Origin of the sequence: Nitrincola nitratireducens (genome assembly GCF_000585235.1) — a bacterium.
GTDB classification, from domain to species: domain Bacteria; phylum Pseudomonadota; class Gammaproteobacteria; order Pseudomonadales; family Balneatricaceae; genus Nitrincola; species Nitrincola alkalisediminis.
This window is the reverse complement of sequence record NZ_AONB01000025.1, coordinates 1-55,027: the sequence shown is the minus strand read 5'-3', so window position 1 is coordinate 55,027 and position 55,027 is coordinate 1. Positions and strand designations below refer to the sequence as shown.

Annotated in this window: 42 protein-coding genes and 5 pseudogenes; 22 read left to right on the top strand and 25 right to left on the bottom strand. The window is 47.2% G+C overall.

The features are described 5' to 3' along the window. Positions 1 to 94 precede the first annotated feature (94 nt). On the top strand, positions 95 to 568 hold the full coding sequence (locus tag D791_RS16810; protein WP_036514108.1) for a DUF2489 domain-containing protein: 474 nt from the start codon (positions 95 to 97) through the stop codon (positions 566 to 568). Next, entirely contained in the window at positions 565 to 942 is a 378-nt protein-coding gene (locus D791_RS16805; protein WP_036514105.1) for a hypothetical protein, read from the top strand. Before D791_RS16810 ends, D791_RS16805 begins: the two co-directional genes overlap by 4 nt. A gap of 7 nt (positions 943 to 949) precedes the next feature. Here the strand turns inward: D791_RS16805 and D791_RS16800 are convergent, their stop codons facing one another. From D791_RS16800 to D791_RS16770, 7 genes are all read right to left on the bottom strand, one after another. Next, positions 950 to 3,562, bottom strand: coding sequence for an ATP-binding protein (locus tag D791_RS16800; RefSeq protein ID WP_036514102.1), 2,613 nt, complete (start codon positions 3,560 to 3,562; stop codon positions 950 to 952). A 2-nt stretch (positions 3,563 to 3,564) separates the two neighbouring features. Next, a complete protein-coding gene (locus D791_RS16795) occupies positions 3,565 to 4,503 on the bottom strand; it encodes an ABC transporter substrate-binding protein (protein ID WP_157682418.1) in 939 nt (312 codons plus the stop codon). A 20-nt stretch (positions 4,504 to 4,523) separates the two neighbouring features. Beyond that, a complete protein-coding gene (locus tag D791_RS16790) occupies positions 4,524 to 6,296 on the bottom strand; it encodes a TonB-dependent receptor plug domain-containing protein (protein WP_081763936.1) in 1,773 nt (590 codons plus the stop codon). Further along, entirely contained in the window at positions 6,257 to 6,421 is a 165-nt protein-coding gene (locus tag D791_RS22105) for a TonB-dependent receptor plug domain-containing protein (protein ID WP_420329358.1), read from the bottom strand. The genes D791_RS16790 and D791_RS22105 overlap by 40 nt, the downstream gene beginning before the upstream one ends. A gap of 182 nt (positions 6,422 to 6,603) precedes the next feature. Then, positions 6,604 to 8,718 carry a TonB-dependent receptor plug domain-containing protein gene (locus D791_RS16780; protein WP_036514091.1) on the bottom strand — a complete coding sequence of 705 codons (2,115 nt, stop codon included), beginning with the start codon at positions 8,716 to 8,718 and terminating at the stop codon, positions 6,604 to 6,606. Positions 8,719 to 8,848: 130 nt separating this feature from the next. Beyond that, positions 8,849 to 9,427 (bottom strand): YceI family protein, encoded by a 579-nt coding sequence (locus tag D791_RS16775; protein WP_036514088.1) that lies wholly within the window; start codon positions 9,425 to 9,427, stop codon positions 8,849 to 8,851. Next, positions 9,424 to 9,993: a cytochrome b gene (locus tag D791_RS16770; RefSeq protein WP_036514085.1), complete on the bottom strand. Its 570-nt coding sequence runs from the start codon at positions 9,991 to 9,993 to the stop codon at positions 9,424 to 9,426. The genes D791_RS16775 and D791_RS16770 overlap by 4 nt, the downstream gene beginning before the upstream one ends. An 80-nt stretch (positions 9,994 to 10,073) precedes the next feature. On the opposite strand from D791_RS16770, the gene D791_RS16765 reads away from it, so the two are divergent. Next, entirely contained in the window at positions 10,074 to 11,003 is a 930-nt protein-coding gene (locus tag D791_RS16765; RefSeq protein ID WP_036514082.1) for a LysR family transcriptional regulator, read from the top strand. 16 nt (positions 11,004 to 11,019) lie between these two features. On the opposite strand, the gene dacB is transcribed toward D791_RS16765, so the two are convergent. Next, positions 11,020 to 12,474 carry a D-alanyl-D-alanine carboxypeptidase/D-alanyl-D-alanine endopeptidase gene (gene dacB / locus D791_RS16760; RefSeq protein ID WP_081763934.1) on the bottom strand — a complete coding sequence of 485 codons (1,455 nt, stop codon included), beginning with the start codon at positions 12,472 to 12,474 and terminating at the stop codon, positions 11,020 to 11,022. A gap of 159 nt (positions 12,475 to 12,633) precedes the next feature. Between dacB and D791_RS16755 the strand changes: the two genes are divergently transcribed. From D791_RS16755 to D791_RS16720, 10 genes are all read left to right on the top strand, one after another. After that, on the top strand, positions 12,634 to 13,983 hold the full coding sequence (locus tag D791_RS16755; protein WP_051514643.1) for a TAXI family TRAP transporter solute-binding subunit: 1,350 nt from the start codon (positions 12,634 to 12,636) through the stop codon (positions 13,981 to 13,983). Further along, on the top strand, positions 13,967 to 15,067 hold the full coding sequence (locus D791_RS16750) for an MlaE family ABC transporter permease (RefSeq protein WP_051514642.1): 1,101 nt from the start codon (positions 13,967 to 13,969) through the stop codon (positions 15,065 to 15,067). Before D791_RS16755 ends, D791_RS16750 begins: the two co-directional genes overlap by 17 nt. A 16-nt stretch (positions 15,068 to 15,083) precedes the next feature. After that, positions 15,084 to 15,293, top strand: coding sequence for an ATP-binding cassette domain-containing protein (locus tag D791_RS21595; RefSeq protein ID WP_202806897.1), 210 nt, complete (start codon positions 15,084 to 15,086; stop codon positions 15,291 to 15,293). Between the two features lie 20 nt (positions 15,294 to 15,313). After that, positions 15,314 to 15,847 carry an ATP-binding cassette domain-containing protein gene (locus D791_RS16745; RefSeq protein WP_202806896.1) on the top strand — a complete coding sequence of 178 codons (534 nt, stop codon included), beginning with the start codon at positions 15,314 to 15,316 and terminating at the stop codon, positions 15,845 to 15,847. A gap of 5 nt (positions 15,848 to 15,852) precedes the next feature. Continuing rightward, a complete protein-coding gene (locus D791_RS19310; RefSeq protein WP_051514641.1) occupies positions 15,853 to 16,752 on the top strand; it encodes an MlaD family protein in 900 nt (299 codons plus the stop codon). Then, positions 16,749 to 17,351: an ABC-type transport auxiliary lipoprotein family protein gene (locus D791_RS16735; RefSeq protein ID WP_036514079.1), complete on the top strand. Its 603-nt coding sequence runs from the start codon at positions 16,749 to 16,751 to the stop codon at positions 17,349 to 17,351. The genes D791_RS19310 and D791_RS16735 overlap by 4 nt, the downstream gene beginning before the upstream one ends. A gap of 154 nt (positions 17,352 to 17,505) precedes the next feature. Further along, positions 17,506 to 17,820: a protein tyrosine phosphatase family protein gene (locus D791_RS16730; protein WP_036514077.1), complete on the top strand. Its 315-nt coding sequence runs from the start codon at positions 17,506 to 17,508 to the stop codon at positions 17,818 to 17,820. 51 nt (positions 17,821 to 17,871) lie between these two features. Further along, positions 17,872 to 18,180, top strand: coding sequence for a SulP family inorganic anion transporter (locus tag D791_RS21590; RefSeq protein ID WP_202806895.1), 309 nt, complete (start codon positions 17,872 to 17,874; stop codon positions 18,178 to 18,180). A gap of 35 nt (positions 18,181 to 18,215) precedes the next feature. Then, positions 18,216 to 19,628 (top strand): SulP family inorganic anion transporter, encoded by a 1,413-nt coding sequence (locus tag D791_RS21585; protein WP_202806894.1) that lies wholly within the window; start codon positions 18,216 to 18,218, stop codon positions 19,626 to 19,628. Next, entirely contained in the window at positions 19,629 to 21,689 is a 2,061-nt protein-coding gene (locus D791_RS16720; RefSeq protein WP_036514074.1) for a hypothetical protein, read from the top strand. It abuts the gene before it with no gap. Positions 21,690 to 21,710: 21 nt separating this feature from the next. Here D791_RS16720 and D791_RS16715 read toward each other — a convergent pair whose 3' ends face one another. The 3 genes and pseudogenes from D791_RS16715 to D791_RS16705 form a co-directional block, all read right to left on the bottom strand. Then, positions 21,711 to 22,628, bottom strand: coding sequence for a transglutaminase family protein (locus tag D791_RS16715; protein ID WP_036514072.1), 918 nt, complete (start codon positions 22,626 to 22,628; stop codon positions 21,711 to 21,713). Positions 22,629 to 22,686: 58 nt separating this feature from the next. Then, positions 22,687 to 25,302 (bottom strand): circularly permuted type 2 ATP-grasp protein, encoded by a 2,616-nt coding sequence (locus D791_RS16710; protein ID WP_036514069.1) that lies wholly within the window; start codon positions 25,300 to 25,302, stop codon positions 22,687 to 22,689. 78 nt (positions 25,303 to 25,380) lie between these two features. Then, a pseudogene (locus D791_RS16705) lies at positions 25,381 to 28,700 on the bottom strand (transglutaminase family protein). A gap of 332 nt (positions 28,701 to 29,032) precedes the next feature. On the opposite strand from D791_RS16705, the gene D791_RS16700 reads away from it, so the two are divergent. From D791_RS16700 to D791_RS16690, 3 genes are all read left to right on the top strand, one after another. Beyond that, on the top strand, positions 29,033 to 30,490 hold the full coding sequence (locus tag D791_RS16700; protein WP_036514066.1) for a circularly permuted type 2 ATP-grasp protein: 1,458 nt from the start codon (positions 29,033 to 29,035) through the stop codon (positions 30,488 to 30,490). A 3-nt stretch (positions 30,491 to 30,493) separates the two neighbouring features. Continuing rightward, complete coding sequence (locus D791_RS16695; RefSeq protein ID WP_036514063.1) at positions 30,494 to 31,477, top strand: alpha-E domain-containing protein; 984 nt, start codon at positions 30,494 to 30,496, stop codon at positions 31,475 to 31,477. Positions 31,478 to 31,612: 135 nt separating this feature from the next. Beyond that, entirely contained in the window at positions 31,613 to 32,254 is a 642-nt protein-coding gene (locus tag D791_RS16690) for a hypothetical protein (protein ID WP_157682417.1), read from the top strand. 108 nt (positions 32,255 to 32,362) lie between these two features. On the opposite strand, the gene D791_RS16685 is transcribed toward D791_RS16690, so the two are convergent. From D791_RS16685 to typA, 4 genes and pseudogenes are all read right to left on the bottom strand, one after another. Further along, a complete protein-coding gene (locus D791_RS16685; RefSeq protein ID WP_036514058.1) occupies positions 32,363 to 33,805 on the bottom strand; it encodes a sodium-dependent transporter in 1,443 nt (480 codons plus the stop codon). 153 nt (positions 33,806 to 33,958) lie between these two features. Beyond that, complete coding sequence (dtd, locus tag D791_RS16680) at positions 33,959 to 34,396, bottom strand: D-aminoacyl-tRNA deacylase (RefSeq protein ID WP_036514055.1); 438 nt, start codon at positions 34,394 to 34,396, stop codon at positions 33,959 to 33,961. Positions 34,397 to 34,414: 18 nt separating this feature from the next. Continuing rightward, positions 34,415 to 35,365 carry a prolyl aminopeptidase gene (gene pip / locus D791_RS16675; RefSeq protein WP_036514052.1) on the bottom strand — a complete coding sequence of 317 codons (951 nt, stop codon included), beginning with the start codon at positions 35,363 to 35,365 and terminating at the stop codon, positions 34,415 to 34,417. A gap of 111 nt (positions 35,366 to 35,476) precedes the next feature. Then, positions 35,477 to 37,284, bottom strand: a pseudogene (gene typA / locus D791_RS16670) (translational GTPase TypA). Positions 37,285 to 37,685: 401 nt separating this feature from the next. Between typA and glnA the strand changes: the two are divergent. From glnA to glnG, 3 genes and pseudogenes are all read left to right on the top strand, one after another. Next, positions 37,686 to 39,098 carry a type I glutamate--ammonia ligase gene (gene glnA / locus D791_RS16665; RefSeq protein WP_036514049.1) on the top strand — a complete coding sequence of 471 codons (1,413 nt, stop codon included), beginning with the start codon at positions 37,686 to 37,688 and terminating at the stop codon, positions 39,096 to 39,098. 219 nt (positions 39,099 to 39,317) lie between these two features. Then, entirely contained in the window at positions 39,318 to 40,391 is a 1,074-nt protein-coding gene (glnL, locus tag D791_RS16660; RefSeq protein WP_036514046.1) for a nitrogen regulation protein NR(II), read from the top strand. Then, positions 40,375 to 41,807 (top strand): annotated as a pseudogene (glnG, locus tag D791_RS16655) (nitrogen regulation protein NR(I)). Before glnL ends, glnG begins: the two are co-directional and overlap by 17 nt. A gap of 1 nt (position 41,808) precedes the next feature. Here glnG and D791_RS16650 read toward each other — a convergent pair. The 4 genes and pseudogenes from D791_RS16650 to leuS all read right to left on the bottom strand — a co-directional run bounded on the left by D791_RS16650 (position 41,809) and on the right by leuS (position 46,373). Beyond that, positions 41,809 to 42,192: a c-type cytochrome gene (locus D791_RS16650; RefSeq protein WP_036514043.1), complete on the bottom strand. Its 384-nt coding sequence runs from the start codon at positions 42,190 to 42,192 to the stop codon at positions 41,809 to 41,811. Continuing rightward, positions 42,193 to 43,227, bottom strand: coding sequence for a DNA polymerase III subunit delta (holA, locus tag D791_RS16645; protein ID WP_036514040.1), 1,035 nt, complete (start codon positions 43,225 to 43,227; stop codon positions 42,193 to 42,195). Between the two features lie 41 nt (positions 43,228 to 43,268). After that, entirely contained in the window at positions 43,269 to 43,769 is a 501-nt protein-coding gene (locus D791_RS16640) for an LPS-assembly lipoprotein LptE (protein WP_036514037.1), read from the bottom strand. An 11-nt stretch (positions 43,770 to 43,780) separates the two neighbouring features. Then, positions 43,781 to 46,373 (bottom strand): annotated as a pseudogene (leuS, locus tag D791_RS16635) (leucine--tRNA ligase). A 169-nt stretch (positions 46,374 to 46,542) separates the two neighbouring features. Between leuS and D791_RS16630 the strand changes: the two are divergent. Continuing rightward, a complete protein-coding gene (locus tag D791_RS16630; RefSeq protein WP_036514034.1) occupies positions 46,543 to 47,112 on the top strand; it encodes a zinc ribbon-containing protein in 570 nt (189 codons plus the stop codon). On the opposite strand, the gene lnt is transcribed toward D791_RS16630, so the two are convergent. The 5 genes and pseudogenes from lnt to miaB all read right to left on the bottom strand — a co-directional run bounded on the left by lnt (position 47,032) and on the right by miaB (position 52,235). Beyond that, positions 47,032 to 48,543 carry an apolipoprotein N-acyltransferase gene (gene lnt / locus D791_RS16625; protein ID WP_036514031.1) on the bottom strand — a complete coding sequence of 504 codons (1,512 nt, stop codon included), beginning with the start codon at positions 48,541 to 48,543 and terminating at the stop codon, positions 47,032 to 47,034. The genes D791_RS16630 and lnt overlap by 81 nt on opposite strands. An 8-nt stretch (positions 48,544 to 48,551) precedes the next feature. After that, entirely contained in the window at positions 48,552 to 49,388 is an 837-nt protein-coding gene (locus D791_RS16620) for an HlyC/CorC family transporter (RefSeq protein WP_036514028.1), read from the bottom strand. Positions 49,389 to 49,397: 9 nt separating this feature from the next. After that, positions 49,398 to 49,853, bottom strand: a complete 456-nt coding sequence (gene ybeY, locus D791_RS16615; RefSeq protein WP_036514026.1) for an rRNA maturation RNase YbeY — start codon at positions 49,851 to 49,853, stop codon at positions 49,398 to 49,400. Beyond that, on the bottom strand, positions 49,850 to 50,857 hold the full coding sequence (locus D791_RS16610; RefSeq protein WP_036514023.1) for a PhoH family protein: 1,008 nt from the start codon (positions 50,855 to 50,857) through the stop codon (positions 49,850 to 49,852). Before D791_RS16610 ends, ybeY begins: the two co-directional genes overlap by 4 nt. 29 nt (positions 50,858 to 50,886) lie before the next feature. Beyond that, positions 50,887 to 52,235 (bottom strand): annotated as a pseudogene (gene miaB / locus D791_RS16605) (tRNA (N6-isopentenyl adenosine(37)-C2)-methylthiotransferase MiaB). A 107-nt stretch (positions 52,236 to 52,342) separates the two neighbouring features. Between miaB and D791_RS16600 the strand changes: the two are divergent. After that, positions 52,343 to 53,278: an SPOR domain-containing protein gene (locus D791_RS16600; protein ID WP_036514021.1), complete on the top strand. Its 936-nt coding sequence runs from the start codon at positions 52,343 to 52,345 to the stop codon at positions 53,276 to 53,278. Between the two features lie 49 nt (positions 53,279 to 53,327). Further along, on the top strand, positions 53,328 to 54,701 hold the full coding sequence (locus tag D791_RS16595) for an O-antigen ligase family protein (RefSeq protein ID WP_036514018.1): 1,374 nt from the start codon (positions 53,328 to 53,330) through the stop codon (positions 54,699 to 54,701). A 71-nt stretch (positions 54,702 to 54,772) separates the two neighbouring features. On the opposite strand, the gene D791_RS16590 is transcribed toward D791_RS16595, so the two are convergent. Next, positions 54,773 to 55,027 (bottom strand): GGDEF domain-containing protein (locus D791_RS16590; RefSeq protein ID WP_036514015.1); only part of this gene is annotated, 255 nt, incomplete at its 5' end.

The window sequence follows — 55,027 nt, the reverse complement described above, 5'->3', positions numbered from 1 at the left end:
TTTTTTAAAATCTTAAATACATAGGGTTTTAAACCATCTTTGTTTATACTTGTCTCTACTATTCTTGTAACGCTAAGGCACTTTTTATCACCTTATGAATACGATACTTTTAATTATTATGTTTCTGTTGGTCATTCTTGGCCTACTATTCTTTATCAGAAAACAGCTTCGCAGTGAAAAAGAAAGAAAAGAGAAGATTCAAGATGAGCTTGATAAGGCTGAAGAGGCCGCCAGAAAGCATAAAGCTTACTTAATCGAAAGCATCCAAATTATAGCGAAGGGTGTTCTAGAGGAGCAGTGTGGTGTAACGGAAGGCTGTATACGACTCAAGGTGTTAATAGAGAATATCGCGCCACACTTATTACATCATGCTGACTTAAAGGCCATACAATTGATCTTTGATAAAACTTCGCACATACCACTACTGAATGATTGGAAAGCACTGACGGCATCAGAGAAAGAGACGTTTTTAGCTGAAATGGCCGATATCGAAAAAATGTATCGGTCTGATGTTCAGGCTGCCGCTCATTTTATATTGCAGTATCCGTTCAATCAGACCCAGCAATGATAGAGTTTTTTGTTATTTTTGTTATTAGTGCACTATTTCTGGGGCTAGTTGGCGTTGCACTTGCTTTTGGTCGCTCGCCTAGTTATCGACCCGACCGAGGGTATGTCTTGAAACTGCTGAGAGGCATCCAGGATGGCACAACAGAGGCCCATGTATGGGATATGTTTATCGGTTATCCTATAGGGCATGACCCTGAATTGGAGCTTTTGCGTAGGGAAATTGTAGCTATACATGAAGGGGATGAAAAACATCCGCCAGCACCTTCAGGTATTAATGATTTTATATACGATCGTGAGACACGGAAGCGCTTGTTGGTGATTGAGCAAAAGCTCGAAACGTTGATAGAAAGTCAGCCTATTATTAGGGACTTTTAAACAGTCTTTATGTGTCTTCAATTTGTACAACGCGTTTTAGACGGTAATAGGCTTTCCAAATCGTTTTTATATCATTGGTCTTTATCGCATCTGATAATGCTGCTGCTGAGTGTTCAATTTCAGGTTTTTCAAATATACCTGAAAACCCCTTAAGTTGATGTAAATTTTTATCCATTTTTGTGTAGCTTCTGTTTTTCATAGAAACTTCTATTTCATTAATTTGATCCATCAACTCATTCTTCAACTCACTGATGGTGGTGAGCTGTCGTGTTTCTGTAAAACGTATTTCAATTTTTGGTAAACGACTGTCTTTTTTAGCAAGAGCAGAGTTTAATATATCTGAAAGTTTATCAATATTTATAGGCTTTAATAAGACTTTAAAAATACCTGTAGCATTCAACGCCTCCCTTTCTCTAGGGGAAATATTGGCCGTTAATGCGACAATTTCGAGCTCTGGATGCGTTTTCTTAAGTAATTTTGATGCTTGAATGCCATCCATATCCGGCATATTTATATCCATCATGATTAAGTCAGGTGTACTCATTTTGACTTTTTCTATGACTTCTAGACCTGTTTCTGCGTTCCGAACAGTAGCTCCAGCTTCTGTTAGCATTCGATTTATAAGTAGGCGGTTATATTTGTTGTCCTCTGCAACCAGAATATCCAGTGGTGTATGGAGCCTTGGAATAATTTGATTTTCTTCTGTATACTGAATGTTACGAAATCCAAGTGTACTGTACAGCTTGCTTGGTGATACAGGCTTACTTAATAGTTGTGTATTTTTGTCTCTTACTGAAAATTTACGATCTGATGGAACCATAAAAATTAATTTGATGGATTTATATTTGTGTCGAATTTGACGAAGAGTCATCTGCAACAGGCGATCATTTGTAAGTTTTGGGGGAAACCCAACGACAATGCAACTGAAAAATTGCTTGCTTTTTAAAAGATCTTTTATCGAGCTATATTCTTTTGAGTAATCAGTCACATTTTGTAATTGGGAATGTAGAGCTGATGAGACTTTAGGGTGAGGATCGTATATTGCTACACTAATTGGCAGCATTTCAGGAAGTTCATTTCTAAAAACATGTGTTTTGATTGGTAGGTTAACAACAAATTCTGAGCCTATACCCTCACTACTTTCTACACAAATACTGCCTTGCATGAGACTAACCAGTCGATTCACAATGGCTAATCCAAGACCTGAGCCACCAAAACGTCGACTGATGCTGCTATCGGCTTGAGTAAAGGATGAGAAAAGCGATTGCTTGTACTCTTCAGAAATACCGATGCCAGTATCTCGAATGGATATTTTTAAAGCTCCTCCATTCTTATGATCATAGTAGGGCGATATGATGACCTCACCTTGTTCTGTAAATTTTATCGCATTGCTGACGAGGTTTGTAATAATTTGTCGAATGCGAGTTGGATCCCCTTTCAGATAGGGTGGCAGTGCATTTATTGGATTATAGATAAGCTCAAGGCCCTTTCCATGTGCAGTGGGGGCTTGCATTTCTAATGCTTTATAGAACAATTCTGATGGGCTAAAGCTGATCTCTTCAAGCCTCATAACGTCAGACTCTAATCGAGTGAAATCTAAAATGTCATCAATAATGGTTAGTAGTGTTTGCGAGGTTTGATCAATAATTCGTAGATAGTTTTGTGTCTCCTCAGGACGGTTGTTTAGCTTGAGCATTTGTGTAAAACCGATCACGGAGGTTAAGGGCGTTCTAAGCTCGTGACTCATACGTGCTAAAAATGCATCCTTTGCATGGTTGGCATCATCTGCTTTTTCGCGCGCTTTTATGAGCTCTAAGTTGGTTGTTTCAATGTCGTGGAGGCTGCGTGAGAGCGCTTTTGTTGCTTTTTCAATTCTGAGTTCTGCTTCTCGGCGACTTAACTGAACATTGGCAGCAAGCTGATTAATACCACTGGATAGCATGTTGAGCTCCAATGTGGCTGAGTTGCGCGCACGAGCATTTAGCTCCCCGCGTTGAAGTCGTTTGATGACTTCAGTTAGACCGATGATGGGCTCTGTAATGCGTCGACCAAAGAATTTGGCTAACATCAATGTGATGATGAAGCCAATCATGATGATTTGTAAACTGCCTAAAATAATATGGTTTTGGCGTTTGATCATGGGTTTAGCTGAGACTAAGAGAATGACCCAGCCGATAATCTCACGCTGTGTATCAGCTATAGCGTATTCGGGATTATCACTAAATTGTATTGGACCGACTCGAACCGGCTGCATGAAGTACCAATAGTCGTCAATGATTGTAAATTCGTCGACTAATAAATCGATGGGTAGCTCTTGATCTTCTGTTCTAAAAACAACATTTTTGTCTACATCAAGGAAGACGACATCTGAGATCATGGGATCTTTAAGCAGTTGTGTGCTTAAGGGGTTGAGTTCACTGACATTCCCGCTAAAAATTCCAAAGACAGAGGCCGCTGATAGTAAACGTGTCAATTCTGTTCCTTTATCGATGAGGGCGTTGCGTGAGTCATCGAGTTTTGTTGTGGTAAAGTAGAAACCTAGGATAAGCGTTAAGACCAGCATGGGTGCGAGAGAGAGGAATAAAACGCGGCTACTTAAAGAAGACTGAGTGATTGCCATGATTACTTACCCGCCTTGAGTGCATCCAGCATTTCATCGACTTCAGGGAGAGTGATTTGAAGTGTTCTAGCGGCACTGCGATTAACACTTAACGAGAAATAATTTGGAAAGCTAGGTGGCGGTAAGTATCTGTGTTCCATAAAGAAATCAAGGATTTCACCTGTCTGACGGCCTATCTGTGTTGGAGTTGAATAGAGACCAATCACCGCACCTGCATCGACGTAACTTGCTGAAAATCCGATTAAAGGAACCTTATTTCTGAGTGCTATATACAAGGACCAACGTGTAGCACTTTTGTTGAAAAGAGCATTGTCGGGTAATGACAAAAACACATCACTCTGTTCAATGATCGGGGTTAATTCTTGCACAGGGTTGTCAGACTCGAACAAGCGAGCCGATATAGGTGTGAAGTGATGCTTTCGACTATAGGCGTCAAAATGCGCTGTCAAGTGGTGTGAGTTTGGACCCAGCAGGGTTCCTAAATATTGAGCTTCAGGCTTAATCAGACGCGCTAGGTGAACCTGTCGTTCCAAGGGTTGATCCAAGAAGAGCGCAGAAAGGTGCTCTTGGCTAAGCCTAAGAGATGCTTGAGTGGTTTGTAAAATGAGCTCATAAGCTTGTGACGGTAAGAAGGTGCAAAATAGGTATTGATGACTTTGAATAGCGGTTAAAACACTTTGGCAAGCGCGCGCGCCTATCGCTATGAATAACTGTGATGAAGCAAGTGTCTGTGTTTGATCAGACAGTGAATACACTTGTACCGGATGATGGCTTGTTTGTTCCATTGCTGAAACAACGTTGAGGTAGGTTTGGGTGTTTTCACTTAAAACAACACTCACAGCTGCATAGGATTTAATGATGGATAAACAGAGCACTAAAAGAATACAAAGCGCCATAAAGAGTTTTTTCAGTGATACTTTTAATGTTAGGTATCCATTCATCACATGTTCCATTTGTGTATTCAATCAAGGCTGTATTTCATTTGAAGAAATACTCGCCGTCCGAAATGATGATCCTGGTAAAACTCCTGATATGTTTTCCCTAAGACGTTTTGCAACGTCAGCGATATCTCGACCTCAGACTGTTTAAGACTTGACCAGCGTCTTGCAAGGCGAAGGTCATTCCTCGTATAGCTAGGCTGCTCTTTTAACGTGCCATAGGTTTTTCGCCATTTAGCGGAGCTAACCTGATAATGACCAACACTGAAATTCCAGTTATCCCATGGCTTCCAGTGTATCAGTATTGACGTGCTATGCTTTGGAGTCAATCGTTGGCTAGGAAAATTTTCATAGATTCCTTGGCTCCACTCCGATGTCTTATTGTCTATATACGTATAATTCATCAACAAATTTAGGGTATCGTTCACTTCCCATTTGAATTGGGTTTCGATCCCCATATTTGCCCAAGCCGCATTATTTTCTTTTTTTCCGGGTTGAAAGTCATCCTGAGTTTTGCGGGTGGCAATACCCTGTGTAACGCGTTCGTAAAAAAGGCGATTATCTAGGTATGCATTCAAAGGAGTAAATGCATGTAAAATGCCTACTTCCCAACTGTTAATCTGTTCTGAGTTCAAACTTGTGTTACTGACTTCTAAAGGAATATAGCCAAACTGTGTATTAATCCCGAAGTTGACGGACTGCTCTAATATAGAAGGTAAGCGCTTACTTCTACTAAATCCTATGCGACCTAAGGTGTTATCTTTGAATGAGTAGTTTATGCCCAGTCGAGTCGATTCAGCCTGATCATCCGTGTCGCGTTGTTCGTAAGATAGACCAAGGTTGAGATTGAGTTTGGGTGTAAGTGTTAATACGCTGTTATTGAAAAGACGTATGCTGTTTGCATGAATGCGTTCTTGCTGCAGGAGTGCTGGGCTTACTGTTTTTTCATAGCGATGTTGAAGACCTGTGTAGGTCCTAAAATGGGTGATTGGTGTGTATTCAAAGCCTAAAAGCGTACTGAGTGTTTGCGCTACACCATCTTCTCGATACCCCTTGTAATTTGGGTTAAGCGCTAAAAAGTCTTGAGCATCTTTAAGCGTATTCATGTTACTAAATTTCAGTAATGTGTACGGATCGGGTGTGTGCTCTTTCAATTTAAGATTTTGATAGGCATGGTCAAAATGCAAGGTCAAGGCTGGGCTAATCGTGGACGACCAACGCAGCTGTTGATAAAACGTTCGGTAGTCTTGTTGAGTAATATAACGCTCGTTTTCAGGGAAGGCATGATAGGGGTAGAGGTAGCCAATATCATTAAAACCCGTGTCTATCCCAACTCGATAGCTTATTTGTGTATGCAAGTTAGGAGAAAACTCAATCCTCGCGTTCAGAGCATTGCGCCGACTGCCATCATTAAAGCGCTTATTGCCAGTATTTTCAGTATAAAAACCAGAGAGTGAATAGAAAAATCCACGATTTTGTTCAGAAAACTTGGCGTGTACTTGACGAGTGTTAAGGGAGCCAAAGGTGGTTGATATTTCAGCTTTTCCCATCATTGCCGGATGGCGTGTTATAAAGTTAATTGAACCTAAAAATGCATTAGAACCCAAGGTTGCGGTATTGGAACCACGAATGACTTCAACTCGTTCAATATCAGTGGGTAGTAAGCCAATGCTATTCCAGTGAACCGTAGACAGTAAGGGAGTATAAACAGAGCGTCCATCGATCATAATTTCAAGATGGTTGGGAAATTGGTCATTTACAGAATGGTAACTCGTACCAAATACGTTGCTATTGATGTGGAAGCTTGAAAGCCGGGAACAAGGCGTAAGATATCTACAAGGTGCTGAGCACCAGAGGCCTCAATGGTTTCTTTATCAATGATAGTTACGGAAGACGGCGCTTCTAGCAGAGTTTGAGCCATCAGTGTTGCCGATGTCACGATGGGTATCTGCGTGAGTAATGCCGCTTCAGAAAGGTCTTTTGCTGAGATGTTCAGACATATAACGGTTAAGCTAAACAGTAGGATTATTCTACGTGCATGGGAGATATAATATGAAAAAAACAAAATGATTACATCCTTGTGGATCACGCGACTTACGCTAATTAGTACGTTAAACGCAGTTGTAGATAGGTTCTGCGTTCAAAATCATGGTAATCGTAAAACTCTTGGTAGGTTTTATTGAACGCATTTTGCACAATTACGACTGTTTCTAGCTCTTGCTTTGCTCCTATGCGCCATTGCTTCGATAGGCGCACATCGGTTCTATTATAGGCATTTTTGTCATCGCCTTCTAGCCAATGTACGTTTCCCATAAAGTAATGAGAAGCGCTCAGTTGCCAATCAGGAGCGGGTGACCAGTTTATCAGGAGAGACGCTGTGTGCTTTGGTGATAGCATGGAACGATTAAAAAAACCACCGCCAATACCATCATTTGTCCATTGAACTGCGTCTGTATCGATATAGGCATAATTGGCTAAAAACCAAATATCGTCATTCAGCTGCAGTTTTAGTTGCGTTTCAATCCCTTGATTGCGCCACTCGCCAATGTTGCGATTTTGTCGGGCTCGTTGACTGGGGTGCTCCTCTTGCACTGCGAGATTGTAACTGGCGATACCTTGAGTCACCTTTTCGTGGAATAGTCTAAGATCAATATAACCTGGGAGATGTGAGAATTTATGAATAAAGCCGATTTCACTGCTGTTTATCTGTTCAGGTTTCAGGTTAGAGCTGGCAATCACGGAGGTGTCATAAGCGCTACCATCAGGGTTATAGAGTGTAAAATTATGGTGACGCTCTACGAGAGAAGGTAAGCGCTCACTTTCGCTATACCCTAGTCGAAGTGTGCTATTGTCCGTTAAGCGATAATTGCCACCGATGCGATAAGAGTGTGCAGCTGAACCGCCTTCTTGCTTTTCAAATAAGGCGCCCATATTGAGTATCAGGTTTGGCTTGATGCTGTATTGGAGATGGTCAAAGATGCGAATGCGTGTGCTGCTCACATTTCCATCCTGAAATAGAATACCGCTCTTTCCTTGGTCGTAACGTAAGCCCATACCTGCGGTGTTTTGCAACTTGCCCTCTTGGTGATTGATCGCGAGTTGTAAATCGTGTTGAGTAGTTGATCCATCTTCACCTAAGCCTCTGAAGCCTGGATTTGTGTCAAGTAACGATTGCATCTTTCGATAACTTGCACTTTGTCGAATAGCATCCGGGTTCGATCGCCATTCTGTGTAGTCACTAGGTTCCTTAAAAAAACTCGGCAATAAGTCATCAAGAGACTTATTTTCTTCCTCCAAACGAACATGACTGCGATAAGCCGTTAAATTGATTTGGGTTTTATCAGACAAATCTCTGCGCCAGCGAAGGTGTTGGTAGTCAGCATCATAGTCTCGACGAGCTGTATATATACTATAAAGACGATAGGATGGGGCTTTAAGTGAGCCAATCGTAATATGGCCAGTATCATACCCTAGCCAGACATCCACTTGGTCTTGCAAGGTAGGAGAGAAGCTACCTGCAAATGACATATAACTACGTTGGCCACCATCTTGGAAGCGTTTTGAGCCTGAATTGCTTTCATGACTAAGGCTTACGCGGTAATGACCGGATGCATTGGCTTCGGTAAAGCGTACATGTGCCATCTGTGTGTCTAAAGACCCTAATGTCGAGCTGAGATGCAGGCGTGGTTCGGCGGCCGGATGACGCGTAATAATATTGATGGCGCCCATAAACGCATTTGAGCCATGAGTGGCTGTATTTGAGCCTCGAATGACTTCAATTCGCTCTATGTCAGAGATATGCAGACCAAGAGAGCTCCAATCGGGTGCTGAAATGAGCGGCATGTACACCGAACGCCCATCAATCATCACTTCTAACCGGTTAGGGAAGTCGTTTGTAAAGCCATGGTAAGTGACGCCAAATTTATTGGTATTGACATGGAAGGTTTGAAAGCCGGGCACTAGCCTAAATAAATCTGGAACAGTGATTGCACCTGAGGCGGTAATGGTTGCCTTATCAATGACGGTTATGGATGCGGGTGCTTCGGTAAGGTTCTGTGATAATCGCGTGGCTGAGGTGACGACGGGAATATCCGTAAAAAAGTCATTTTCAGTTGGGAAAATTAAGTCGGTTTGAGCATAACTAATCGATACACAAGAGCATGCTGTGAGGAGTATCAATAGAATAAAAGATCGAATTGAAAAAGGGCGATTAGGCATTAATTCTCTTCTACACTGGGTCATAACTCATAATAGATGAACTATACCGGATGCCTGCAGAAATTAACACGCCATCACTCAAATACAGAATTACCCTTTAGTGGGTAACTCTGTAAGTGTCGAGCGACAATCACTTACTGGCGAATGCTTCTATGACCAAATCAAGATACACTTTCTCGGCTGCAGGGCCTAAATTAAAGTTTGCACCAAAGTCAGGAAGATTCAGTTCTGCGGTACCAACAAAGCCTGTTCTGTATCCACCCCAAGGGTCTTGACCTTCACCCACTTTTTCAACTTGGATAGCAACAGGTTGGGTTTGGCCTAAAAAGGTCAGTTGTCCTGACATAACTCCCTTGCCATCACCTAGGTCTTCATAAGAGGTGCTAACGAAACGTGCGTCTGAATATTGGCGAACATCAAAGAAGTCAGAGCTGCGAATGTGACGGTCGCGTTCAGCATGATTACTGTCGACGGAGGCTGTGTTAATCACGACTTCTAGTTTAGTGTCTTCTGGGCGATCTGAATCATAGGAGTAAGTGCCTGAAAACTCGTTAAAGCGTCCAGTGACATAACTAACACCTAGGTGATTGATTTTGAAGTTAATAGAGGCATGAGCACCTTGAGTGTCAATCACATAATCAGCTGCAAAAATAGGGCTTGCAACTAAAGCACCTACCAAGGCAAATGGCTTGAGTTTTTGAAAAATCATTGAGAGTCTCCTTTGATGCCCAGCATGCGGCTGAGCGTATTGTCTTTCGATATATAATGATGTTTGAGCGCCGCTAGCGCATGCAAACCGACTAAAATCATCATCAGCGTTGATGCGTAAAAATGTATGTCGCCAGCTAAATCTTCTTGTCGAGTTGCTAGAAAAGGTAAAGCAGGTACACTGAACCAATCGAACACTTGAATACTGCGTCCATCCGCCGTCGAGAGTAGGTAGCCAGAGAACACGACAACAATTAACAGCAAATACAATGCAATATGACCGGCTTTGGCGGCGATAGTTTCCAATGAGCTTGATGAACGTATCTGGGGTTTTGGCATCAAAGCAGACCAAATCATTCGTATGATCAGAAAGCACGCCACTAAAATACCAATGCTACGGTGAATATTTGGGTAGATACGATAACCAGGGTCATAATACCCTAGAGAGACGATATACAAGCCAAGGGGGTACATTCCTAGAATTGTTAGCGCCATTAGCCAATGAATACTGATGCTGACCCAGCCATATGTCTCGGTTGTATTAACCCATGAACGCGTAAATTTCATACTCTACCTTTGTCTAAATGTCTCAGTGTAGAGTAAAGAATTCGGGCTTATTCGTCTAATGCATTATTTGGATAGCGACTATGCATAAAGTGAATTTTGCAAATTTAGATTTGAATTTATTACGTGTTTTGCATTGTTTGTTAGATGAAAAGCATGTCTCGAAAGCAGCAGATCGTTTGCACTTAAGTCAGCCCGCGGTGAGTCGCGCCTTGGCACGCCTTAGGGAAAGTTTAAATGATCCATTGTTAGTGAGGACGGCTCAAGGCTATGCACTCAGTGCGCGAGCGGAGTCTATGCAATTGGAGTTGGCTGAGGTGCTGCGCTCCATTGATCGAATGATTGCTAAGCCTGTCTTTGATCCAGCGACGGATCGCGGTGTGATCAAAATGACGGGGTTGGATTTAGAGTTGGCGCTTTATGTGCCGCAATTGGTTCAGCGTATGCGAAGGTTAGCCCCTTTTATGCATTTGGAAACTGTGCGGCAAGAGTTGGATAGCTTTTCCATGTTGGATAAGGACGATGTGCAGCTGAGTCTAAGTGGTTTAGAGCCTGTGACATCGGGGGGGAGTTTTCATCGAGTAAAGCTGGATACAATGCCTGTGGTGTGTTTGATGGATGAGAATCATCCGCTCACACGATCAGAGATGACGGCTGAGGCCTACGCGAATGCTCCGCATGGCTTGGTTTCGATTACTGGACGTGGACCGGGCAGTATGGATCAAGTACTGGAGGATGTTGGGTTGCAGCGAGAGGTTGTCCTCCGCTTAAGTGGCTTTATGTCTGTTGCAGATTATTGTGAAGGCACCGATTTAGTTTTTACATTACCTTTGCGCCTTGCTCAACGTATTTCGGCAGGTCGAAGGCTCAAAATGTTGCCTTTACCCTCGGCTCTTCAGCGAGACCCAGTGGCGTTTTATATTTATTGGCATGCGCGTCACCATCATGATCCTCGACTGACTTGGGTGCGTTCGCAGCTCTTGGATATTACGCAAGAGCTGCCCCGTCTTTGAGGTGTATAGGTCTCGATTAGCAGCTGCCATCGCGTCTAGGTTGCTGATATGCCCAGTCGACGATGAGCTGTTGCATACGAGTTCCGTGGCCTTGATGCGCTTCAGGATGATTGATCATCAATACCACCATAATATCCTCATCACAACGGCTGCGAACGTACCCAGTAATGGCAGAGACTTGATTTAACAGTCCTGTTTTTAAATGCATACGCCCGGCTTTCGGATCGTTACGGTATTGGCGTCGTGTTGTGCCATCCACACCCGAAATGGACATAGATGACATGAACTCAGGGCGGTATGGGCTTTTCCAGCCAGCGTCTAAAACCTGGCCGAGTTGATTAGGGGTAATGCGAGCGGTTCGGCTGAGACCCGATCCATTCTCGATATACAACCCAGATGTGTTAACGCCTGCATTTGCGAGCGCATTGCTTAAGGCCACTCGTGCTTTTTCAAGGGTCGCAGGTGCACCTAAGCGCTCGGCACCCAGTGTTAGTGCCATGTGGCGCGTCATCACGTTATGGCTCCATTTGTTGGCGACCTTGATGAGATCGCCCAGTGGGCGAGACGAATGCACCATCACACGTTCACCCGCCAAAGGTGTACCCGAGTGAGAGCGAATCTGACCTGTGAGCTCACCGCCCCATTGCGCCCAATGCAAACGGAAAAGCTCAGCGGCGTTATACGCTGGATCGACAGCGCTTCTTAGCAGCTCATAAGGACCGCACTGCACAGGGTAGCTCCCACTCAGTGTGACTTGGTTTCCCGTTACATCGAAACGTATGCCGCGCTGCCACGCATCACAGCTACCAGATCCCCTAGTGAGCTGATTGCTAATGCGCAGGCCAGGTAAGGGAGGCTCAACTTCAACTCGAATCTGGTTTGTGCTGTTCTCTGGAATAATATGGAACTTCAGCGCATTCGAATTGACATGCAGGGCGTAAGGCAGTTGGTTGTAGGCTCTAAACGGTTGACCATCAAAGGCCCCTGGATCACCCGCTGGGAGGTTAAAGTAGCTGTCATCTAAAATAACATTGCCTTCAATACGTTTAAGTCCGGTTGTTCTTTGTAAGTCACGCAGCATACGCCAGTGCTCTTCGCTGACATGCCCCGGGTCTCCAGTACCACGGATAATCAAATCGCCACGCAAAACGCCGTTCACAATCGGAGCGGTTGTTCGTATTTCTGTGCGCCAGGTGTAGTCTGGGCCCAGCTCCAAGAGAGCCGCGAGGGTGGTTGCTATTTTGATGGTTGAAGCGGGATTGAAGAGCTTGTCGCTATTGTGACTCGCTAAAACCTGAGTGTCATTTGCACGTTTAATCCATATACCCATCGAGTCCAAGGGTAACGACTGTGAGCGTATTGTTTGCTGCAAGCTAGATGGAAGGCTATCCGCAAGCGTCATAGAGGATAGGCTGGTGTAACCCATGAACAGGGAAGCTATAAGCAAAAGGTGACGAGTTTTTCTTAACATGTTGAGTGCTCTTATCAATCCATTTGAGTAAAAATCATTTTGCTATCATACAGAGATTGTATGATCTCTGTCAGCGTCAAATACACATACACGCAAACACTGTGGTACTCTTCCATAAGAATACTTAAATATGACAAATGGTTAGGGGGAAAGAGGGCTATGCGAGTCAGCCAACGCTTGCGTTTAGGGGTTGAGTACCTGAATGTCATTCTGCCTTTTATTCTTCTTGGGGTTGTACTCTTTGCAATTGCATGGCCGTTTGTAGAGCCTGCACCGCCTGAGCGTTTTACCCTGTCAACAGGTGCGAGTGGTGGGGCATATGAGCAAACGGGGCATCGATATATAGATGCATTTGAGCAGGCTGGGTTTGAATTACAGGTTTTGCCCAGTGCCGGGTCTGTTGAAAATTGGCAACGTCTCTTACGTAAAGAAGTGGATGCTGCGTTGGTTCAGAGCGGTACCCTGCCTGAAGGTCAGTCCCTCCAAGACGTTCAAGCAGTTGTGAGCATTGCCTTGGAGCCTTTATGGGTTTTTTATCGTTCGTCTGTGATAGAGCCCGTCGAGCGGTTAAGTGATTTGGGTGGAAAACGCATCGCCATAGGTGCAGAAGGCAGCGGTACTCAGAGGTTGGTCAGTGCATTGCTAGACGAAGTGGGGATGTATGAAACCCTCACAGAGGGCACTGAGCTGGTCAGTCTAGGCGGGCGAGAAGCCGTTGAGGCCTTGCGTACAGGTGAGGTCGATGCTGCTGCATTTGTGATGTCCCCAGATGCTCCTTTAATGACCGATTTGTTGTTGGACCCTAACCTACAGGTGCTCGATTTTAAACGTGCGCAAGCGATTGCGCGTCGTTTACCTTACTTAACGGCAGTGGTGTTGCATCAAGGGGTGGTTGACTTAAAAAAGAATTTACCGCAAAGGGATATTCATCTGTTAGCGGCATCTACGTATTTGGCCATTCATCGTGAGACGCATCGCTCGATTGTCCAGCTCTTGATTGAAGCGGCCAAGCGTGATCAGACACGCGTAAGCTTGCTGGCAGAACCTGGATACTTCCCTTCCTTGAATCATATTGATTTACCCATTGCATCTGAAGCCGACTATTTTTTTCAGCGTGGCCCCAATATTCTGCATCGACACTTGCCCTTTTGGTTGGCATCATTGGTGGATCGTTTAGCCATATTGATTATTCCTCTGCTGGCGATCATGATTCCGCTTTTTCGCGTTGCTCCGCCGGCTCTTCGCTGGCGAGTTCGTCGACGTATTTATCGTTGGTATAAAAAGTTGCGTGTGATCGATGCGGACTTAATGCGCTCAGATACGCCTATTGAACTGATTCGACAGGATTTGAAACTCGTGAGTCACTTTGAGGATGATGTGGCCAATACGGAGGTCCCTTTGTCCTATATGGAAGAGTTTTATAATTTACGTTTGCATGTGGCTTATATACGAGAAAGGTTGGAGCGTCGTTTAGCTCACCTGGAGGATACGCATGGCACTCAGCCATAAAACCGAACGACCAATGTTGGTGCGAACCGATCAAGGCTATTGTTTGACTGGGCACTGGACCACCGATCATATTCAAGTACTTCAGCGTGTAACGCTCCCTCGTTTGGAGTCGGGAGCGATTGACTGGCACTCTCAAATTCAGTCATTGGATACAAATGGTGCTGTTTTTTTACTAAAACTGATTAAAGACAATCACTCAGTCTGGCCAAAAGGATTACTCACTGCACATGAGCGTTTGTTAAACTATGTGAGTCAGTATTCGATATCGGTTCCCGCAAAAGCCCCCGAGTTGAATATGCTGGCGGATATTGGCTACCGCGCGACGCAATCCTTGGCGCATGGACGTGAATTGCTGGAATTTTTTGGTCGTTTGTCGGCACTGCTTTTCAGTTTGCTGCTGAATCCACGGCAATTAAAAATTAAGATGCTGTTAGACGTTGTGCAGCGCGACGGCTTGCATGCCGTGCCGATTATTGCTCTTTTAGCCTTTTTACTGGGGGCGGTGATTGCCTATCAAGGTGGGTTGCAGCTGGCGACCTATGGCGCCAATATCTTTATCGTTGAGCTGGTTTCGTTAACCATGCTGAGAGAGCTGGCCCCTCTGATCTGCGCAATTATTGTGGCGGGGCGTTCAGGCTCTTCTTATGCCGCGCAATTGGCAACCATGCAAATGAATCAAGAGGTCTTGGCCTTACGTAGCTTGGGGCAGGACCCCTTTGCTTGGCTCATTTTACCCAAACTCTTGGGATTAATGCTGGTCATGCCATTATTGACCTTATTGTCTATGTTTGCAGGGATTGCGGGTGGTATGGTTGTCGCATCCTTACAATTAGGCTTGAGTCCACTTGAGTTTTTGCAAAGGTTTGGGACTGAAGTGGCCGTTATTCATGTTTGGGTAGGCTTGATCAAAGCGCCTGTGTTTGCCTTGTTGATTGTCAATGTGGGGTGCATGCAAGGTTTACTGGCGAAAGGGGGCGCTGAAGCGGTTGGACACAGTACGACTCGAAGTGTTGTGCAGGGTATCTTTTTAGTCATTATTGCCGATGCATTGTTTTCGGTATTGTTTGCACAATTAGGTTGGTAGACCCCAGAGGGTATGAATGACTGTTGTCAATCTTAAGGATATAAGCACACGATTTGGAACACATGAGGTCCATCGTGGCTTGTCGTTAGTTGTGGAAAAAGGTGAGCGTCTTGCATTGGTGGGAGGCAGTGGGTGCGGTAAATCCGTTTTACTGAGTGAGATCGCGTTGTTGCGTCAACCAGATGCCGGTGATATTCAGCTCTTTGGGCTTAGCTTCAATCACTGAATCAATCGGGAATGGCGCGTTTGCGTAAACAAATCGGCATGATGTTTCAACAGGGGGCTTTGTTTAGCAGTTTGACTGTACTTGAGAACATTATTCTCCCCCTAAGAGAGCATCAACGTTTACCTGAATCGCAACTACAAGAGTTGGCGATGCTAAAGCTAAAGCTGACGGGCCTTCCAGATATCGCAGCTTGGAAATACCCTCAAGAACTCAGTGGTGGAATGCTTAAGCGGGCCGCCGTGGCGCGAGCCTTAGCGCTCGATCCGGCCTTATTGTTGTTGGATGAGCCCACCGCTGGACTCGATCCAGCAGGGGCAAGTGATTTTGATGACATGCTGTTAGAATTGCACGCAACGTTAGATTTGACCTTAATACTGGTGACACATGACTTGGATTCTTTATGGAGAGTGACCAGTCATGTGGCTTTTTTAGGTGAAAAAAAAGTGTTGGCTAAACAGCCCATGTCTGAATTGTCAGAAAATGTACACCCAGAAATTCAGCATTATTTTAGTAATACCCGTGCTCGCCGTGCGGCGATAGAACTGGAGAGTTAAGTCTAATGAACCCTCGTATTAACTATACACTGGTGGGTGTGTTTGTTGTGTTTTTAACCTTAGCCGGTTTAGGTTTGCTGGCGTGGTTATCCCAAGATACTCGACAGCTTCAACGTCAGCCTTACGTGACCTATTTTAGCGAGTCTGTTGCGGGTTTAAATGAGCGGGCAACGGTGCGTTACTTAGGGGTTCCTGTAGGGATTGTTGAGCGGATTTCTTTGGATCAAGAGGTGGAGGGACGTGTACGCTTAGATCTTCGTATTGATCCAGAGACTCCTATTCGAGAAAGTTCAGTGGCAAGTCTTCAAAATCAAGGTATCACAGGTTTGCTGTTTGTCGAAATTAGCAGTGGTGAGGCAGGCAGTCCACGTTTAAAAACATCCGCAGACGCACCGGCTGTGATTACCAGTCGAGCGTCTCGTTTGTTGCAAATTGCTGATGCGTTAGGGGAGTCGTTGGGGCAAGTGAATGAACTGATACAGAATCTCAATAATCTAACATTTCAAATCAGTCTATTAACGGACGCTGAAATGCGCGATAAAATTGGTGCATTGTTGGACAGTGTGGTTCGATTAACAACGAGTTTTGATGCTCAGTTGGAAACCTTGGACTTGCAAGTCTATTCAGATTTGGCGCACTCGCTGATTCAATTGAGTGATGAAATGCAGCAGCAGCTAGTTCGTATACCGGATAGTGTTGATGGAATGGGACGCCAAGTGCAAGAGAGTCTAGAGCAAGCTGGTCGGCAACTGGCGTTAATTTCAAGAGACAGTCAGGCCACGGCACGTCAAGTCTCACCTGTGTTGTCTGAATTGGAAACTCTGTTGGAATTATTAAATCGAGATACAAATGTTTGGCTGAAGGGGGCGGGTAAACGGCCTCCTGGGCCTGGAGAAACCCCATGAAATACCTTCGCAATATTGTCAGTGCCTTGTTGCTTAGCACAGTAATCAGTGGCTGTGCTTTGTTGCCCGAGTCAGGTAATGCGCCCGTGCAGTTGCAGTTAATGCCGTTGCTACAAGAAAATCGGATGAGTGTCATCGAGGGCATAGATACGCCGGTATTGGTAATAGAACGCCCTCAGTCAACCGCAGCATTAAACGGTCGTGCCATTTGGTTTCAATCGGGACGTAATCAGCTGAGTCCTTTTCGCGATCACATTTGGAGTGAGTCCTTACCGCAACAGATTGAGCATTTAAGTATCGATTATTTATCTGGGCGCTTGTCTCAGGTCAGTGTGCATATGGACAGGCCCGGTATAGACTCTGACTATCGGCTACGGATTCATTTACATCAATGGCATTTAGATCAAACGTCTCAACGTTTGTTGGTGGTGATCCATGCCGATTTATTGCGTGCGGATGGACAACGAGTCGTCAGTTGGCAATGGCAGCATTCAGAAGCCTTGATGGACGTGAGTGCGCCGGGTTTGGCTGCGGCAGGACAGGTGTGGCTGCAAAAATGGTTGGATCAGGTTGCCGATGGACTGCAAGAGTATTTATAACCAAGGTGCATTAACGTGTGATGCGTGCACAGGAGAATAAAATGAGTACGACTTTACCCCCAATGCGTCAATTGAGTGAACATCTGCGCACGGCTGCACAGCTGTCATCAGATGAGGTGAGGGCCCTTGCTGAGCAGGGTGTTAAAACTCTGATTTGCAACCGCCTGATGGCGAGGAGGAGGGGCAGCCCAGTGCAGAGTCGATGCGCACTTTGGCTGAATCTTTGGGAATGGATTGGTACTTTTTACCCGTTGTTTCGGGGCAAGTGACCGATGAGCAAGGCGATGAGTTTGGTGAAATACTTGCCAATGCGGAAGCGCCAATAGTGGCCTATTGCCGCACAGGTGCGCGTTGCGGTTGTCTATGGGCATTGAGTTTACGACATGAACACAGTGGTGAACACTTGGTTGAGTCGTTGAAGTTGGCGGGATACGATATGCCCGATTTCTTTAAACGCCTCCAAGGATAACAGATTGAATGAATCCACCTACACTTGATATGACGCGTTGGATGTCATTGGATGCGTAAGCAAAACACATCTCATCCAAAGGGAAATGCGTTGTACTCAGGTGTTTGGGGGCTGATTCGAGCGGGTGGCTATCAGCGAGCACTCTTTGTACAGGATCTGTCAGCGGCGCTGGTCGTGACCCTGATGCTGATTCCGCAGAGTTTAGCCTATGCACTCTTAGCAGGCTTGCCTTTACATGTAGGGCTGTACGCCAGTGTTTTGCCTTTAGTGGCGTATGCGCTCTTTGGGACGAGTTCGAGTTTATCTGTCGGTCCCATGGCGATCATTGCACTCTTGATTGCCATCACGCTTGAGCCTTAGCCATTAGGGGGAGTGAGGAGTACGTTGCGCTTGCCATGCTATTGGCGCTTTTGTCCGGAGTCTGCCTTATACTCATGGGTGTCTTGCGGATGGGATTTCTGGCGAACTTTCTAAGTCATCCTGTCATGGCTGCTTTTATAACAGCGTCCGCAATTATCATCAGTTTAGGTCAACTGAAAGGCATTACAGGTATTGCAGTCGAAGGCAGTACGGCGTGGCAGCAACTGAGCAGTCTTGTTCAATCAGCCCATACGCTTCACTGGCCAACACTGATGTTAGGGGTTGGATCACTATTTTTTCTTTTATTAATGAAGCGTTTTCTTTTGCCTTTACTGGCCCCTCTAGGGTGGTCGTCTAGGGTTGTGTTGCTCATTTCGCGTATGACCCCCCTTATGGCTATTCTGATGACGACGGGAGTGGTGTTTGCGCTAGGACTCCATGAGCAGGGTGTCAGTATTGTGGGAGCATTGCCTCAGGGACTGCCTCAATTCCAACTGCCCCAGATCAGTGTAGCGCACATACAGGTGTTGATCCCCGGAGCCATTTTAATCAGTTTGATTGGCTTTGCCGAGTCGATTGCCATTGCAAGAAGTTTGGGCGCGATGAGGCGACAGCGTGTGAACAGCAATCGCGAGTTGCTGGGTTTAGGTGCGGCGAATGTGGTGGCGGGTTTTAGTGGCGGGATGCCCGTGACCGGTGGCCTTTCACGCTCGGTCGTTAATTTTGATGCCGGAGCCGTCACCCCTTTAGCGGGCGTGATGACAGCCGCTTGTATTGCGCTCATTCTTTTGTATTTCACAGGTGTTCTTTACTATCTACCGCATGCTGTGTTGTCGGCCATTATCATTGTTGCCGTGCTTGGATTGGCCAATTGGCAGGAGTGTCGACATCTCTGGCATTACAGTCGCGGAGACGGCTTGTCATGGATTGTGACTTTTTTTGGCGTGTTGGTGCTTGGTGTAGAAGTGGGGTTGGTTGTCGGCGTTCTTACCTCGTTAGCCGCTTGGCTGGGACGCAGCAGTAATCCTCATATGGCTGAAGTGGGTCGAGTGCCAGGCACTGAGCATTTTCGCAATACCCAACGTTATGATGTAGAACGCTCAGACCGCATTTTAACCCTGCGCATAGACGAGAGCTTAATGTTTGCTAACGCACAAGAGGTTGAAAACTATTTGTTGAATATGCTGGCGCAACGGACGGATGTTGAACATTTGGTGTTGATGGGGTCGGGGATTAATCATATCGATGCCAGTGCGTTGGAGATGTTAGAGCGTGTGAATGAACTCTTGTCAGAGCAAGGGGTACAATTGCATTTATCAGAAATCAAAGGTCCCGTTTTGGATCGATTACAACAGAGTCTGTTTTTGCAACATTTGAGTGGTCAAGTGTTTCTGACACAGCATCAAGCCATTCAGACACTGGATCAATTAGATAAGAAGGTTGACTGAATGTCCGACAGCTTGAGATTAAGGCCTGTGTTGAATGTCTTGGTCGCAGGCCATAGGCAAGAAAGACTGCAACGAAACTGGAAGCTGCACGGTACGAAACGCTCTGAGCATCTGAGGGACGCGTTGCATGTCGTTTTAGCACAGATCCAACGGGTAGGGTCGCAGGTATTTCAAGATGCTCATGTATTGTATGGGAATTCGCCGGAATTTAGGCTATTAACGGGTGTGGCGACAGGCGTCGATGAAGTGGCTAGGTCCTTGGCCCGTGCAAATGGCTATTCTTTAGAGATGATGACCGCATCTGCATCACCTGAATGGGACGATGATCGCCAACCGGTGTGTTTAGATCATCGGCGCATGCCGAGTAATATGGATGAGAGTGACTATCATCTAAGAGATGAGATTGTGTTAACCTTTTCGGATGTTATGGTTGCCGTCTGGGATGAGCAAGAACCCATCAAAATACGCAGTGGTACGGCTCATTTGATCCGAAATGCTTTGGTGAGGCGGACGCCCGTTATTCTACTAACACTGCCAAAAGACAGTGATATCCCTGTTATTAAGCTGACGGAGTTAACACGCTTAACCGAAGCTCGTTTGCTTGAAATGCAGACAATGGAGTGTTCGCCGTATCAACTACTGGCATGCTTTTCTGAGATGAAGGATGCATCTTGTTTGTCAACACGTCTTGATGAGTATTTGCGCTTAATTTTGGCACCTTTTCAAATGTCTGATGCTGTTCAGGAAGAACTCCAGCAGCATCAGCAAATCATCGAACAGCCTTCATTTTTGCAATACTGTTTGCAAACATGTTGGTTTGTACTCAGCTTTGGATCTCTACCCAAACCGATGAATGTGAAGCACTGGCTTAAACGTCAAAGCACTTGGCTAAAGGCTATGTTTCACCCGCCGCAAATGAGCCAAGCATTTCGGGTGTATCGGATTTTACATTCGAGTGCAGGGCAGGAAACCCTTCAAGACAGAGTGATTCGGCATATTCATGTTTTTTGTATAGCCTTGTCACGTTTAGAGTTGCGTCGTTTGATGTCTGCATTTAAGCCGGGAGCCGGTGCACCTTCCGTACCCATGAATACTGAGATAAGCGCCCAAAACATTTGTGTTTCCTCAATGGGTTGGTCGTTTACTTGGGCTGATCAACAAGCGCATATTTACTCGTCTCGTCATAAGCACGATATTTGGGTTATCTATTTTGCAGCTGCATTTGCAGTGCTGTGTGCGGTGGCAGGAACCTTAAAAATATGGCCAGCTTCACAAGACGGCTTAACCTTAACTTGGGTCTTTTTTGAGTATTTTTTACTGCATTTTATTTTAAGGCGTGTATTGCGTTCGCGGTTTAATGATTGGCATGGGCATTGGTTGAGTTATCGTTTTATTGCAGAGCAACTGCGCTATGCAAATATTGGTTATCCGCAGTTTGTTTTTCCATCGTCGTTTCATCACTCGTATTGGACAGTGCAGCATAACGCGCTTTCGTTTAGAAGTGCAGAACTTTGGATCTTACAGAGGGTTTTGAAAACTCAAGGTTTGCCTAAGTCAGAAGCGGGGTATTGTTTATCAGACCAAAATCAAGTGCTTTTAGACGGTATGCAAAAGGTGGTTGATGAGCATCGCAGCTACTTCTTAAATAGCTATCAAACGTTGCATTATGAACACAGCTATTTGCACAAATTGGCATTTGGGCTCTTTGCGGTGACATTTTTGGCTGTAACAGTACATTTTTTTGTGAATTTATCCTGGATCTTGATTTTTACTGCCTTTTTCCCCGCTTGGGGGGCCGCGATACATGGCATTTTATCTCACAATGAAGTTGCACGAATGTCGGCGATGTCGGGTCGGGTATGGAGTCAGCTAGACACGTTTAACGATGCTTTTGTTTTGTATCGAGTGCGCTTACTCGAACCCGATAAAACGGCCCTCGGCGCTTGGGATAAAGCAAAGGAGCTGCGCGAAATGACTCGGGCTTTACTGCATATTCTGTCAGAGCAAAATCAAGAGTGGCGCTCCCTGTTGCAGCATAACCACCCTGATTTACCGGGCTAAGACGACCCTTTGATGGACCTGTTAGGCCGCATTGGCGTCAGCTCTTGGCAGTGGAATGACATCCACCGCCACCGATAAAAAGTCATTGCCGCCTCCGGTCATAACCCCCTTTAGTGGCGTTACATCGGCAAAATCTCTGCCCCAACCTAAAATGATGTAACGTTCATCGGGCAAGCAACCATTGGTAGGATCAATTTCGAGCCAGCCCCATTTCGGAATATATACCGCGAGCCAAGCATGCGTCGCATCCGCACCTTGAAGCTTTTCTTGTCCAGGTGGTGGCAGTGTTTCCATGTAGCCACTCATGTAGCGTGCAGCCAGTCCAAGTGAGCGTAAACAACCTATGGCCAGATGAGCAAAGTCTTGGCAGACACCGCGACGAGACGCAAGTACATCAAGTATGGGAGTTGCGATTGTTGTGTGCTCGGGGTCGTAAATAAAATCTGAAAAAATCTGCTGGTTGAAGGCAATAACAGCGTCAATCAGCGAGCGTTTGGAGGTGAAGCTCGCACGCGCATACTCCGCTAATAACGCATCATGACGAATAAAATCTGAGTCCAGCGTAAACAGTTTTGCTTCTAGATGTGCTTGATCAATATAGGTATCCAGAGTGTTATGCCCTGTTTTAAGCAGATCAACTGCACTTTCCCATGTCTGATTAAGATCTGTAGGGGGAAAGGGGCGTGCCGAGGTGGTAATAATACTGCTGGCTGTCACCTCAAGCGTGTTGTGTAGATCTTGCATCGAGAAGTAGTTGACACGATTGCCAAAAAAATCGCTTCGTTCACGTAATCTGACGGGGGCAGGTGAAATAGACAGCTCTGCGGATTCAACCTCTTGCCAAGGCATTATTCTGGGTAAGAGGCGTGCTTCATTATGGCTTAAGGTCACATCACCAGAATAATCGTATCGAGTGGTGTGACGCAATTCGTATTTCATAGCGTGTGTCAGTTGCTCTTGCTTAAAGTGTAACCTATTGTATCTAGACTTGGCATGCTTATACAGTGCTTTGCATGGTCACTAGCTGGCGAGGTGCTTCTACATGGCTAAAGTGACTGTGTGAAATGGCATTGGAAAGCTCTGACATGGGCTGAATTAATTGATCAAGCAGCGTTGCCAATGCGGCTTGTGCCTCCTCAGAATGATCAATGTTGACTAAGTTATCTAAGTCCGCAAGATGCAATGCACTCGTCGCCTGAATTACCAAACGCGTTTCTTGGTTGCGGTAGGGCGAAATATTCGGATGGGGCAATCGCTCAATTTGTCGGCTAAGTCGTTTCAACATGTATCCTACGGAGCGTGGGTTGGTTTCGTCAAATAAAAGCAAATCCAAGATCGCGGATGGATGCAGTTGTGAGCGATATCGGCGACGGTAAACGGTAAAGTTATCGGTCGTTGCCAATACCACTTCCCATAAAGGGATACCAGGATGCCTAGCGGTGAGCAAGGCCAAGCGTAGCAGTTCTAGGGATAGTAATATCCGCTCAATAAAACGGCCGATATCCAAGAAGCGCCAACCATAATGGTGCGGCATTGTTTCATTGCATAGACCAAAAAAGGCTGCCAGGTTCGTGACGACACCCTCTAAATGCCGTTGTGCCATAATGGCACTTTGAGCGCTTGGCATGTCGTTAAAACGTTGTCGAAGGTTGTTGACCGTGCGCCATGCATCGTCTCCTAAATGGTCGCGAACTGCACGGCAATTTCGTAGGAAGTGACTAAATAGCCAAGGCATGCCGTCATTGTGGTGTTCAGCAAAGAGTTCTAATAAACAATTTCGTAAATGCAAATACTCAGCACGTGTCAAGCGAGTGTTTTCAGTCGCGGCGGATTTCAGGGCCTTCGTTTCGCTGGGTACATCTGGATAGTCGAGTTCAAGGGCTGCGAATAAGTCGGGAATTAAGCGCGTGCCAGTGTCTTCTTGGTCTTCCTGTTGTAAGCGAGAAAAGGTTTCGCGTAGCAGTCGTGATCGGATGTCTAAGCGCTCGCCATAACGTCCCATCCAAAAAAGGCTGTCAGCCACTCGACAAGGGAGGTCGGTGCCGTCTCGAGTGACAACAATGGGACCATTGGCTTGACGCAACAAACTGATGTGCGGTTGCGGTACAGGCGCCATGACCCATATATCCTTAACGGTTTGGCTTTCCATTAACGGTGTACCTGCGTTGCCAATCCATGCGAGTCCGCCCGGCATAATACGGTATTGGCGTTCCGACAGTGGCTTAAAAAGGTCATCAGGTTCGACGAGGCTAAACAAGCGCAAGTTCACGGGTTGTGGTTCGAACTGGCGAGTTTTGACATTAAAAACAGGGGCGGTTGCTGCTTTCGGTTTATCCAATGCAACGAATAAATAGGGTTGTCGTTGGATGGATTTGTACAGCATTTCGCGTTCGTTGACCGATAGGTTTTCGGGTTTGATCACACGCGTCGGCATACGCACATCTTTAATGAGCCATTGTCCTGTTTCATTGAGTACACGCGTTAATTGTTGATCTTCTCCACACCATAGAGCATCTCTATTTTTTAAAAGCAGCGTTTCACCTAATAGGTGTTGGCAGAGTTCAGGCATGAAAGTAGATAAAGCGGGATGCTCCAATACGCCTGTTCCTAGAGCATTGGCAATTTCGACCTCACCGTTGCGTGCGGCTTGCATTAAACCTGGTACCCCAAGTAAAGAATCGCCTCGTAGTTCAAGTGGATCGCACCAAGGGTCATTGATCTGTCGAAGAATAATATCAACCCGTTTGAGCCCCCCGAGCGTTCTCATCGACACTTGCCCGTCACGAACGACGAGATCAGCGCCTTCAGCAAGGGTGAAGTTCATATAGTTGGCAAGCCACGCATGCTCGAAATAGCCAGGACTGCCAGGTCCTGGAGACAACAACACAATGTTGGGGTGCTCTTTCTGACCTCGGTTTAAACTGGCTAGACAGCGCAACTGTGCTTGTAAAAAACCCGCTAAGCGTTTTATTGGTGCTTCTCTATACAAATTGGGTAGGGCGCGGGCAAGGGTAATGCGGTTTTCGAGTGCATAGCCTGTACCTGAAGGAGATTGCGCCCAATCCCCCAATACTAGCCACTCACCAGAGGCATTGCGTATTAAGTCTGTGCTGTGAAAAATGATATAGGGACGATCCGGTGTTTCCTCTTCGTTCAAAGCCGGAAACAGATAGCTTGGGTGAGTGTAAATGAGTTCGGGCGGTAAAATCCCTTTTTTAATAACATTTCTTGGCCCATAGAGATCATCGACTAAGGCTTCCAATAAACGTACTCGTTGAATCAGACCTCTTTCCAGTCCTTCCCATTCATCTGTGCTGATTACATAGGGAAGACAATCCAGCTCCCAAGATCGCATGCGGCCGGGATCGTCTTCATAGGAGTTGAAGGTTACTCCGTTCTCATGCAATAAATTTTGCGCTTCTTCACTCCGAGCAAGCAGGGTATCGGTACCTAGCTGGCTGAACTCCTCAAGGAGAGGGTGCCATTGATTTCGAATGCGATCATCTGAGCTAAAGAGTTCATCATGTGCGTGTACGCCATGATGATTCAGTTGTTTAAGATACGCAGACAGGATTGCCTGTAATTCAGAGTTGAGTAAGCTGGGGTCGAACATTATCGGTACCGTATTGGGCCAAGAGGCGATGTTTGCCTCTTGGCGCTAAGTGAGATAAGACGAGTATAAATCAGAATCTCATTTAGGTCTGTGATCTCGGCGAAGATCTAAGGTATGAGGGTACTCAGGTTGGATCGTTTCCACCCCTATATCCATTTTTCCTTGAGTATGACCTTGCGCCCAGAAACGAGATAACCGTCTAGATTCTGCTGCATTTGCATTGACTGGGAAGTCTTCGTAATTGCGACCAGCTGGGTGTGAAACATGATAAATGCAGCCCCCTAACGAGCGCTGATTCCAAGTGTCGACTAAGTCAAATACCAACGGTGCATGAACTGGGATCATTGGATGAAGCGCTGAAGGCGGTTGCCAAGCTCTGTACCGAATGCCTGCAACGGCTTCGGAATTCACACCCGTTGGCTGTAGCGGGACTCTGCGTCCATTACAGGTCAAAATATGACGTGCAGGGTTATAGCCAAAGAGCTTGACTTGTAAGCGCTCTACCGATGAGTCTACATAACGTGCGGTGCCCCCGCCACTGACCTCTTCACCTAATACATGCCAAGGCTCGATGGCTTGTCGTAACTCAATTTGTACTTGGTCGTAGATGACCTGACCGTATTGAGGGAAGCGAAACTCTAAGAAGCTTTCAAACCAGCTCGGATCAAAATCAAAGCCATGTTCATGCAGGTCATGCAGTACATCTTTAAGGTCCTCCCATAAATAATGCGGGAGAAGCCAGCGATCATGCAGAGCAGTTCCCCAGCGCACCAGTGGTTTGCGATAGGGTGTTTCGCTAAAACGAGCCACCAATGCGCGTATGAGCAGTTGTTGCATCAAACTCATTTGGGCATGAGGCGGCATTTCAAAACCCCGCAGCTCGACTAAACCCAAACGCCCTGTTGGACTATCAGGGGAGTAAAGTTTGTCAATGCAAAACTCGGCGCGATGTGTGTTACCGGTAATGTCGGTTAACAGGTTGCGCAGCAAGCGATCTACAATCCACGGCTGAGGGATTTCACCCACAGGCATTTGTTGAAAAGCAATTTCCAGCTCATATAGGGCTTCATGTCGGGCTTCGTCAATACGAGGAGCCTGACTGGTTGGACCTAAGAACATTCCTGCAAATAAATAGGATAAACTTGGGTGGTGTTGCCAGAAGGTAATCATACTGGCCAGTAAGTCCGGACGCCTTAAGAAAGGGGAGTCTGACGGTGTTTCACCACCGAGCGTGACATGGTTGCCCCCTCCTGTTCCAGTGTGTCGACCATCGAGCATAAATTTTTCTGTACCCAAACGCGCTAGGCGGGCCTCTTCATACAAGCATTGAGTACGGCTCACAAGCTGACGCCAGGTTTTGGAAGGCATAATGTTGACTTCAATAACCCCTGGATCCGGTGTGATCAAGAACTTCTCTAAACGGTTGTCGGAAGGAGGTGGATAACCTTCGACGCAGATCGGAAGTGTCAATTCAGCCGCGGTCTTTTCTATGTGTGCCAAGAGTTCTAAGTAATCTTCTAGTCGCGGTAGCGGCGGCATAAAGACAAACAATTTACCTTCACGGGGTTCAACACACAGTGCCGTGTGAATGATGGGTCCATCAGCCGAGTCAGGTGTTTGTTCTTGAATATCTTGCTTTAGCGGTGTTGGCGTGTAAGGACCGCCTGTTTGTTTTGCTTGCAGATCGCTGTAGCGACTCGCGACCTCTCCATGCATGTCAGCCAGAGGGGCTTGATGTTCAAATAAGCTGGTGGGGTGCTGGGTGTCGTCGCGACCTGCAAAAGGCAGCGCTGATAATGGAAGTCTGAGACCCATAGGCGAATCCCCAGGAATCAGGTAGAGCGACTCACGTCGAATAGGCCAAGGGCCTGATTGCCACTTAAGAGTACTTGGGCTGCGATTCAGGGGCAGAGTGAAACCTGTGATTTCATCCAAACCACGCTCTAATAAACGCGCCAGTCGTGCACGGTTTTCATCGTCTTTAAGGTCTTCTTTACGAAGGTCAATATCAACGGGCTGCTGACGTTCCAGCCACAAGTAGTAGTAGGCATCTTCAAAGCAGGGAATGATCCACTTCTCGGCCACTCCGATACGCTTGGCCAAGCGGGTTGTAAAACTCTTGGCAATGTCAGGCGTGACTGAATAGTCTTTATACATGTCGGCCAGTAGGCTGTCATTTTTCCAAACAGGAAGACCGTCTTTGCGCCAGTAGCAGGCTAAGGCCCATCTGGGTAGGGGTTCGCCTGGATACCATTTTCCTTGCTGATAATGGATGAGACTACCAGGTGCAAAATGCGGTCTTAGGCGCTTTAAAAGCCCTTCTGCAAGGCGGCGCTTGTTGGGGCCTTGTGCTTCGGTGTTCCATTCAGGTGCATCCATGTCGTCAATCGATACAAACGTCGGCTCACCCCCCATTGTTAGACGCAAATCGTTGGCTTCAATCCGTTCGTCGACATAGTCACCCAGCGCCTCGATCTTAGACCACTGCTCGTCAGTGTAAGGCTTGGTAACACGTGGGTCTTCATGGACTCGGGTGACGCTCATTTCAAAGTCAAATTCAACCTCACACTTGTCCGAGAGTCCGGTAATAGGGGCCGCACTGGAGGGCTCGGGTGTTGCAGCCAAAGGAATGTGGCCTTCGCCTGCAAAAAGTCCCGATGTTGGGTCTAGACCAACCCAGCCAGCTCCTGGAATGAAGACTTCTGTCCAAGCATGCAAATCGGTAAAGTCAACCTCTGTACCTGAAGGGCCATCCAGAGCTTTGACATCTGCTGTAAGCTGGATGAGATAGCCAGACACAAAGCGCGCCGCTAAACCAAGGTGCCGTAAGATTTGCACCATGAGCCACGCTGAATCTCGACACGACCCCTGAGCTTTCGTTAAGGTTTCTTCGGCCGTTTGTACGCCAGGCTCCATACGAATCAAATAGTCGATGTCTTGCTCTAAACGCTGATTAATCGCGACAAGAAAATCAACCATAGGGGTAGGTTTATCGGCGACTTCACTTAGCCACTGGGTGAGTAATGGACCGGACTCAGTGATTTCTAAATAAGGTATCAGCTCTTTTTTTAATCCGTCAGGTACTTAAACGGAAACGCTTGCGCATAGTCTTCAATAAAAAAGTCGAAGGGGTTGATAACCGTCATAGGGGCGATTAGCTCAACATCGACATGCAAATGCGTCACCTTCTCTGGAAACACCAATCGAGCGAGGTGGTTTCCAAAGGGATCTTGCTGCCAATTTATAAAGTATTCACCACCTGAGACTTTGAGTGAATAGGCATCAATCGGAGTACGACTGTGCGGGGCCGGTCTGAGGCGCACCAAGTGAGGCGAAAGGTTGACGGGTCTGTCGAAGTCGTAACGGGTAGAGTGCTTCAGTGCAACACGTATGGTCATCGTCTTAATCCGGTCAATGATCGTTAAGTAAGTATAGTGAACGAACAGCAATTGATATGCCACTTATACTGCCTATTTATGTAATTCATAGTGAATTCTGAATAAAGGTAGAAAAAATAGGCTCACACGAACTATAGTCTAAAAACAACGACACATAGGTTTAGATATATTTCTGCACTGTTTTGGTGCTTATGCTGGGTTTTTTGATGAGCATTATGGTGCACAAATACAAGCGGTAGCGAAAAAACGCATATCCATATCAACAAAATAACGGTTGGTATGGCAATTGCTAATATTCTTGTAACATCTACAAATAGAACGGAATGCATGCCATGAGTAAAGTAAACTGGCAAAATTACGCGTGTAATGGCTTTTACGATGAGCTACTTGCAGGGCCTGGGCAACCGCGAGATGTTTCTCGGATGTTGTGTGAGTATTTAGCACAGTTGGATGCACGTGAATTAGCCGATCATAAAACGGCGGTTGATGTTGCAATTCAAATGATGGGGATCACCTTTACGGTGTACACCGAAGGCAGCATGATTGATCGCGCTTGGCCTTTTGATATTGTTCCAAGAATCATTCCTCTAGACGAGTGGCAACGAACCTCTGCAGGATTAAAGCAGCGTGTGCAGGCACTCAATATGTTCATTGACGATCTCTATCATGATCAGAAAATTGTCAAAGATGGTGTGTTTCCAGCAGAAGTGCTAGCGCAGTCCGTTAACTTCCGACCCCAGTGTGTGGGGATTACACCACCGCACCGTGTTTGGGCACACATTTGTGGCTCTGATTTAGTCAGAGACAAGGATGGAACGCTCTACGTCTTAGAAGATAATTTACGAGTACCGTCGGGCGTGTCGTACATGCTTGAAAATCGCAACGTCACCAAGCGTGTATTGCCTGAGTTATTTGCAACTGGGCGGATACAACCGGTTGATGATTACACCGATCAGCTATATGACATGCTAGCCTCTATGTCGCCAAGACCTGGAGATGATCCACAAATCGTCGTTCTAACCCCGGGTATCTATAACTCCGCGTATTTTGAGCATTCATATTTAGCTCAACAAATGGGAGTGGAGTTGGTTGAAGGCAGCGACTTGGTGGTAGGTGAAGACGACTGCGTGTACATGCGTACCGTGGACGGTTTGCAACGAGTTGACGTCATTTATCGCCGTATTGACGACATGTTCTTAGACCCTGAAGCCTTTAATCCTGATTCAATGTTAGGTGTTCCGGGCCTGATGCGGGCGTGGCGCAGTGGTAAAGTGGCTTTAGCCAATGCGCCAGGAGCGGGGGTTGCAGATGATAAGGTCGTGTATGCCTTTGTTCCTGAGATTATACGCTACTATCTCGATCAAGAGCCTCTCTTGCCGAATGTGCCGAGCTATCTGTGTATGTTCGAAGATGATCGCAAGTATGTGTTGGATAATCTCGACAAGCTAGTTGTAAAACCTGCGAATGAGTCGGGTGGTTATGGCATGTTGATTGGTCCTCACTCCACTAAAAAAGAGCGAAAAGTGTTCGCTGACTTAATTAATGCCAATCCGCGTAATTATATGGCGCAGCCTACGTTATCTTTATCAACCGCTCCGACCTTGTGTGATGAAGGAATGGAGCCGCGTCATGTTGACTTGCGTCCCTTTATTCTGTCGGGTGGTCAGTCTACCTATGTGACCATGGGCGGACTCACGCGTGTGGCAATGACCAAAGGATCCTTGGTGGTCAATTCCTCACAAGGTGGGGGTAGCAAAGATACTTGGATTGTCGATACTAAGAGGGGTTGAGTTATGTTATCAAGAGTTGCCGAAAGTGTGTATTGGATGGCTCGCTACCTCGAACGTGCGGAAGATACAGCACGGCTGATTAGTGTTAACAGTCATTTATTGTTGGACTTCCCTAAAGCGACCCGCTTGGGCTGGTCGTCTTTAGTGACCATTACGAGCAGTGATGCGGTGTTTGACAAGTACTATACAGAGAGAGATGAGGCCAGTGTGCTCAGCTTCTTCTGTGGAGATCGTCGATACAGTGGATCGATTGTTTCGTCACTTGCCGCTGCGCGAGAAAACTTGAGAACAACGCGTGATGTGATGCCTCAGCGTATTTGGGAGGAGGTGAATCAGCTTTTCTTAGCCATCAGTCATCAAGTTGAAGCTGGGATTACGCCCAGAAATCGCGATGCGTTTTTGAATAGAGTCATTCGCAGTTGTGAGACTGTGAATGGGATGATTGAGGGGACGTTGAGCTATACGCAGGTGAGAACCTTTCTGCAGTTGGGGCGTTCGATTGAGCGGGCGGACATGACAACGCGGATTATTGATGTTCGTTCAGAAAATTTATTGCCGCGCACGCCGGATGAAATGACGCCCTTTGAAACCTTGCAATGGGTGAGCGTTTTGAAGTCGTTAACAGGCTTTCAGATGTACCGTCAACATGTGCGGTTGCGCGTGAGAGGGCCGGATGTACTTCGTTTCTTATTGCAGGATGTGCGCTTCCCTCGCGCAGTTGCATGTGCGTTAACTCAAGTGTGTGCCGAGCTGAGCCAGCTTCCTGGTCATCTGCGCGCATTAACGGCAGCACAAAACTGTTTGGCGCATATCACCAGTGCAGACATTCCTCTTTTGTCTTCAGAGCCGGATCAGCTGCATCAGTACATCGATCAATTACAAATTGATTTTTTGGACATTCACGATGCTGTTGTCGACACTTGGTTCACTCTATTGCATGAAAAGGAAATTGTTGCACAGTTAGCGCAAACTCAAACGCAAAACTGAACGCATCTGACTCACAATATCTGGCACTCATCCGAGTGCCAGATTCAAGAATCTATCGACAACGCAGCGAACCCCCTTCAAAATACACCTTTATTATTTCAGGACAATGACAGAGGGTAAGGAATGTCGCAGGCTTTGATCAGTATCAAATATTCAATTTTGAGCTTTTTGGGTTTAATCGCTGGGCTGTTATGGTCACCCTTGGCCGTGTATCTGGATATCGTGGTGATTGGTCATGGTATGCCTGAACAAGGCGTCACGGAGATTAGCCAAACGATTTTTATTGGGTTATCCGCAATTATTTTTTATAAGCTGATGTGGATGATGCCTGAACAACGTGGCTTTTCGGTGCTGGTGGCGGGTTTATTTCTTTGTATGTTTATTCGCGAGCAGGATGCGCTGTTGGATATGATGCAACCGGGTTTATGGCAATATTTGGTTGCAGGTGTTGCCGTGTGCTCAATCTTAGTGGCCTGTTTTTGGCGCAAAAACCTCTGGGTGTCGATGGCTGAGGCGGCAAAATCCTATCCATTTGCGTATGTTTTGACTGGAATCGCATTGCTGTTGTTTTTTAGCCGAGTGTTCGGAACGGGTGCGCTCTGGGAAGCGATTTTTATGCACGATTTTGATCGTTCGGCGCCAAGATTGGTTAAAAACACGATACAGGAAGGTATTGAACTCGCCGCCTATGCGTTCATTTTGTATGGGAGTCTTTTGTATCATTGGGAGCAAAAATCGGTTGGTGTTCAGCAAGCGCAGAAAGAAAAACATTCTTAAATGTTTGTTTGACGGTTCATTTGATTAGACCTGCCTTTCGCGTATTTTTAAAAAAAGCCGTGTCCATTTTTTAAAATGACGACACGGCTTTTTGGCCTAGAGTAAAACTTAATTGGCTTTGTTATTCACCATAAAAGTGCGACCGGCTGTAAACGCACCAATAATTAGGACTGAACCCACGGCAGGGATCAGGTAACCTTCGACTTGTGGAATGGTTCGTAAAAACACGAACGCAACCGCTGTTGGGGCAATAAATCTGACCAAGAACTGCCAAACTTTGAACCACTGATCATTGGTGGCCATTTCCCGAATCACTTCATCACGGCTCAACGCCCAGCCTGCAAACAAGGCAATCAGTAACCCGCCCAACGGCATTAGAATGTTTGTTACAAACTCTAACACATCAAAGGGTGAGCGATTAAACAGCGTATGGGTAATGGTGCCTTCTGACCAAATATTGAAGCTAAATACGGTCACTAAGCCCAGCAACCAACAGCCAGCAATCATAATGCCAACGGCTGTAGGGCGGCTTAAACCGTACTTTTCAACCAGGAATGCAGCCACGGGCTCGACAAGCGAGATGGCAGAGGTCAAGGCAGCACCGATCACTAAAATGAAGAAGATTCCCCCTAATAGAATACCGCCAGGTAGGTCAGCAAAAGCGATAGGCAGTGTGACGAACATCAAGCCAGGTCCTTGTCCTGCTTCCATCCCGCTGCCAAAGACCAAGGCAAAAATTGCAATACCTGCCAATAAGGCAATGACGGTATCGACGACAGCAATCGAAATTGCCGTGCGTGTTAGGGAGGCTTCACTGGACATGTAGGCACCATAGGCCATGATTGCACCCATGCCTAAGCTCAAGGTGAAGAACGACTGCCCCATGGCTTGTAACCAGCCTTCAAGGCTTAGATCCGATAGATTGAACGTGAACAAAAACTTCATGGCTGCCACCGCGTCACCTGCGATAATGCCATAGGCAAGTACAATCAGCAGGATGAAGAACAGGGCTGGCATCATAAAGCGTAATCCGCTTTCAATTCCTTTATGGATACCCATGCCGACAATCGCACCCGAGGCGAGAATGAACAGGGTGTGGTAGAGCAGGAGAAGACCAGGTGATGCGAGAAGGTCGCCAAATGCAGCCCCGATCGTTTCAGAACTGGCTCCGCTCAAGGATCCTGAAAACATAAGTCCAGTGTAGTGAATCGCCCAGCCAGCAATGACCGAGTAGAAGCTTAGGATAATGAAGGCCGCTGCTGCACCCATCCAGCCGATAATTTGCCAGTTGGAGCTAGTGCCATGAGATTTGGTGAGGTACTTCATACCCATGATTGGGCTTTTACGACTTGCACGACCGAGTAAGCTTTCAGCAATCAGGATGGGAATGCCCACCACGGCAATGGTGAGTGCATAAATGAGTATGAAGGCTCCGCCACCATTCTCGCCTGTTAAGTATGGGAAACGCCAGAGATTCCCGAGGCCGACAGCCGAGCCAACGGCGGCAAGCAGAAAGGTCCCCTTATGGGTCCAAATTTTAGGTGAGCTCATAATTTTGGCTGATCCGTTATAGTTAGAGTTATATAAACTGTGTACAAACCGCCGATTTTACCTTATATCAATAGGCGGTTTTTTTTGAAATATCCAACTATAAGACAGAAAGATTTGTCTAAAGGCCAAAAAATACGAAAATTACCTAATTCTTTAGGTTTCGAGCAGAAAGGTGACAGGGCCGTCGTTGAGTAGCGAAACCTGCATATCGGCACCGAACTGCCCTGTTCCTATATGTTGATAGGCCGCTTGGGCGCGCTGAACAAAGTAGTCGTAAAGCGCTTCTCCTTGTTCGGGTGCTGCGCCCATTGAGAAGCCAGGCCGTAACCCTTTTTTGGTATCTGCGACGAGTGTAAACTGCGAGACAATCAAGAGTCCACCATTGACTTGCTGGACATTAAGATTCATGCGCCCAGTCTCATCGGAAAAAACGCGATAATTCAGCACCTTGTGGATCATCTTATCGGCAGATTCTTCTGTGTCTTGCTTTTCAATCCCGAGCAGGAGGAGCAAGCCCTGATGAATGTTGCCGATGCATTCTTTATCGACATGAACGGACGCATGCTGTACACGTTGTATCAGGCCTTTCATGGTGTAGTGGTTCCAAATTTAGGCTTTGAGTTGAGCAAACTGATCGGTTGCTTTGATCAGGTTATCGGTTATCCCTGGTTCAAATGCCGAATGCCCTGCATCACGAATAATATTCAGTTGTGCATTCGGTAGTGCTTTGTGCAATGCAAAGGCCTGCTCGATTGGACAGACAACATCATAACGGCCGTGGATAAGGGTTATAGGGATGTCTTGAAGAACATCGGCATTTTTAATGAGTTGGTTATCCGTCATAAAACTATTGTTAATAAAATAATGTGCTTCAATTCTTGCCATGGCTAAAGCGATGTGAGGATCTCCAAAGTGCTCGGCAATATCCGTATTTGGATGAAGGGTTGAGCAGCGGCCCTCCCATATCGACCAAGCTTTCGCGGCGGCCATGCGCGCCAGCTCATTGTCAGAGGTTAGGCGTCGATAATAGGCCGCTAGCATATTGTCACGCTCTGCTTCGGGAATCACGCTGATATAGTCTTGCCAATAGTCTGGAAAGATTGCGCTGGCCCCTTGTTGATAAAACCAGTGGATATCCTGATGGCGGCATAGAAAAATGCCGCGCAAAATCATACCTAGAACACGTTCGGGATGCGATTGGGCATAGGCCAGTGCCAAGGTTGATCCCCACGAGCCACCAAACAGTAGCCATTGCTCTATGTTGAGATGCTGGCGTAGGGTTTCCATGTCGCTGATTAAGTGCTGTGTGGTGTTGTTCTCTAAGCATGCATGAGGGGTGGATTGCCCGCAGCCGCGTTGATCAAACAGAACGATTCGATAGGCTTGTGGATTAAAAAAGCATCGGTGTGCGGGTGATATTGAACCACCAGGGCCACCGTGTATAAAGACGACAGGGATGCCTTGAGGGTTGCCGCACTCCTCTACGTATAGAGTATGCTGTTCGTCGACAGCTAGGTAATGTTGAGCATAGGGACTGATTTCAGGATATAAAACCCGCATGGTTGGCTCCACCGAAGACACTGATCATAGATATGTCGCATCATAACGCAAAAAGGCAGCCGAGGCTGCCTTTTGGTCATGTGTCCTGCCTACGAAGGGCAGGCTCAATGATTACTTTTTGTTGCGCTTGCGCTCGTTTTCTTTCAGAAGCTTCTTACGAACACGGATTGCAACAGGAGTTACTTCGACCAGTTCATCGTCTTCGATAAAATCAAGCGCTTGCTCAAGCGAGAAACGAATTGGTGGTGTCAGTACGATGTTTTCATCGGTACCGGATGCACGCATGTTGGTGAGCTGCTTGCCTTTGGTTGGGTTAACAACCAAGTCATTTGAGCGTGCGTGGATACCAATAACCATCCCTTCGTACACTTCGATACCTGGGCTGACGAATAAACGACCACGCTCTTGCAGGGTGAAAAGCGCAAAGCCGAGTACTTTGCCGTTCACCATAGACACGAGAACGCCATTATTGCGCGCGGCAACTTCACCGTCTTTTACACGACCATAATGATCGAAAACAGAGGTCATGATGCCCGTGCCTGAGGTCATGGTCATAAACTGACTACGGAAACCAATAAGTCCGCGAGAAGGGATCATAAAGGTAACGCGAATACGTCCTTTACCGTCCACTTCCATGTTGGTCATGTCGCCTTTACGCTTGCCAAGTTCCTCGATGACAGAACCTTGGTGCTGCTCTTCGACATCCAGCATCACCAATTCGTACGGCTCGCGTATTTCGCCATCGATTTCTTTTTGAATAACTTCAGGACGAGACACGCCGAGTTCAAACCCTTCACGACGCATGGATTCGATCAAAACCGATAGATGAAGTTCGCCACGGCCTGATACTTTGAATTTCTCAGGAGAGTCGCCTGGCTCTACACGCAGCGCTACGTTGTGAATTAATTCACGCTCTAAACGCTCTTTAATGTTGCGGCTGGTAACAAACTTGCCTTCTTGACCTGCGAAGGGAGAATCATTCACTTGGAAGGTCATAGAAACTGTTGGTTCATCAACCGACAGTGCTGGCAGTGCTTCAACGACGTTAGGGTCGCAGATGGTGTCTGAGATGTTCAACTGGTCGAGGCCCGTGATACAGACAATATCACCGGCTTCCGCTTCAGGAACTTCGACACGCTCAAGTCCATGGTAGCCCATGACTTGTAATACTCTGCCACTGCGCAATTGAGCATGGCTGTCTATTACTTTAACTTGAGTGTTGGTTTTCAGACGGCCACGTGTAATACGGCCGATACCGATTACACCTACGTAGCTGTTGTAATCCAATGCCGAGATTTGCATTTGCAATGGGCCTTCTGGATCAACACGTGGCGGATGAACGTGTTTAATGATGGCTTCAAACAGCGGCGTCATGTCTTCAGCCATGTCATCCGCGTCTAAGCCAGCGATACCATTTAGCGCTGATGCGTAGACAACAGGGAAGTCTAACTGTTCGTCAGTTGCGCCAAGGTTATCGAACAGATCGAATACCTGGTCCATTACCCAGTCTGGGCGTGCGCCTGGGCGGTCAATCTTGTTGATGACGACAATTGGGTGTAAGCCTGAGCAAAAGCTTTCTGGGTTACGAAACGCGTTTGAGGCATTGGGCCGTCAACCGCATCAACCAATAAAAGAACAGAGTCTACCATCGAAAGAACACGTTCTACTTCGCCACCGAAGTCCGCGTGCCCCGGTGTATCAACGATATTGATACGATAGTCGTTCCATTTAATGGCGGTGTTCTTGGCTAGAATCGTGATACCGCGTTCACGTTCTTGGTCATTCGAGTCCATGATTCGCTCAGCGGACTCATCACGGCGCGTTAAGGTGCCGGACTGCTGCAGCAGTTTATCGACGAGGGTCGTTTTGCCATGGTCGACGTGGGCGATGATAGCAATATTTCTTAAGTCTTCGATCACAAGTTTGTACCGGTTCTTTGTCTAAAGCGCATTATTATACGCAACTAACCCCGAACAAGCGACGAAAGTTTGATGACATTTTGAACATGTCAATTAAATTTATATTTGCACCGGGATGGCGCAAATTTGCGGTTGATCCAGTATGATTTAGACGTGCATTGCACAAAATACGATCGTCGCCAACCTGTTTTGTGGGTGTTAATGGTGCGTTTTTGATAATCGTGCCTCTTAATGGTGCAAAAAATGAATCACTACCAATTTGTCGGCTCTTAAGAGCCTGATTTGGCGGGGTTTTTTACACTGGCACGTTCATTGCTTGTACTGATGTAAGCGGTTACGCCGGATATTTTCTGCATCCGGCCTCCGGCAAATTCATATAGCTAACATGTGGAGAGAGTCGTATGTCAGAGAATACTCTGAATCTGATCAAAGAGAGCGGTGCTAAGTGGATCGACATGCGTTTTACTGATTTCAAAGGTAAAGAGCAGCACGTTACCATTCCAGTATCTGATATGGGTGATTCCTTCTTCGAAGAAGGGAAAATGTTCGATGGTTCCTCTATCGCAGGTTGGAAAGGAATTCAAGAATCTGACATGATCCTGATGCCTGATGACAGTGCATCGGTTCTGGATCCTTTCACTGAAGCGCCTACTGTTATTGTTCGTTGCAACATCGTTGAGCCTGCGACTGGCCAAGGCTATGACCGTGACCCACGTTCAGTTGCTTTGCGTGCTGAGCAGTACTTGGCCTCTACGGGTATTGCTGACTCTGCAATGTTAGGCCCAGAGCCAGAGTTCTTCGTATTTGATGAAGTAAACTGGCATGCTGATATCAGTGGCTGTGGTTATACCATCTCCTCTGAAGAAGCGGCTTGGTCTTCAAACATGAAATTGGAAGGCGGCTCACGTAACACTGGACACCGTCCACGTGTTAAAGGCGGTTACTTCCCTGTTCCACCAATCGACTCTTTGCATGACATTCGTGCCGCAATGTGCGACGCAATGGAAGCAATGGGCTTAACGATTGAAGTGCATCACCACGAAGTAGCCACGGCTGGTCAGTGTGAGATCGGTGTGCGTGGTAACACTCTGGTTAAGAAAGCTGACGAAGTTCAAATCCTGAAATACTGCGTGCATAACGTTGCACATGCGTATGGCAAAACAGCTACCTTTATGCCAAAGCCTTTGGTTGGTGATAACGGTTCTGGTATGCACGTTCACTTGTCTATGTCCAAAGATGGTAAAAACATCTTCGCAGGCGACGGTTATGCGGGTCTGAGCGATTATGCACTTTACTACATCGGCGGTATTATCAAGCACGCTAAAGCGTTGAACGCTATTTGTAACCCATCAACCAACTCCTACAAGCGTTTGGTTCCAGGTTTCGAAGCACCCGTTATGCTGGCGTACTCTGCGCGTAACCGTTCTGCATCACTGCGTATTCCGTACACTACTTCACCGAAAGCACGTCGTGTAGAGGCTCGTTTCCCTGATCCAGCAGCGAACCCATACCTTTGCTTTGCAGCGTTGTTGATGGCGGGTATCGACGGTATTCAGAACAAGATTCACCCTGGCGACCCAGCGGATAAAGATTTGTACGATCTGCCAGCTGAAGAAGCTAAGTTGATCCCAACCGTTGTCGGCAGCTTGACTGAAGCCTTGGATGCGTTGGAAGCGGATCATGAGTTCTTGACCAAAGGCGGCGTATTCTCTAAAGAAATGCTGGATGCTTACATTGGTCTGAAGCGTGCTGAAGTTGAGCGTGTCAACATGACCACTCACCCAGTTGAATTCGATCTGTACTACTCTGTTTAATTCTATTAAACGATAAAAAACCTCCTTCGGGAGGTTTTTTTTTGAGTAAAGTTTCAGTGCGTGCTTAAATGTTTTGTGCACTAAATTGGTGCTTTGTAGGTGCTCTTGAACCTTTAGCCTGTCCATAATGTTTCATGCAGTGCCCGTAAATGGGCGTTGGGGCGTGAAGGCAAAAGTGGCCTCCTTTTTGCAAATAGAAGTTACAGAGGTGGAGGCCGCATGTTTAGTTTAGATACATCAAAACAAACGTTAGAAAACTTAACGACATCGGTAGTGATGTTGGATAAAGAGTTGCGGGTAAAGTATATGAACCCTGCAGCTGAGATGTTGCTGCAAATTTCCTATCGTCGTTTAAGAGGTAAGCCTTTAACGGAATGCGTGGTCTTTGCAGAAGACGATGTGCGCTTGTTAAAAGATGCGTTAAAAACATCGCATCCCTTCAGTAAGCGGGAAGCTAGGATTGTAACGATCTTATCCAACGAGCTGTTGATTGATTACAGCGTGAATCCACTGTCAAACTCGGGGCTGCTGCTCGAAATCCAAGCCCGTGACCGTTTAATGCGCATTGAACGTGAAGAGGAATTGCTCAACCGCCATGCAACTGCGCGATCATTGGTACGCGGTTTGGCTCATGAAATTAAAAATCCACTCGGAGGGATTCGAGGAGCTGCACAGCTCTTAGAGCGAGAGCTTGATAACCCTGAGTTGCATGATTACACGCGGGTTATTATTGAAGAAGCGGATCGTCTCAGAAATCTCGTTGATCGATTATTGGGGCCTCATAATTTACCACGGATTGAGGAAATCAATGTCCATGCACTCCTTGAACGAGTATGCAGCCTCGTCGATGTTGAGTCCAATCACTTAATTCGTTTCGTCCGCGATTATGACCCAAGTATTCCTGAGTTTTTGGGTGATAAAGAACAGCTAATTCAAGCCATACTGAATATTTTGCGCAATGCGATGCAGGCGTTACAGGAGGCCTCAACACCTGAGCCGAGTATTCTCTTGAGAACACGGGCTCATCGTCAAGTGACCTTAGGGAGTGAGCGACACCGGCTCGTTTGCTCAATCGAGATCATTGATAACGGGCCGGGGATTCCTGAAGATTTGGTGAGTTCGATTTTTTATCCTATGGTCACTGGGCGTGCAGAAGGGTCGGGGTTAGGCTTGTCGATCGCACAGGCTATTATCAATCGACACAAGGGTTTGATTGAATGCAGCAGTGAGCCAGGGCAAACACGTTTTCAATTACTAATTCCTCTGGAGCAAAACAATGAAATCACCGGGTAATGTCTGGGTTGTCGATGACGACCGGTCTATTCGCTGGGTTTTAGAGAAAGCCTTAAGCTCGGCGGGAATGAAAACCGCTATGTTTGAGTCAGCCGATGATCTAATCAAGCGACTGGACAAAGAACAACCTGATGCCATCGTCAGTGATATCCGCATGCCGGGTATGGATGGATTGGCATTATTGAATCATATCCAATCCATTAATCCAGATATGCCGATCATTATTATGACCGCGCACTCGGATTTGGACAGCGCGGTGGCATCCTATCGTGGCGGTGCATTTGAGTATTTGCCGAAGCCTTTTGATGTTGATGATGCTGTCGCATTGGTGCGTAGGGCCGTTGAACACGCCTATGAGCGGCGTATTCAATCGCCTGAAGTAGTGGATGATACAACGGCTGAAATTATTGGTGAAGCGCCTGCCATGCAGGAAGTGTTTCGTGCGATTGGTCGGCTATCTCAATCCAATATCACCGTCTTGATTAATGGTGACTCTGGAACGGGCAAGGAGCTTGTCGCACATGCACTGCATAAGCACAGCCCTCGGGCGGAGCATCCCTTTATTCCGTTGAATATGGCGGCTATTCCTAAGGACTTGATCGAGTCTGAGTTGTTTGGGCATGAAAAAGGGGCCTTTACCGGAGCGGCAGCAGCGCGTCGTGGGCGTTTTGAGCAGGCGGATGGTGGAACCTTGTTCTTGGATGAAATTGGTGACATGCCTGCGGATACGCAAACGCGCTTACTGCGTGTGCTGGCGGATGGCGAATTTTATCGTGTCGGGGGACATACGCCCGTCAAAGTGGATGTTCGCATTATTGCCGCGACCCATCAAAACCTAGAGAGCTTAGTGAAAGAAGGTCGCTTCAGGAGGATTTGTTTCATCGTCTGAATGTGATTCGCATTCATATACCAAGGCTCTCTCAGCGTCGTGAGGATATTCCTCGGTTAGCGCGTCACTTTCTGGCTCGATCAGCTGAAGAGTTAAGTGTTGAGCCTAAGCTGTTAAAAGCCGAGACAGAACAGTTTATTTGCGATCTTCCTTGGCCGGGTAATGTTAGGCAGTTAGAAAACACCTGTCGTTGGTTAACGGTCATGGCATCAGGGCGTGAGGTGCTGGTTTCTGACCTGCCACCTGAGTTGTTGGATCAGCAAGATCAAGGCCTGGCCTTAAGCGGTAATTGGGAACAGTTGCTTCGTAATTGGGCGGATCAGCAGTTAACAAATGGTCGTAAAACCATTCTCAATGAGGCCGTTCCGCAATTTGAACGAGCCATGATTGAGGTAGCGTTAAAGCATACAGCGGGACGTAAACGCGATGCCGCGGAGTTATTAGGCTGGGGACGCAATACGCTTACACGTAAAATTAAAGAGCTGGGCATGGAAGACAGTTCAGGCGATGAGGATGAGGACGAGTAGGTTAGTCGCTGGCAGGCTCAAGGGGCGCAACGCGCTCCATGCTTTGCAGCGCTTTCATACGTTGCTCGTGACGTAGGGCTACGGCATACTCAGCGACGGCTCTGGCTTGATGTTCGGTTAAATCTGGAAAATGCCCCATTGGGTGCCCAAATTGGTAGCCGTGTTTAATGATCAGAATAACATCGTGTTCTTGCAGTTGATTGACACCCGGTGGAAGGTTTTGAAGCTCAGGGCCCAGACCTCTGTAGGTGTGGCACTCTTTACAATAGTAAGCATACAGATCCACGCCTTGCGTCATTTTGGCAGGATTGTTTGCATCGCTGCAGCCCGCTAACCCTGCAAGGCTGATGAGGGTGAGGAGTAGATGTCGAATACGTATGCGCATTCAGGCCTCCAATGCGACTAACGGAAGGGCTGCTCCCGCCAGAGCCAATACGAGTTGTGCCATAATCAACCAAGGGTCATGTTGCCCTTGTCCTTTTATCGCATGGTCTGCCAAGGCCGCTTGTGAAAGCATTTTTTCTAAATCGTCTAGGTGTAATCGCTGACAGGCTTTGAGAACAGGACCTTTACGCTTACCCCAGACCTTTTCTTTTTGGCAGAGTGTATCCGCAGATAGACCGCGCGATAAACCTTGTATTAACGAATAGAGCGTTCGGATTTCGCGCGTGATGGCCCAGAGCACCACTGGGGCTTCAACGCCTTCTTGCCGAATAACCTGCAATATTTTCTGACAACGCACAGGTTGTCGCATAAGCGCGGCATCCATCAACGCAAATACATCATAACGTGAGCTATCGGAGACGGCTTCTAAAATTTGCTCAGCCGATATGTGGCCATCTGAGCAAAGAAGTCGTAACTTATCCAGTTCTTGACGAGCCGCAAGTAAGTTGCCTTCAACCCGATCCGATAAAAGCTGTGCGGCTTCCGTGTCGAGGTGTAGACCAATCGCATTGCCTCGTTGAATCAGCCATCCTGATAATTGTTGTGGCTCAAGTGGCCAGATTTCGACCATCAAGCCCCGTTTATCAATCGTGCTGTACCATGCACTTTTTTTACTGCCTGCATCTAGCTTATCTGCCACTAATAAAAGTGTAGTATCCGGTGCTGGATTGTCTAGGTAGGCTTGTAGGTGCTGGCTATCTGCTTTGTTGATTTTGGATTCGCCTAAGCGTATCTCAAGAATTTTTTGTTCAGAAAACAGCGAGAGCGCATTGGTGCTTTGCAGCGTGCCTTCCCAGCTGAAGTTCCCATCGACGTGAAAGACCTCTCGTTCAGAGAAGCCTTTCTGGGACAGAAAACGACGAATGTAATCGCAACTTTCTAAAGACAGCAAGGGTTCATCCCCATATACAAGGTATACAGGGAACACCGGATTTGAGCTCAGTTTGGCCGGAAGGTCTGTTGGGCGCAGTTTCATGCGTGCAAGTCGCTTTTAAGAGTCACTTGTTGAGTGTCCGCTCACGAGCTTTTTAAACGAATGTACTGACGCATAATTTGCTGGGCCAGTTCACGTCTGATTTGCTCTTTAAGGATGATTTCCTGCGTTTCTGTCGCGGTGATGTTGTCGGGGTCAATACTGTAAACGCGCTCAGCATAAAGGGTGCGCTCTGGCAGTAATTCATTGCCGTCACGATCAACCACACTTAAATGGATCACCGTTCTTAGCTCATACTCAGACGAACGGGCCAAACGTGTTAGAGACACGGTCCGTCGTATGTCCGACTGGTTTTTGAGCAGTAGCTGGATGTCGGCCTCTGGCAGCACCTCGACGCCATTTAACGTCATCGCTTGAGTGACCGCTCGAACCATCGCTGGACTGACGGATTCAGACACAATGCTGACGTGTGACAGCTCATCAGAAACACTATACGAACCACGTAAATGAAAACCGCACCCGCTGACCATCAAAGTCAGCAGGCACAGAAAACACCAGTGGCGTATGCGCAAGGACATCGCCATGATTAAAACTCCTAGCCGACCACTATGTTGAGTAGTTTATTCGGCACTGCAATTTTCTTACGGATCATTTTGCCTTCTATGTGCTTTTTCACATTCTCTTGCGCTAAGGCTAAGTGTAGAAGGGTATCTTCGTCAGCATCGGCAGCGACTTCTATGCGAGCGCGAACCTTACCATTCACTTGAACCACGATCTCAACCTTTGTGCGCGTCATCGCGGTTTCATCCGCCACGGGCCAAGCTGCGGCTACGACAGCATCTTGATGGCCTAACAGCGTCCAAAGCTCATGGGTGATATGAGGCACGATCGGTGACAAGAGTACCACGGCGGCCTCAAGTGCTTCCTGCATCACAGCACGGCCTTGATCAGAGGTGTCATCGAAACGTGACATCGCATTCGACAGCTCCATGATGGCGGCAATGGCCGTGTTGAACGTCTGACGACGTTCAATATCATCGGTCACTTTGCGAATGGTTTCATGCACTTTACGGCGCAATTCGCGTTGATCGTCCGTGAGTGCTTCGCTGTTCAGCTGAACCGTTGGAAGACCCTGGTTTAGATGGTCGTACACTTGCTTCCAAAGACGACGCAAGAAACGGTGAGCGCCCTCAACGGCTGAATCTGACCATTCCAATGATTGCTCTGGCGGTGCCGCGAACATCATGAAAAGGCGAACGGTATCGGCACCGTAGCGATCAATCATCACTTGTGGATCTATGCCGTTGTTCTTGGACTTGGACATTTTTGACATGCCGGAGACCAAAACGGGCTCACCATCATCCTTATGGCGGGCGCTGATAATGCGGCCCTTGTCGTCTGTTTCCGTGATCACGTCAGTGGGTGAAATCCAGACCTGGCCACCGCGCTCGTCTTCACGGTAATAGGTTTCGGCAAGCACCATGCTTGGCAGAGTAGACGAGTGAAGGGTTCATCTGAATCGACAAGGCCTTCATCACGCATCAGCTTATGGAAGAAGCGTGAGTAGAGTAAATGCAGAATCGCGTGTTCAATACCCCCAATGTACTGATCAACGGGCAACCAGTAACGCGATTGTTCAGGGTCTAGCATGCCATCGGCTTTGTTGCGACTGGCGAAGCGAGCAAAGTACCAACTTGACTCCATGAAGGTGTCGAAGGTGTCGGTTTCGCGCTCAGCAGGGCCACCGCAACAAGGACAGGTGGTTTCAATGAAACTAGCGAGCTTTTTGATCGGAGAGCCAACTCCATCAAACTCAACGTCTTCAGGCAGAACAACGGGCAGTTGATCTTCTGGAACTGGCACAGGGCCGCAGCTTGCACAGTTAATGACCGGAATAGGAGCACCCCAGTAACGCTGGCGTGACACACCCCAATCGCGTAAGCGATAGTTAATGGTGACCTGACCACGGCCGCGTTTGCTCAACTCATTGGTGATGGCCTTAAAGGCAAGGTCAAAGTCCAAATCATCAAAATCGCCGGAGTTGATTAAGCTGCCTTTTTCTGTGAAGGCTTCTTTATCAAGATCGACGATGAGGTTATTGTCGATCGGTTCAATGACTTGCTTGATCGGCAGTCCATACTTTTTGGCAAACTCCCAGTCACGCTGATCATGTGCAGGTACGGACATGACGGCACCAGAGCCGTAGTCCATCAATACAAAGTTCGCCGTCCAAACAGGGACTTTTTTACCTGTCAGTGGGTGAGTCGCCTCAATTCCTAAATCGATGCCTTTCTTTTCCATGGTAGCCATGTCGCTTCAGCCACTTTGACATTTTTGCAGTCATCAATAAAAGCGGCTATTTCGGCAGAGGTCTCTGCTGCTTTTAACGCCAGTGGGTGTTGTGCGGCCACCGCCAGGTAGGTTACGCCCATCAGCGTATCGGGGCGTGTTGTAAACACTTGAAGATCGCCGTAGTTGTCAACTTTAAACGACACTTCAGCGCCTTTTGAACGCCCAATCCAGTTACGCTGCATGGTTTTGACTTGCTCAGGCCAGTGTTCAAGCTTGTCCAAGTCATCCAAAAGCTGATCCGCATAGTCAGTGATTTTTAAGAACCATTGCGGAATTTTCTTACGCTCGACCAGAGCACCAGAACGCCATCCACGACCATCAATGACTTGCTCATTGGCCAGTACGGTTTGGTCAACGGGATCCCAGTTCACCTCTGATTCGCGTTTGTAAACCAAACCTTTCTTCAACAAACGTGTAAAGAACCATTGCTCCCAACGATAATACTCGGGATGGCAGGTGGCCAGTTCACGAGACCAGTCGTAACCAAAGCCCATTTGCTTGAGCTGATTGCGCATGTAGTCGATGTTTTCATAGGTCCATTTTGCGGGCGCCACTTTATTGTTGATCGCCGCATTCTCAGCCGGTAAGCCAAAGGCATCCCAGCCCATCGGTTGCAGTACATTTTTTCCCTGCATACGTTGGTAACGAGAGACCACATCACCTATGGTGTAATTACGAACATGTCCCATATGCAGTCGGCCGCTGGGGTAGGGGAACATGGACAAGCAATAAAATTTTTCGCGCGATGTGTCATCTACGGCTTTGAAACTTTGGTTATCTTCCCAGTACTGCTGGGCATTCGGTTCAATGGCCTGTGGCTGATAGTGCTCGTTCATTGTGTCTGATCAGATCTCTTGTTTGACGTCGGCACAGGCTGTTATGGATAAACGCGTAGGGCTCGATGTCAGATTAATTGGAAAGATGAGTCAATGCGGCATAGCATACAATATATGCAGAGATGCAAACAGGGCTTAATCACATCACCTTGCAGGTGAAGGAGACTTTATGAGCGACCCACTTAAAAAAACAAGCGATAGTGCTGCAAAAATGTCGCGTATCTACGACCGTGTCCTAGATCGCATACGTCATCAACTCGACGAAGCAGGCTATCAAACATGGGAGTCAGTTCAGGCCACGATCCGTGACGCAATCGAATTGGAGATGGCGGCTGAGGAAATGACGCGTGATGAGATAGATTTACTCAGCGCCTATATTGAACGCGACCTCAAGCAAATCGGCTATTATGCGCACGAAACGGGCGAGGGCATAGCCGCGTGGTTGAACTTTGATTTAAATGCCCTTGAGCAAACCATGGTCAAGCGTTTATGGGAATTGGCGGATCAAACTCGGGTGCAGCATGAGTTGCTGCGTGAGCAGCTTTCCCATTCTGAAACGGAGTATTTAGCCGGTGAAGTGACAGTACCGGGTCGATTGCGCTGTTTGAATTGCAATGAAGAGCAAGTGCTGATTCAAAGCAGCAGTCTTCAACCCTGTTCAGCCTGTGGTGCGGTGATATTTGTCCGAGATTCGCTGCCATGGCCGCCAGCCCAGCGTCATGAGCAGGAGAGCGAATAACAGAGTCGGCCATACACCCAAGTGTTGATAGGGTGTTTTGCCCTGCATCGCGGGAACCTCGGCGGTTAATACCTTGGCAACCTTGCGCGGTATTTGTGCTTCAATGCTGCCGTCGGATCGAATGACGGCAGTAATCCCATCATTGGTCCCGCGCAACAGCCAGCGGCCATTTTCGATGGCGCGCATCCGCGCAATTTGTAAGTGTTGATACGCTGCCAGTGAGTCACCAAACCATGCATCATTTGAAACGGTCAGGAGGAGCTGGCTGTTAAGTGCCGAGATGCGAGTTAATTCAGGGTAGGCAATTTCGTAGCAAATCAGCGGTGCAATGGCCCAATCCTTAACGGGTAGAGTGAGTTGGGTTTCGTGAGGCAGGCTAAATTCAGACATGGGTAAGTCGAAAAACGTAATCAACCCTCTGAGTTGATTTTCAAACGGCACATACTCCCCGAATGGCACTAGGCGCTGTTTATGGTAAACCCCTGAACTGCCACTAAAAATACCCAAACTATTGTGAAACATCATCAAGCTTTCATCATGTGGATTGCCCGTCATGAAAGGAAAGCCGCTCATCAAGGTTGTGTCGTTACTGTCTAAATAGTCAAAAAAAGGTTGGACGTACGGGGCTGCTTGAAAATATAGCGAAGGGATGGCGGTTTCGGGCCAAACAATTAAATCGACATCCTTGTGCGGCATGCTTAATTCAATTTGTTGATTAAGAATGTGCGGCAGATTATCTCCATCCCATTTATCGTGCTGGGAAATATTGGGCTGAACTAAAGCGACACGAAGCGGTGGTTTAGCTTCGGGAGTGGTCCACTCATTGGGTAGGAGCAGCGTTAAAAGGGGTAACGTGAGTGCGATGATTCCGGGCCCTGGGCGTTGGCTGCGTATGGCCTCCGTAATCCCGACAGCAAAGAGAAGCGAGAGTAATGAGAGTCCCCAAACACCGAGAATAGCGGCTAAAGAGCTTAAGGGGGTATCGATCCAAGCATAGCCTAAATAGAGCCATGGAAAACCTGTGAATAGCCAACTGCGCAGCCATTCAAAGATGATCCATACACCCACAAAGCCTAGCCATGCATAGCGTGGGATTCGATAAAAACGCGTAAAACACCAGCCTTGCAGTGCGAAGAGCGTGGCTAATGCCATGACAAATAGGCTGGTGAGCAATACCGCAAGGGGAACGGGGGCGTAGCCATAGGTATGAATGCTGACGTATACCCAAGAGACGCCCGCGCCAAAAAAGCCTAGGCCGTAACACCAACCAATCCAAATGGCCCGTTTCGCGCTAATGCCAGCGATGCTCAGGTAAAACAAAGCTGGGCTTAATAGTGCAAATAAAGGCATATTGAAGGGTGCAAACGCCAAGGTAGCCGTCAAGCCTGCACTAAGACTGACCGCTGGGCGAAGTAGACGACGTAGATTCAAACGGATGCCTATGATTGTTCAACCTGTAATAAGCGTATACGACGGTTGTCAGCCGATAAAACGGTGAAATTAAAGTGCTCAAAGCTCACTTGTTCCCCTTTTTGTGGCAAGCGACCAAAGCGTTGGGTGACTAAGCCGCCAATGGTATCGAACTCGTCATCTGAAAAATGACTGTTAAAGTGATCGTTGAAGTCTTCGATGGTGGTTAAGGCTTTGACAAGGTAGCTCTGTTCATCCAGCGCTTTGATATTGCCTTCGTCATCGTCATCGTCATGCTCGTCTTCAATTTCACCCACAATTTGTTCCAAGACATCTTCGATTGTGATTAACCCGGAGACGCCACCATACTCATCAACCACGACGGCCATATGGTTTCGTGCACCACGGAACTCACGTAATAGTACATTCAGACGCTTGCCTTCGGGGACAAAGACGGCAGGGCGTATGCAGTCTTGTAGGCTGAAGTTGTCGAGATTGCCATCCAGCATAAAGTTAAGCAGGTCTTTGGCTAATAAAATGCCGATGACTTCGTCGGGGTTTTCACCACAGACGGGAAAGCGTGAGTGAGCGGTCTCGATAATGATGGGTAAAAATTCCCGAGGCGCTTGGTTAATTTGCACCATTGTGACTTGAGAGCGAGGAACCATGGCATCTCGGACTTTCATATCCGAAACCTGCATGGCTCCTTCAATAATATTCAAGGCGTCATTATCAAGTACGCCAGCCTCAGCCGCATCATATAAACCTTGAATTAAGGCTTCCCGGGTAGGGGGTTCATCAGAAAAAGCCTGGGCTAGCTTGCCGAGCCAGCCTTTAGTGGCAGATCCCGATCGTTCTTCGCTCATAATGTCCTCTTAAGCGGATAAGTATGGATTTGAAATACCGAGCTGAGCAAGAAGATTGATTTCCAGTGCTTCCATCTCTTCGGCGTCAGTGTCATTTATATGATCGAATCCGATAAGATGCAAGAGGCCATGAATCACCATGTGCGCCCAATGGTGCAATAAGGGTTTGTTTTGCTCTTGGGCTTCGCGGGCAACGACATCTGCGCAGATGGCTAAATCACCAATTAAATCAGTGGGTATGCCCGGTGGCGCTTCAAAAGGAAAAGACAAAACGTTGGTCGAAGCGTCTTTTCCACGCCATGTGTGGTTAAGTTCTCGGCTTTCGTCTTCTGTGACAATGCGGATGCAGACTTCTGCTCGTAAGCGTCGGCCTGTCATCGCGAGCTTTAGCCAGCGTTCAAAGTCCGCTTCCGTGGGAAGGCCGTTAGGGTCTGTTTCATATAAAACATCGACAAAGTAACTCATGAGTGGTTCTCGTGTTTGCGTGAGCTTCTTTCCGCTTCAAGTTTCTCAAAACGATCATAGGCGACAACAATGTGTTGGACGAGCGGATGGCGTACCACGTCACGCGCGGTGAAGTGTGAAAAGCCGATACCCTCAACGCCTTTGAGCACTTCAATCGCATGCACCAATCCCGAACGGGTGCCTTTGGGCAAGTCAATTTGAGTCACATCACCGGTAATGACGGCTGTCGAGCCAAAACCGATACGCGTCAAAAACATTTTCATTTGTTCGCGAGTGGTGTTTTGGCTTTCATCTAAAATCACAAAAGAGCCATTGAGTGTCCGTCCACGCATGTAGGCTAACGGTGCTATTTCAATCACGTTCTTCTCAATGAGCTTGGCCACTTTTTCAATTCCAAGCATTTCGTAGAGTGCGTCGTAGAGTGGGCGCAAATAAGGATCAACTTTTTGCGATAAATCACCGGGGAGAAAGCCCAGTTTTTCGCCTGCTTCAACGGCAGGACGAACCAATAAAATACGGCTGACTTCTTCGCGCTCTAAGGCTTCAACTGCACAGGCAACGGCGAGATAGGTTTTGCCAGTTCCTGCCGGCCCAATTCCAAAATTTATATCGAGGGTTTGGATTGAGCGCACGTATCGTTGTTGGTTTTCACTGCGCGGGCGAATCTGCATCTTGCGTGTACGGATGGTGTAGTCGCGATCACCTACCCCAGAGGACGGCAGTTGCTGTTCGAGGCCAGTTTGTTGAAGTCCTAGATGGATATCGTCAGGGCTTAATTCTTTCCCTTTACACGCCTGTTGATACAGGTCCTGAATCAGGGGTTTGACTTGACGGCTGACGAGGCTATTTCCAATCAATTGGAATTTGTTGCCACGATTGAGCACTTCAATGCCCAAGCGCTCTTCAATCAGCTTAAGATGCTCATTCATCTGACCACAAAGACTGGCAAGAGCGGCTGGGTTGTCAGGTTCAAGCGCAAAGTTTACAGGTTGTTGGTTTGACAAGTTATCATCCTAAAATAGCTGGCGAAGCATTAATGCGTTTGATCAAGTTCAGACGATACGAGTTCGCCAACCAAAGAGTTTGCATACGCCTGCACAATACGAACATCAGCGAAATGGCCTATTAAGTTGGGATCGTCGCAGCGGAAGTTAACCACTCGGTTATTCTCCGTGCGTCCCGATAGCTGGCCAGGATCTTTCTTAGAATAGCCATTGACGAGAATACGCTCGACATTCCCGACCATGCGACGACTGATCTGCATGGCTTGCTGGGTAATACGATCTTGAAGAATATTCAGTCTTAGCTTTTTTGTTTCATCGGTGACATTGTCGGGTAGATCGGCAGCAGGTGTGCCAGGACGACGGCTGTAGATGAAACTGAATGAACTATCAAAGCCTATGTCTTGGATTAAATTCATTGTGGCTTCGAAGTCAGTGTCTGATTCGCCTGGGAAACCGATAATAAAGTCCGATGAAAAGCTGATCTCGGGTCGTAGTTTGCGAATACGGCGCAGTTTAGACTTGTATTCCAAGACGGTATGCCCACGCTTCATGGCCATCAAAATTCGATCCGAGCCACTTTGGACAGGCAGGTGAAGGTGGCTAACCAGTTCAGGGACATCCGCATAGGCTTGAATTAAGCTTTCACTGAACTCGACAGGGTGAGAGGTCGTGAAGCGAATGCGGTCGATGCCGTCGATGGCGGCCACACGGCGAATCAACTCAGCCAAATCGGCGTCGGTGCCATCGTTGGTGGCACCCCGGTAGGCATTCACATTTTGACCGAGCAGGTTAACTTCACGCACACCTTGTTCTGCCAGCTCCTCACACTCTCTGAGCACATCGGCCAGTGGACGGCTAACTTCTTCGCCGCGTGTATAGGGAACTACACAGAACGTACAGTATTTACTGCAGCCTTCCATGACCGACACAAAGGCTTCGGCACCTTCTACTTTGGGTGCGGGCAGATGGTCAAATTTTTCAATCTCAGGAAAGCTAACATCAACGATGCCGACGATGCCTTTTTTGGATTCATTAATCATCTCAGGCAAGCGATGCAGCGTTTGTGGGCCGAAAATCATATCGACATAGGGCGCGCGATCACGAATCGCTGAGCTTCTTGGCTGGCAACGCAGCCGCCCACACCAATAATAAGATCCGGGCGCTGCTCTTTAAGCTTGCGCCAACGACCCAATTGGTGGAATACTTTTTCCTGAGCCTTTTCGCGGATGGAGCAGGTGTTGAGTAATAATACATCGGCATCATCAGGCGAGTCAGTCAGTTCTAGTGCATGACTTTCACCGAGAAGGTCTGCCATGCGTGATGAGTCGTACTCGTTCATCTGACAACCGTGTGTCTTGATAAACAGCTTTTTAGCCATGTGTCACCTGTGTTGCAAAAAGAGGTTAAAATCAGGATCGCGAATTATAGCCGAGCCGAGCCTTGTAGGCTACCGCTGGTTAAATTATAGACAAATTGGGTGGGATGATGGGATTGTCTTTAAAGTGGGCGAATATTGTCGGAGTTTTATGCGCGCTTTCATTCTTGGCAAGCAGTGTTCAGGGAGAGGGGCATTCTGCCTCCGTGTCTGAAGAGGATCAAGTGCTCACCCAGCAGCTCATGAGTCAGCTGCAAGAGTGGTACCGTGCCGCTGATGAAAACGATCCAGACGCCTATTTTAATCTTGGTCAATACTATCGAACCGGAATAGGCATCGAGCCTGATTTAGAACTGGCCGAATTTTTTTATGGAAAAGCAGCTGAATTAGGTCATCTATCGGCCCAGAAAAACCTGGCGACGCTCTATTATTTTGCCTTTCCAGATTCACCGCGCACCCAGCAGGCTCATGATTGGTGGTTACGTGCCGCGTATTTGGGCGACACAGAGGCCCAAATGCGTTTAGCAGCACTCTATTTTAAAGGCCCTGTGTTGATGGATCCAATTGAGGGGGCTGCTTGGGTGTTTGTCGCTGCCAGCTCAGGGGACATGAAAGCACGGCTGACTCAGGATCAGCTAGAAAGCAATTTATCGGCCGAGGCGCTTGTGCAAGTGAAAGAACGCCACGCTATTTTACAAACCCAGATGAAGCCTATGCCGCCCTCATCATTTGAGGCAAATCCGCAAGGCGGCATGCCTGAATACCCACCGATGCGGTTGAGCATTCCTGTGGGAGGACCAAGACACTATGTTCAAGTGGCTGCGCTTGCACAGCGCGAGGATGCCGAACGTATGGCTCAAAGGATTCAAACGGAGCATCAGGATCTGCTGGAGCAGCTGAGAGCCTATGTGATGGAATTTAGTTCAGCGACAGGGCGAGTGGTGTATCGTGTTCAAATTGGCTCGATGGATGAGGCTCGTCAGGCAGCGGATCTGTGTCGTCAATTTAAACAACGTCGTATGGATTGTTTTGTCGGGCGCGATTAAATTGTTTAGAATCCTATCCAATTAAAGGCCGCAACAGGATGTCGTTCGTATGGAGTATGAGTACCCTCAATCGCGTTTAGAACGCCTAACTGCGGCTGCCATTTTACTGTTATTGGTTTGGATGCCGTTGCCTTTGGGCAGTAATCGGCCTTGGTCAATGGCATTGCTCATCTTGCTTGTTGGAGTGTTGGCCCTTATATGGGGCGTTGCGCTCCTTCGAAGCCGCCCCATACCCAATCGATCTTTACAAGCGGCTTGGTTGATGTTTGCCCTTCTTGTATCGACTCAGGTTTGGGTTGCACTCCAGTGGTTATTGGGTATGACGGCAGATGTGGGTCGTACCTTTCAAAGTTTGATGCTGGGTATTACCTATAGCCTTCTTTTCTTGATGGTCATCAATCTGTTTAATACACGTAAACGTTTGACGGTGCTGTTAGCCGTGATTGTCATTAGTGGCACCTTTCAAGCCTTTTATGGGGCTATCATGGTGTTATCGGGTGTTGAGTGGCTACTCGGTGTTCCTAAAGAGTTTTACAAAGGTAACGCAACGGGAACCTTTGTAAACCGCAATCATCTTGCAGGCTATCTCGAAATGACGTTGGCCTGTGGTATCGGTTTAATGCTGGCGCTCAGAGATGGGCAGGCCTTTCGCTGGGTCAATGTACTTGAACTCTTATTAGGCCCTAAAGCCCGATTGCGTCTTGCCTTGGTCATCATGGTCATAGGTTTGGTGATGAGTCAGTCACGCATGGGTAATGCAGGTTTTTTTTCGAGCTTATTAATAGTTGGCAGTATTTTTGTTCTGATTAATCGTGAAAATCGGCTCAGAAATAGCATGATACTCATCAGTATTATTCTGATCGATATGTTGGTCATTAGTCAGTATTTTGGATTAGAGCGCTTAAAAAATCGTCTGATGAATACAGAGGTTGCGATTACTCAAGAAGAAGGGCAGTTGGTGTTCGATATCAACGACCTCAGAGGACTTGCGTTTACACAGTCTATTCCTTTAGCACAAGAAAAAACCTGGATTGGCCATGGTGCCGGAGCGTATGAGACGGTGTTTATTGGGCATACAGGCCCCAATTTTGGTGGCCATTTTGATCATGCTCACAATGATTATTTGCAGTTTTGGGTTGAGTTTGGGCTGATTGGTTCCTTGCCATTGTTATTATTTACACTCTTGGCATTGTTTCACTCATTCAGGGCGCTTTGGAATAGAGAATCCCTCTTTAGAAGCGGGGTTGGGTTTGGAACGGCCATGGCTATTATTGCCATCGTAATTCATTCGGCGTCTGATTTTAACTTACAGATCCCTGCCAATGCCGCGACCTATGTTGTGATTTGTGCGATTGCTGTACTTGCAAATGGACATTCGCGTAAAAAATACCGTAAACGGTATCATTCGAGTCATGAAGCTTAGTCGTCTCGTTGCCTTTGGTGTTGCAATCAGGACGTGACGAGTTCTTGCTGTTGATCGAGATGAGCGCGCTATTAAATCTGGATTCTGTTTCGACCTGCTTGCTTGGCTCGATACATTTTCTGATCTATTTCGACTAAAAGGGTTTCTGGGGAGTGGGTTGCGGTGAATTCAGATAAACCTAGACTGACGGTAATCCTCAATTTTTTTGGAAAGGAATGTTGCTGAATTGCCTTGAAAATTTTCTCGGCAATCTGCTCTGCGTTTTTCACCCGAGTACCGGGGCAGATCAGCAAAAACTCTTCGCCTCCCCATCGACCTAGGGAAGA

Bases quoted from the DNA above. Each gene is read 5' to 3' on its own strand.
- D791_RS16810 (WP_036514108.1), top strand. From the start codon at position 95: ATGAATACGATACTTTTAATTATTATGTTTCTGTTGGTCATTCTTGGC.
- D791_RS16805 (WP_036514105.1), top strand. From the start codon at position 565: ATGATAGAGTTTTTTGTTATTTTTGTTATTAGTGCACTATTTCTGGGG.
- D791_RS16800 (WP_036514102.1), bottom strand. From the start codon at position 3,562: ATGGCAATCACTCAGTCTTCTTTAAGTAGCCGCGTTTTATTCCTCTCT.
- D791_RS16795 (WP_157682418.1), bottom strand. From the start codon at position 4,503: ATGAATGGATACCTAACATTAAAAGTATCACTGAAAAAACTCTTTATG.
- D791_RS22105 (WP_420329358.1), bottom strand. From the start codon at position 6,421: ATGGCTCAAACTCTGCTAGAAGCGCCGTCTTCCGTAACTATCATTGAT.
- D791_RS16780 (WP_036514091.1), bottom strand. From the start codon at position 8,718: ATGCCTAATCGCCCTTTTTCAATTCGATCTTTTATTCTATTGATACTC.
- D791_RS16775 (WP_036514088.1), bottom strand. From the start codon at position 9,427: ATGATTTTTCAAAAACTCAAGCCATTTGCCTTGGTAGGTGCTTTAGTT.
- D791_RS16770 (WP_036514085.1), bottom strand. From the start codon at position 9,993: ATGAAATTTACGCGTTCATGGGTTAATACAACCGAGACATATGGCTGG.
- D791_RS16765 (WP_036514082.1), top strand. From the start codon at position 10,074: ATGCATAAAGTGAATTTTGCAAATTTAGATTTGAATTTATTACGTGTT.
- dacB (WP_081763934.1), bottom strand. From the start codon at position 12,474: ATGTTAAGAAAAACTCGTCACCTTTTGCTTATAGCTTCCCTGTTCATG.
- D791_RS16755 (WP_051514643.1), top strand. From the start codon at position 12,634: ATGCGAGTCAGCCAACGCTTGCGTTTAGGGGTTGAGTACCTGAATGTC.
- D791_RS16750 (WP_051514642.1), top strand. From the start codon at position 13,967: ATGGCACTCAGCCATAAAACCGAACGACCAATGTTGGTGCGAACCGAT.
- D791_RS21595 (WP_202806897.1), top strand. From the start codon at position 15,084: ATGACTGTTGTCAATCTTAAGGATATAAGCACACGATTTGGAACACAT.
- D791_RS19310 (WP_051514641.1), top strand. From the start codon at position 15,853: ATGAACCCTCGTATTAACTATACACTGGTGGGTGTGTTTGTTGTGTTT.
- D791_RS16735 (WP_036514079.1), top strand. From the start codon at position 16,749: ATGAAATACCTTCGCAATATTGTCAGTGCCTTGTTGCTTAGCACAGTA.
- D791_RS21590 (WP_202806895.1), top strand. From the start codon at position 17,872: ATGCGTAAGCAAAACACATCTCATCCAAAGGGAAATGCGTTGTACTCA.
- D791_RS21585 (WP_202806894.1), top strand. From the start codon at position 18,216: ATGCTATTGGCGCTTTTGTCCGGAGTCTGCCTTATACTCATGGGTGTC.
- D791_RS16720 (WP_036514074.1), top strand. From the start codon at position 19,629: ATGTCCGACAGCTTGAGATTAAGGCCTGTGTTGAATGTCTTGGTCGCA.
- D791_RS16715 (WP_036514072.1), bottom strand. From the start codon at position 22,628: ATGAAATACGAATTGCGTCACACCACTCGATACGATTATTCTGGTGAT.
- D791_RS16710 (WP_036514069.1), bottom strand. From the start codon at position 25,302: ATGTTCGACCCCAGCTTACTCAACTCTGAATTACAGGCAATCCTGTCT.
- D791_RS16700 (WP_036514066.1), top strand. From the start codon at position 29,033: ATGAGTAAAGTAAACTGGCAAAATTACGCGTGTAATGGCTTTTACGAT.
- D791_RS16695 (WP_036514063.1), top strand. From the start codon at position 30,494: ATGTTATCAAGAGTTGCCGAAAGTGTGTATTGGATGGCTCGCTACCTC.
- D791_RS16685 (WP_036514058.1), bottom strand. From the start codon at position 33,805: ATGAGCTCACCTAAAATTTGGACCCATAAGGGGACCTTTCTGCTTGCC.
- dtd (WP_036514055.1), bottom strand. From the start codon at position 34,396: ATGAAAGGCCTGATACAACGTGTACAGCATGCGTCCGTTCATGTCGAT.
- pip (WP_036514052.1), bottom strand. From the start codon at position 35,365: ATGCGGGTTTTATATCCTGAAATCAGTCCCTATGCTCAACATTACCTA.
- glnA (WP_036514049.1), top strand. From the start codon at position 37,686: ATGTCAGAGAATACTCTGAATCTGATCAAAGAGAGCGGTGCTAAGTGG.
- glnL (WP_036514046.1), top strand. From the start codon at position 39,318: ATGTTTAGTTTAGATACATCAAAACAAACGTTAGAAAACTTAACGACA.
- D791_RS16650 (WP_036514043.1), bottom strand. From the start codon at position 42,192: ATGCGCATACGTATTCGACATCTACTCCTCACCCTCATCAGCCTTGCA.
- holA (WP_036514040.1), bottom strand. From the start codon at position 43,227: ATGAAACTGCGCCCAACAGACCTTCCGGCCAAACTGAGCTCAAATCCG.
- D791_RS16640 (WP_036514037.1), bottom strand. From the start codon at position 43,769: ATGGCGATGTCCTTGCGCATACGCCACTGGTGTTTTCTGTGCCTGCTG.
- D791_RS16630 (WP_036514034.1), top strand. From the start codon at position 46,543: ATGAGCGACCCACTTAAAAAAACAAGCGATAGTGCTGCAAAAATGTCG.
- D791_RS16620 (WP_036514028.1), bottom strand. From the start codon at position 49,388: ATGAGCGAAGAACGATCGGGATCTGCCACTAAAGGCTGGCTCGGCAAG.
- ybeY (WP_036514026.1), bottom strand. From the start codon at position 49,853: ATGAGTTACTTTGTCGATGTTTTATATGAAACAGACCCTAACGGCCTT.
- D791_RS16600 (WP_036514021.1), top strand. From the start codon at position 52,343: ATGGGATTGTCTTTAAAGTGGGCGAATATTGTCGGAGTTTTATGCGCG.
- D791_RS16595 (WP_036514018.1), top strand. From the start codon at position 53,328: ATGGAGTATGAGTACCCTCAATCGCGTTTAGAACGCCTAACTGCGGCT.